The sequence below is a fragment of the Corynebacterium sp. KPL2861 genome (assembly GCF_040225475.1).
Taxonomy (GTDB): Bacteria; Actinomycetota; Actinomycetes; order Mycobacteriales; family Mycobacteriaceae; genus Corynebacterium.
In genome coordinates, this window is record NZ_JBEHFW010000001.1 from 173,014 (window position 1) to 230,684 (window position 57,671).

The 57,671-nt window shown below is 60.5% G+C and carries 55 protein-coding genes (2 of these 55 only partly in view); 27 read left to right on the top strand and 28 right to left on the bottom strand.

Translation table 11 applies throughout. From position 1 onward, the window contains the following. Positions 1-360, bottom strand: the 5' portion of a protein-coding gene (locus ABRP84_RS00795) for a hypothetical protein (RefSeq protein WP_349852106.1). The gene continues 213 nt to the left of window position 1, outside the view; 360 of the gene's 573 nt are visible here — the first part of the coding sequence; the start codon lies at positions 358-360; its stop codon lies off the left edge, out of view. A gap of 22 nt (positions 361-382) precedes the next feature. After that, positions 383-1,651: a hypothetical protein gene (locus tag ABRP84_RS00800; RefSeq protein WP_349852108.1), complete on the bottom strand. Its 1,269-nt coding sequence runs from the start codon at positions 1,649-1,651 to the stop codon at positions 383-385. A 338-nt stretch (positions 1,652-1,989) separates the two neighbouring features. Between ABRP84_RS00800 and ABRP84_RS00805 the strand changes: the two genes are divergently transcribed. Genes ABRP84_RS00805 through ABRP84_RS00825 form a run of 5 tightly spaced genes read left to right on the top strand, consistent with a single transcriptional unit; the run spans position 1,990 to position 5,431 of the window. Next, positions 1,990-3,450, top strand: coding sequence for an acyl-CoA carboxylase subunit beta (locus ABRP84_RS00805; RefSeq protein ID WP_349852110.1), 1,461 nt, complete (start codon positions 1,990-1,992; stop codon positions 3,448-3,450). Between the two features lie 6 nt (positions 3,451-3,456). Next, entirely contained in the window at positions 3,457-3,666 is a 210-nt protein-coding gene (locus tag ABRP84_RS00810) for an acyl-CoA carboxylase subunit epsilon (RefSeq protein WP_349852112.1), read from the top strand. Further along, complete coding sequence (locus ABRP84_RS00815; RefSeq protein WP_349852114.1) at positions 3,666-4,253, top strand: Maf family protein; 588 nt, start codon at positions 3,666-3,668, stop codon at positions 4,251-4,253. The genes ABRP84_RS00810 and ABRP84_RS00815 overlap by 1 nt, the downstream gene beginning before the upstream one ends. 30 nt (positions 4,254-4,283) lie before the next feature. Then, complete coding sequence (locus ABRP84_RS00820) at positions 4,284-4,700, top strand: DUF3151 domain-containing protein (RefSeq protein WP_349852116.1); 417 nt, start codon at positions 4,284-4,286, stop codon at positions 4,698-4,700. A gap of 2 nt (positions 4,701-4,702) precedes the next feature. Further along, the gene (locus tag ABRP84_RS00825) at positions 4,703-5,431 is read left to right on the top strand and encodes an LppP/LprE family lipoprotein (RefSeq protein WP_349852118.1); all 729 of its coding nucleotides are present in this window, start codon (positions 4,703-4,705) and stop codon (positions 5,429-5,431) included. Positions 5,432-5,552: 121 nt separating this feature from the next. On the opposite strand, the gene ABRP84_RS00830 is transcribed toward ABRP84_RS00825, so the two are convergent. Continuing rightward, positions 5,553-6,464, bottom strand: a complete 912-nt coding sequence (locus ABRP84_RS00830) for a DUF4282 domain-containing protein (protein ID WP_349852120.1) — start codon at positions 6,462-6,464, stop codon at positions 5,553-5,555. A gap of 275 nt (positions 6,465-6,739) precedes the next feature. Here ABRP84_RS00830 and ABRP84_RS00835 point away from each other — a divergent pair, with 275 nt between their 5' ends. From ABRP84_RS00835 to ABRP84_RS00865, 7 genes are all read left to right on the top strand, one after another. Beyond that, complete coding sequence (locus ABRP84_RS00835; protein WP_349852122.1) at positions 6,740-7,603, top strand: sulfurtransferase; 864 nt, start codon at positions 6,740-6,742, stop codon at positions 7,601-7,603. 150 nt (positions 7,604-7,753) lie between these two features. Then, positions 7,754-9,514, top strand: a complete 1,761-nt coding sequence (locus ABRP84_RS00840; protein WP_349852124.1) for an ATP-binding protein — start codon at positions 7,754-7,756, stop codon at positions 9,512-9,514. A 22-nt stretch (positions 9,515-9,536) separates the two neighbouring features. Next, entirely contained in the window at positions 9,537-10,004 is a 468-nt protein-coding gene (locus tag ABRP84_RS00845; protein ID WP_023025418.1) for a hypothetical protein, read from the top strand. A 252-nt stretch (positions 10,005-10,256) separates the two neighbouring features. Beyond that, complete coding sequence (locus ABRP84_RS00850; RefSeq protein WP_349852127.1) at positions 10,257-10,742, top strand: ATP-binding cassette domain-containing protein; 486 nt, start codon at positions 10,257-10,259, stop codon at positions 10,740-10,742. A gap of 649 nt (positions 10,743-11,391) precedes the next feature. Further along, positions 11,392-11,664, top strand: coding sequence for an ATP-binding cassette domain-containing protein (locus ABRP84_RS00855; protein WP_349852129.1), 273 nt, complete (start codon positions 11,392-11,394; stop codon positions 11,662-11,664). A gap of 85 nt (positions 11,665-11,749) precedes the next feature. Then, on the top strand, positions 11,750-12,118 hold the full coding sequence (locus tag ABRP84_RS00860) for a GntR family transcriptional regulator (RefSeq protein WP_349852131.1): 369 nt from the start codon (positions 11,750-11,752) through the stop codon (positions 12,116-12,118). Next, positions 12,115-13,239 (top strand): DUF1648 domain-containing protein, encoded by a 1,125-nt coding sequence (locus ABRP84_RS00865; RefSeq protein WP_349852133.1) that lies wholly within the window; start codon positions 12,115-12,117, stop codon positions 13,237-13,239. The genes ABRP84_RS00860 and ABRP84_RS00865 overlap by 4 nt, the downstream gene beginning before the upstream one ends. On the opposite strand, the gene ABRP84_RS00870 is transcribed toward ABRP84_RS00865, so the two are convergent. Further along, positions 13,236-14,522: a thymidine phosphorylase gene (locus ABRP84_RS00870; protein WP_349852135.1), complete on the bottom strand. Its 1,287-nt coding sequence runs from the start codon at positions 14,520-14,522 to the stop codon at positions 13,236-13,238. The two genes, ABRP84_RS00865 and ABRP84_RS00870, sit on opposite strands and share 4 nt — an antisense overlap. A 202-nt stretch (positions 14,523-14,724) precedes the next feature. Between ABRP84_RS00870 and ABRP84_RS00875 the strand changes: the two genes are divergently transcribed. Next, positions 14,725-15,165 (top strand): cytidine deaminase, encoded by a 441-nt coding sequence (locus tag ABRP84_RS00875; protein ID WP_411702948.1) that lies wholly within the window; start codon positions 14,725-14,727, stop codon positions 15,163-15,165. 33 nt (positions 15,166-15,198) lie between these two features. Continuing rightward, positions 15,199-16,419, top strand: coding sequence for a NupC/NupG family nucleoside CNT transporter (locus ABRP84_RS00880; RefSeq protein ID WP_349852139.1), 1,221 nt, complete (start codon positions 15,199-15,201; stop codon positions 16,417-16,419). 94 nt (positions 16,420-16,513) lie between these two features. Here ABRP84_RS00880 and ABRP84_RS00885 read toward each other — a convergent pair whose 3' ends face one another. From ABRP84_RS00885 to prpD, 4 genes are all read right to left on the bottom strand, one after another. Further along, entirely contained in the window at positions 16,514-19,945 is a 3,432-nt protein-coding gene (locus tag ABRP84_RS00885) for a pyruvate carboxylase (protein ID WP_349852141.1), read from the bottom strand. A 483-nt stretch (positions 19,946-20,428) separates the two neighbouring features. Continuing rightward, positions 20,429-21,589 (bottom strand): bifunctional 2-methylcitrate synthase/citrate synthase, encoded by a 1,161-nt coding sequence (locus ABRP84_RS00890; RefSeq protein ID WP_349852143.1) that lies wholly within the window; start codon positions 21,587-21,589, stop codon positions 20,429-20,431. Positions 21,590-21,602: 13 nt separating this feature from the next. Further along, positions 21,603-22,535 carry a methylisocitrate lyase gene (gene prpB, locus ABRP84_RS00895; protein ID WP_349852144.1) on the bottom strand — a complete coding sequence of 311 codons (933 nt, stop codon included), beginning with the start codon at positions 22,533-22,535 and terminating at the stop codon, positions 21,603-21,605. Next, positions 22,535-24,046 carry a 2-methylcitrate dehydratase PrpD gene (gene prpD / locus ABRP84_RS00900; RefSeq protein WP_349852146.1) on the bottom strand — a complete coding sequence of 504 codons (1,512 nt, stop codon included), beginning with the start codon at positions 24,044-24,046 and terminating at the stop codon, positions 22,535-22,537. Before prpD ends, prpB begins: the two co-directional genes overlap by 1 nt. Positions 24,047-24,211: 165 nt before the next feature. Between prpD and ABRP84_RS00905 the strand changes: the two genes are divergently transcribed. Next, complete coding sequence (locus ABRP84_RS00905) at positions 24,212-25,525, top strand: short-chain fatty acyl-CoA regulator family protein (RefSeq protein ID WP_023025387.1); 1,314 nt, start codon at positions 24,212-24,214, stop codon at positions 25,523-25,525. A gap of 9 nt (positions 25,526-25,534) precedes the next feature. On the opposite strand, the gene ABRP84_RS00910 is transcribed toward ABRP84_RS00905, so the two are convergent. The 4 genes from ABRP84_RS00910 to upp form a co-directional block, all read right to left on the bottom strand. After that, on the bottom strand, positions 25,535-26,962 hold the full coding sequence (locus ABRP84_RS00910; RefSeq protein ID WP_349852148.1) for an NAD(P)H-quinone dehydrogenase: 1,428 nt from the start codon (positions 26,960-26,962) through the stop codon (positions 25,535-25,537). 70 nt (positions 26,963-27,032) lie between these two features. Beyond that, the gene (locus tag ABRP84_RS00915) at positions 27,033-28,223 is read right to left on the bottom strand and encodes a M20 family metallopeptidase (RefSeq protein ID WP_349852338.1); all 1,191 of its coding nucleotides are present in this window, start codon (positions 28,221-28,223) and stop codon (positions 27,033-27,035) included. Between the two features lie 78 nt (positions 28,224-28,301). Further along, entirely contained in the window at positions 28,302-28,664 is a 363-nt protein-coding gene (locus tag ABRP84_RS00920) for a helix-turn-helix domain-containing protein (protein WP_005281543.1), read from the bottom strand. Positions 28,665-28,718: 54 nt separating this feature from the next. Further along, positions 28,719-29,354: a uracil phosphoribosyltransferase gene (gene upp / locus ABRP84_RS00925; protein WP_349852150.1), complete on the bottom strand. Its 636-nt coding sequence runs from the start codon at positions 29,352-29,354 to the stop codon at positions 28,719-28,721. 57 nt (positions 29,355-29,411) lie between these two features. Here upp and ABRP84_RS00930 point away from each other — a divergent pair, with 57 nt between their 5' ends. The 3 genes from ABRP84_RS00930 to ABRP84_RS00940 are packed head-to-tail and all read left to right on the top strand — an operon-like array spanning position 29,412 to position 31,892. Next, positions 29,412-29,690, top strand: coding sequence for a chemotaxis protein (locus ABRP84_RS00930; protein WP_349852152.1), 279 nt, complete (start codon positions 29,412-29,414; stop codon positions 29,688-29,690). Next, positions 29,691-30,599 carry a C40 family peptidase gene (locus ABRP84_RS00935; protein WP_349852154.1) on the top strand — a complete coding sequence of 303 codons (909 nt, stop codon included), beginning with the start codon at positions 29,691-29,693 and terminating at the stop codon, positions 30,597-30,599. Between the two features lie 54 nt (positions 30,600-30,653). Next, positions 30,654-31,892, top strand: a complete 1,239-nt coding sequence (locus tag ABRP84_RS00940; protein ID WP_349852156.1) for a SatS C-terminal domain-containing protein — start codon at positions 30,654-30,656, stop codon at positions 31,890-31,892. 157 nt (positions 31,893-32,049) lie between these two features. On the opposite strand, the gene ABRP84_RS00945 is transcribed toward ABRP84_RS00940, so the two are convergent. The 11 genes from ABRP84_RS00945 to ABRP84_RS00995 all read right to left on the bottom strand — a co-directional run bounded on the left by ABRP84_RS00945 (position 32,050) and on the right by ABRP84_RS00995 (position 41,755). Beyond that, the gene (locus ABRP84_RS00945; protein WP_349852158.1) at positions 32,050-32,874 is read right to left on the bottom strand and encodes an alpha/beta hydrolase fold domain-containing protein; all 825 of its coding nucleotides are present in this window, start codon (positions 32,872-32,874) and stop codon (positions 32,050-32,052) included. Between the two features lie 179 nt (positions 32,875-33,053). Next, positions 33,054-33,731 carry a type 1 glutamine amidotransferase domain-containing protein gene (locus ABRP84_RS00950; RefSeq protein ID WP_023025374.1) on the bottom strand — a complete coding sequence of 226 codons (678 nt, stop codon included), beginning with the start codon at positions 33,729-33,731 and terminating at the stop codon, positions 33,054-33,056. Positions 33,732-33,762: 31 nt separating this feature from the next. Beyond that, complete coding sequence (locus tag ABRP84_RS00955) at positions 33,763-34,674, bottom strand: amidohydrolase family protein (RefSeq protein WP_502879760.1); 912 nt, start codon at positions 34,672-34,674, stop codon at positions 33,763-33,765. 45 nt (positions 34,675-34,719) lie between these two features. Beyond that, positions 34,720-35,616, bottom strand: a complete 897-nt coding sequence (locus ABRP84_RS00960) for an RDD family protein (RefSeq protein ID WP_349852162.1) — start codon at positions 35,614-35,616, stop codon at positions 34,720-34,722. Positions 35,617-35,671: 55 nt separating this feature from the next. Beyond that, a complete protein-coding gene (locus ABRP84_RS00965) occupies positions 35,672-36,751 on the bottom strand; it encodes a YhjD/YihY/BrkB family envelope integrity protein (protein WP_298692636.1) in 1,080 nt (359 codons plus the stop codon). A 94-nt stretch (positions 36,752-36,845) separates the two neighbouring features. After that, entirely contained in the window at positions 36,846-37,877 is a 1,032-nt protein-coding gene (gene trpS, locus ABRP84_RS00970) for a tryptophan--tRNA ligase (RefSeq protein WP_349852164.1), read from the bottom strand. Positions 37,878-37,888: 11 nt separating this feature from the next. Continuing rightward, positions 37,889-38,368, bottom strand: a complete 480-nt coding sequence (locus tag ABRP84_RS00975; RefSeq protein WP_284771953.1) for a DinB family protein — start codon at positions 38,366-38,368, stop codon at positions 37,889-37,891. A 15-nt stretch (positions 38,369-38,383) separates the two neighbouring features. Continuing rightward, entirely contained in the window at positions 38,384-38,575 is a 192-nt protein-coding gene (locus ABRP84_RS00980; RefSeq protein ID WP_023030177.1) for a hypothetical protein, read from the bottom strand. A gap of 50 nt (positions 38,576-38,625) precedes the next feature. Next, entirely contained in the window at positions 38,626-39,573 is a 948-nt protein-coding gene (locus tag ABRP84_RS00985) for a trimeric intracellular cation channel family protein (protein WP_005277314.1), read from the bottom strand. Then, entirely contained in the window at positions 39,573-40,466 is an 894-nt protein-coding gene (locus ABRP84_RS00990; protein WP_349852167.1) for an exodeoxyribonuclease III, read from the bottom strand. Before ABRP84_RS00990 ends, ABRP84_RS00985 begins: the two co-directional genes overlap by 1 nt. A gap of 35 nt (positions 40,467-40,501) precedes the next feature. Then, positions 40,502-41,755 carry an MFS transporter gene (locus ABRP84_RS00995; protein ID WP_349852169.1) on the bottom strand — a complete coding sequence of 418 codons (1,254 nt, stop codon included), beginning with the start codon at positions 41,753-41,755 and terminating at the stop codon, positions 40,502-40,504. 191 nt (positions 41,756-41,946) lie between these two features. Here ABRP84_RS00995 and ABRP84_RS01000 point away from each other — a divergent pair, with 191 nt between their 5' ends. The 3 genes from ABRP84_RS01000 (at position 41,947) to ABRP84_RS01010 (ending at position 47,898) form a co-directional block, all read left to right on the top strand. Next, positions 41,947-44,160, top strand: coding sequence for an NADP-dependent isocitrate dehydrogenase (locus ABRP84_RS01000; RefSeq protein ID WP_349852171.1), 2,214 nt, complete (start codon positions 41,947-41,949; stop codon positions 44,158-44,160). A gap of 200 nt (positions 44,161-44,360) precedes the next feature. After that, entirely contained in the window at positions 44,361-45,791 is a 1,431-nt protein-coding gene (locus tag ABRP84_RS01005; RefSeq protein WP_349852173.1) for a PepSY-associated TM helix domain-containing protein, read from the top strand. 55 nt (positions 45,792-45,846) lie between these two features. Then, complete coding sequence (locus ABRP84_RS01010) at positions 45,847-47,898, top strand: M3 family metallopeptidase (RefSeq protein WP_349852175.1); 2,052 nt, start codon at positions 45,847-45,849, stop codon at positions 47,896-47,898. Here the strand turns inward: ABRP84_RS01010 and pdxT are convergent. Next, complete coding sequence (pdxT, locus tag ABRP84_RS01015) at positions 47,895-48,503, bottom strand: pyridoxal 5'-phosphate synthase glutaminase subunit PdxT (protein WP_349852177.1); 609 nt, start codon at positions 48,501-48,503, stop codon at positions 47,895-47,897. The two genes, ABRP84_RS01010 and pdxT, sit on opposite strands and share 4 nt — an antisense overlap. A 10-nt stretch (positions 48,504-48,513) precedes the next feature. After that, positions 48,514-49,401 carry a pyridoxal 5'-phosphate synthase lyase subunit PdxS gene (pdxS, locus tag ABRP84_RS01020; RefSeq protein ID WP_349852179.1) on the bottom strand — a complete coding sequence of 296 codons (888 nt, stop codon included), beginning with the start codon at positions 49,399-49,401 and terminating at the stop codon, positions 48,514-48,516. 81 nt (positions 49,402-49,482) lie between these two features. Here pdxS and pdxR point away from each other — a divergent pair, with 81 nt between their 5' ends. Together pdxR and ABRP84_RS01030 are read left to right on the top strand one after the other, a co-directional pair. After that, a complete protein-coding gene (gene pdxR, locus ABRP84_RS01025) occupies positions 49,483-50,799 on the top strand; it encodes a MocR-like pyridoxine biosynthesis transcription factor PdxR (protein ID WP_349852181.1) in 1,317 nt (438 codons plus the stop codon). A gap of 36 nt (positions 50,800-50,835) precedes the next feature. Next, complete coding sequence (locus ABRP84_RS01030; protein WP_349852183.1) at positions 50,836-51,033, top strand: hypothetical protein; 198 nt, start codon at positions 50,836-50,838, stop codon at positions 51,031-51,033. A gap of 4 nt (positions 51,034-51,037) precedes the next feature. Here ABRP84_RS01030 and ABRP84_RS01035 read toward each other — a convergent pair whose 3' ends face one another. The 3 genes from ABRP84_RS01035 to ABRP84_RS01045 are packed head-to-tail and all read right to left on the bottom strand — an operon-like array spanning position 51,038 to position 55,083. Beyond that, positions 51,038-51,874: an SPFH domain-containing protein gene (locus ABRP84_RS01035; RefSeq protein WP_349852185.1), complete on the bottom strand. Its 837-nt coding sequence runs from the start codon at positions 51,872-51,874 to the stop codon at positions 51,038-51,040. Next, positions 51,875-52,519: a hypothetical protein gene (locus ABRP84_RS01040; protein ID WP_349852187.1), complete on the bottom strand. Its 645-nt coding sequence runs from the start codon at positions 52,517-52,519 to the stop codon at positions 51,875-51,877. It abuts the gene before it with no gap. Continuing rightward, positions 52,519-55,083, bottom strand: coding sequence for a nitric-oxide reductase large subunit (locus ABRP84_RS01045; RefSeq protein ID WP_349852189.1), 2,565 nt, complete (start codon positions 55,081-55,083; stop codon positions 52,519-52,521). The genes ABRP84_RS01040 and ABRP84_RS01045 overlap by 1 nt, the downstream gene beginning before the upstream one ends. Positions 55,084-55,304: 221 nt before the next feature. Between ABRP84_RS01045 and ABRP84_RS01050 the strand changes: the two genes are divergently transcribed. The 4 genes from ABRP84_RS01050 to metX all read left to right on the top strand — a co-directional run. Further along, positions 55,305-55,517 carry a hypothetical protein gene (locus ABRP84_RS01050; protein WP_349852191.1) on the top strand — a complete coding sequence of 71 codons (213 nt, stop codon included), beginning with the start codon at positions 55,305-55,307 and terminating at the stop codon, positions 55,515-55,517. Positions 55,518-55,531: 14 nt separating this feature from the next. Then, the gene (locus ABRP84_RS01055; protein WP_349852193.1) at positions 55,532-56,113 is read left to right on the top strand and encodes an MBL fold metallo-hydrolase; all 582 of its coding nucleotides are present in this window, start codon (positions 55,532-55,534) and stop codon (positions 56,111-56,113) included. Positions 56,114-56,195: 82 nt separating this feature from the next. Beyond that, positions 56,196-57,512 carry an O-acetylhomoserine/O-acetylserine sulfhydrylase gene (locus tag ABRP84_RS01060; RefSeq protein ID WP_023025327.1) on the top strand — a complete coding sequence of 439 codons (1,317 nt, stop codon included), beginning with the start codon at positions 56,196-56,198 and terminating at the stop codon, positions 57,510-57,512. Then, a protein-coding gene (metX, locus tag ABRP84_RS01065) for a homoserine O-acetyltransferase MetX (protein WP_284631310.1) crosses the window boundary here: on the top strand, positions 57,509-57,671 show its 5' portion. 944 nt of this gene lie beyond the right edge of the window; 163 of the gene's 1,107 nt are visible here — the first part of the coding sequence; the start codon lies at positions 57,509-57,511; its stop codon lies off the right edge, out of view. Before ABRP84_RS01060 ends, metX begins: the two co-directional genes overlap by 4 nt.

Genomic DNA, 57,671 nt, shown 5'->3' on the forward strand with positions numbered 1-57,671 from the left:
GGTCTGGCTGGAGGTGTAGCTGGAGGAGAAGGTGAAGTGAATCAGATCCAACAGCTTGAAGTCCACACCAGCAGAAACGTCCCAAGACTTGGTCTTGGTTTCCTTGATGGAACGGGTCACTGGAAGCGGCTCATCGTTGTAGTTGGAAACGGTCCAGGTGCCGGCGGAACCGTCGAAATAGGTGCGCTTAATATCAACGGTCTGGCCGGTATCGCCAGGATTGGCGCAGCGCTCACCAATCGTGGTGGGGTTTGCAGGACCCAGGTCGCGCTGCGGCAATGCGTTGGCGGCTGGGGCAGCGAATACGCCGGTGGCAACGGCCAAAGCCGCGGTGGTGGACGCAATCTTGGAAATGCGCATGAGATGTACTCCTAGCAGGTAGTTAGTAGATGGTTTGGGTGGGTACGGGCAGATCGCGGTATTCGTCAGGGGTGACGTCTACGGTGCGGGTACTGCCGTCTTTGGAAGTGATTTTGGCTTCGGCCCAGAAACCGCTCGGGGCGGTGGTCTGTTTATAGTCCGAGGTGAGGTCGTACTTGCCGGATTTTCCGCAGTGCACCTCGCGATAGTTGATACGGGTCATGGTGGTGCCGTACTCCACGCGAACGCGCTCTCCGGGTGCAAGGTTGACGTGTTTGAGTTCAGTACCGACCGGCATGTAGGCACGTTTGATGGCGCCGACGGACTCGAGCCAGCCCTGCGGGATATCGCCCCTATTGCCTCGCCAATTGGTATAGGGATCGTGCTGGGCACCGACTACGAAGTCCGTTACCGGTGCGAATTCATAGTCACCCTGAGACCAGTTGAGGAAGTCGGTAGAATAACCGGGCTTGCGGAAGGTTGGTTTTACCGCCGTGATATCCAGCGGGTACCAGGAGTTATCGTTGGCCTCGCACTTTTCGTCTTCCTTGGGCCACGCAGGGTCGCGTTGGGGTTCGGCGGCTGGTTGCATGATCTCGTCTTTGTCAGGATCAGCAATCTTTTCCAAGCTGGGGCCGGAAACCGCGGTGTAGTTACCTTCGATGGGCTTAGAGTTAGTGCTGCCGGAACGAGACGGAATTTCCATTGCCAAGTCCGATACGGATCCATCGGCCTTGATGATGTAGGCAAAAGCATAGCGCTCTGCTGGGGCTTTACCGCGGATGACGTTGGCGCCGGGAATGTTTTCGAGGCGGTCATCATTGCAGCCGACGAACATGGAAATAAAGTCCTTTTCCACCACGCCGTATTCCACGCGGAAGGATTCACCCGGCTTCAGTTTAACGGGCCCGAAGGTTTCTTTGTCTCGCCAGCCATTGGCCATTTTTAGGCCAATATCGGATTTGGCGGTGGTGTCCCAACCAGAGGGCAATTTGGCCTTGGAGTTGGCATCAATTTCGTGGTTGGTGCCGGTTTCTACCTCGGCGGTGTACGGCACTTCTTGGTCGGTGGTGTTTTTGAATTGCAAGGTTCCGTCGCTCATGTAGCGACGGCCTGTTTCAGCAAACCGCCATTCGCGTTCGGTGTTATCTCCGGCGGCGCTGCAGCTTTTATAGAGGTTGGTAATGGGATATGCCTGTGGCATCGGGGGAATATCGCGCGCATGTGCCGCGGGCGCGAGAAGTGTCGCGATGGCAAGCGGCGCGACAAGTCGCAGTCCCTTTGAAATCACCAGAAGACCGTCCTTGTGGTTGTTTAAGGATACGAGAAAAAATTCATGAAGACACAGCTGATATTAAGTTCTTCGTTATAGCTCCTCAACAGTTACGGCTATCTTTCCTTTTGACATTTATCGTCGATACGGTGGGAAAACGTCCCTTACCGGTAAAGAAAGCCGCACATCACATTTCATCCTCACCCCTATAAAGGGGAGCTAATATTTCCTAATACCTGGCAGATACTCCGGTTGCGCTAATGCCTCACCGATAGCGCGCCGCCACCGACTCTGTGACGATGCCCAAAGTGAGCAATTTCCGCATCTTTGGCCTTCCACTAGTAAACTCAGCGCCTATGACTGACCTGAAGACCACCGCTGGCAAGATTGAGGACCTGGACAACAAGCTCGCCGAGTCCCGCGTGCCGTTGGGGGAAGGCGAGCCAGCCGCCCGCACTCGCGTGAATCAGCTGCTCGATGAGGGTTCCTTTGTAGAAACCGATGCACTGGCCCGCCACCGCTCCACCGACTTTGGCCGCGAGCACGATCGCCCGTACACCGATGGCATCGTCACCGGTTACGGCACCATCGACGGGCGCCGCGTGTGCATTTTCAGCCAGGATGCCACCGTCTTTGACGGCACGATGGGTGAGGTTTATGCGGAAAAGCTCACCAAGGTCTATGACCTTGCGCTGAAAACCGGCGTGCCCATCGTCGGCATCTATGATTCCACCGGCCCGCGCGCGCAAGAGGGCGTCGTCACGCTTGCTGGCTACGCCCGCATCCTCGCCCGCGCGACGGAGGCCTCCGGTCTTATCCCGCAGATCTCCGTGGTGGCCGGGGATACCAGCGGCATTGCGGCATTTGCGCCCACGCTTGCCGATGTCCTCATTGTCACCCACGGCACCAGCCTGCACCAAGCAGGCAGCGATGTCGCCGAAGCGGAACCGGAAACCTTTGGTGGTGCCGCAGTCCACGCGAAGTCGGGCACCGCGCAGCTCAGCGCCCCGAGCGAGCAAGCAGCCCTCGACTTGGTCCGCGACGTACTGGCTTACCTGCCGGCCAATAACCGCGCCGAGGCAACGCGCATCGATACGCGCGAGGTCGCCGAGTTTGATCTGGATTCCGTCATCCCGGATTCGGCAGCGGATGCCTATGACATGCGTGAGGTGGTCAACGCGGTCGTCGATAAGGGCTCCTTCTTTGAGCTTTCGGCCGAGGCCGCGCCCAATATCATCACGGGCTTTGCCTTCGTAGATGGCCGCGCCGTGGGTATCGTCGCCAACCAGCCGCTAGCGCTGGACGGCGCGCTGGATTCGGCCGCGGCGGAAAAGGCGGCACGCTTTGTGCGTCTGTGCGATGCCTTTAATACCCCAATCATTGAGTTCGTGGACTCGCCTGGTTTCGTTGCCACCCCGGCGGAAGAAAAGGCCGGTCTCCTGCGCCGGGCGGCGGGGTTTGCGTATGCGCAGGCGGAGGCGAGCGTCGGCAAGCTTACGGTGGTCACCCGCAAGGCCATTGGCCCGGCCTACGCGTTTATGGGGTCCAAGGACCTGGGCGCGGATTTGGTCTATGCCTGGCCGACCGCGGAAATCGCCGTCGCCGAAGCGGCCCAGACCGCGCTGGCCATCTACGGCGATGAGGATAAGCAGGAAGAAATGGACGAGCTTTTCTTGCACCCCTACGCCGCCGCTGAGCGCGGCCTGGCCGATAATGTCATCGAGCCTTCCGCTACCCGCCACTACCTGGTTGAAGGCCTGCGCCTGCTAGAGCGCAAGGTTGTGGCCCAGGTACCCAAGAAGCACGGAACTGTTTAGGAAAAGATGTCTGAACCCGAAATCAAAATCCTGAAGGGAAACCCCACCGAAGAAGAGCGCGCCGCGCTCTCGACGGTGCTCAAGCAGATGCAAAAGGACCACTCCGGTGCCTTTGGGGATCGCAACCACTGGGGCAGGCCCGGCGAGCGCTTCGACCACTACGGCGCGCAGCGCGTCTTTAATCCCTCTGCCTTCCACACCGTGCGGTATTACTAATGCGCCTCATTTTGGCCTCGCAGTCCCCCTCGCGCGCCGCCATCCTGCGCGCGGCCGGGGTGGAACCGGTGCTCGAGCCCGCCGATATTGACGAGCGCTCCCTAGAAGCCCAGTTGGCAGGGCACTCGCCTGCCGATACCGTGGCAAAGCTTGCCACCGCCAAGGCCGAAAAGGTCGCCTCCCAGTACCCCGACGAGCCGGTTATTGGCGGCGATTCCATGCTGCTATTGGATGGCCAACTGCAGGGCAAGCCGCACACTGTCGAAGCCACCATCGGGCGTTGGCACCAACAGGCTGGGCGCACCGCGCAGCTGCTTACCGGCCATTGCCTGATTTTTGGCACGCAACGCCACGTGGAAACCTCTACCACGACCATCCGGTTCGCAGAGGCTTCTGCCACCGATATCGAGGCCTACGCTCGCAGCGGCGAGCCCTTGGAGTGCGCGGGCGCGTTTACCTTGGAGGCCATGGGCGGCTGGTTTATCGATAGCATCGACGGCGATCCCTCTTCTGTTATCGGGCTGTCCCTGCCGGTGGTGCGCCGCGCGCTTTACTCTTTTGGGCTTAACGTTTCTGATTTCTGGTAGGCCCGCACGAGCATCGCTAGAGTGTGTCTTATGGAAATGAAAGACATGCTTGCTCCAGAACCTATTAAGTTACCCGCCGATCCCGGCACCAAGGACGCGGCCGCACCTGCGGCCGGCATCGTAGACCACCCGGATTCCCCGTTGCTGTGGGCCATGCTCGCGGAGCAGGAGCTCGACAAGCTAGAGGGCGCGGATCCCAACGAATACATCACCGCTTATGCCTACGCCCGCACCGGCTACCACCGCAGCTTAGACCGCCTGCGCGGCAATGGCTGGAAGGGATGGGGCCCGGTCCCCTTCTCCCACGAGCCCAACCAGGGTGTCCTGCGCGCCATTGCAGCCCTTGGACGTGCCGCCAAGGCCATCGGCGAGGACGATGAATACGACCGCATTCGCCAGATGCTTTCCGATGCCGACCCCGATAGCGTCTCTCAGCTGCTCGATTAAGTATGTTTGCTAGAAATATATCCCGCTGCTTAAGTTCCAAGGCCGCAATAACGCTCCTCGCTGCGGCGCTGCCGCTTAGCTTGGCGGCGTGCGGCTCGGATGACCAGGAATCTAATTCAGCTTCGTCCCAATCCGAATTTTCTACCCACAGCCCAGAAGCCTCGGGGCAGACCCACACGGTAACCGAAACGCCCACTAAAGAAGCCCCGGAACAACCCAACGATAATAAGGGCAAGGATTCTTCCACCGATTCCGAATGCGCGGATCTACCAAACGATCCACGCGACGCTTATGCATCTGGCACCGCGCCCGGGCGCATGCCCTCTGATAGAGGTGATGACTTCAACTTTTGGATCGCGGATATCGACAACTCCTACGATCCCTGTGCGCCCATCAGTTGGATTACTTTCAACGGTGAGGTGGGGGACAAAAATGGCCCCAACAATAACGCAGCATCGGTCGGCCATGCACTGGCCCTATACGTCCATGGAGAGCCCGTGAATGAAGTCACCATGTTTGACTCGGTTGATAAGGTCAGCCGCGTCTCAGACGATGCAGTCGACTTCACGTGGGGAGAGCGCTCAATTACTACGTCCGCGGGGATCACCGCGCATCACACAGTGCGCCTCCAGGTTGATGGTGACTCGGTGGAACCAGTCTCTGGCGATATTGACCTTTTCAATAAGGCTTTGAATGAGCACATGACGTTCATGCTCGGTTCTTATGGCTAGGCCATAGGAGTTGCCGTCTTCCATTCGTCTTCGCACACCACATAAAAATGACCCCGCGGATTGCCGCGGGGTCATTATCTATAGGAGTTTCAGGCACAATTCATAGTGCCCAGTCTTTATCCTAAGACTCCTTGTCCAATAGGTCTCCGGTGTTTTGCGCTGTGCGCACGTTTGCCACTAACGCTTCCAAGGCGAGCCTTGTGATCACCATCCCAGCATAAAAAACCACAGTAGCTAGCAGGACGAGGACGATGAATCCGATAAAGCTGAGGAGAACGTATCCAAACTCGCCCTCCGAAATTCCATCTATACCGACGATGGTCCCTAGAATAAATGCCACTAGAACGTGGAGAGCCCACCAAACTCCGCCCAGCACCATAGCGTCGACATAGATCGCCTTCACATGGGTCAGAGTCATGAAATCTTTAAATTCAAATTCCCAAAGCCCACCTAAGAGGCCTTTTTTATTCCCCAGGCCCTTCATAGCTGCACCGAATCCACGCTTGTTCTGTCCAGCTGCTCGCCCATAGCTTTGAGGGGCCTCAGTGCCCTGAGGGGGTTGACCAAAATTTGGGTGAGAACCTGCCTCCGGGTTGTACCCGCCTGCAGCCGATGCCTCCTGTGATTGTTGTCCCGTGCCCCACCCGGCGTCTGGCCCAGCATCATTAGCAGGCCGGCGGTTGTTTTCTGCCGAGTTTGCGGACGAGGGCTCCGAATCAGTAGCAGATTTATGGTCCTGCGATGCGGATTCTGCATCTGCTGCGGACGATTGGGAAGCCTGGGGGCTGGACTTATCCGAACCAGCATCTACAGGCTGATCGCCGCCTGGAGTTGAAGCTGCATTCTCAGCAGACGTACTAGGTTCTTTGGCCTCCTGCGCACGAGGCTCCTGTCCACCATTTTTCTGCGCCTGATCGTTCTGTGGTTTAGGAACGGCGGACTCAGGAGTTTCAGTGTTCTGACGGGGTTGTTCCGAAAAATCACGGGGTGTAAAGCTTTGAGGGGCGTCAGAGTTGCGGTCGTTTTCAGCCATTATCTGGTCCTTTTAGTTGTAGTCAGGGTAGGTAGGAAAGTGTCCCACGACACTAATTCGCGGGGCCACTAAGCAGGTTACAGCGTCAACCCAAAATTTATCCATCTCTGACGCGGCTCACCCCTTCGCAACGTCGCGGCCCCTACCGAGTCAATTCATTCCACGCACGTTATGTATGGAAAACCACTTTCACTATTCCAATGTGATAAATCGAGAAAATTCGAGTTAAAGTAGTGGGAGCGAAAAAATAGGTTTATTAGAAAGGTAGGCGGGCAGTGGCAGACGTAGACCCCTATCCCCCATTCCAGCAATATGCGCACCCAGAGCGGCTTGTTTCCGCTCCGTGGCTGTCCGCGCGCCTAGGCATTAAAGGGTTACGCGTTATCGAGGTCGATGAAGACTCTCTTTTGTACGATATCGGGCACATTCCCACGGCGACGCGGATCAATTTCCGCACCGAGCTAATAAGCTCGCTCACGCGCGACTTTATCAACGGTGAGGAATTTACCCGCTTGATGCGGGAAAAGGGCATCCACGAAGACGATACCGTTGTCCTGTACGGCGATAAGTCCAATTGGTGGGCGGCCTACGCACTATGGGTATTTACCCTCTTTGGCCACAAAGACGTCCGCCTCCTCGATGGCGGACGCGATGCGTGGATGTCAGAAGAGCGCGATACCTCCTTCATGGTCCCAGAATTCCTCGAATCCAACTATCCAGAGGTAACCCGGGACGACTCCCTCCTGCGTGCCTTTGTCGCAGACGTACGCGAGGCAACCGGTTCCCTAGTTGATACCCGCCCGCCGGAAGAATTCGCAGGTGAAGCGACGGAGTTCGACCCGAATGGAAACTCGCCTTATGGCACCACCATGTGCCACGGGCACATTCCGGGTGCGATCAACTTGGAATGGGATCGCGCAACCTACCCCAACTCCTGTTTCCGCAACGTTGATGACCTGAAGGTCAACTACGGCATGCTGGAGCCTGATACCCACACCATTTTGTATTCCCACCTAGGAGCGCAGGCCGCGTTCACTTGGTTCGTGCTCACTTACCTTTTGGGCTTTAAAAAGGCACAGGTCTACGATGGGTCATGGTCTGAGTGGGGCAACATGGTCAATATGCCGATTGAAAAGTAGATTTTCGTTCGGCCAATAATTACCCACATCGCAGCGATGTGGGTTTATTTTTGTTTAAACGTAACAATCATTGCCAAACGGACGACTTTATACTTTGGTGTGCAACAATAGATCCCGTAGTAAACGAAGTGTATTCAGGAGGTTACTGCCGTGGCAGTAGAAACCAAGAAGATCTCCAAGGTTCTCGTAGCGAACCGAGGTGAGATCGCCGTACGCGTTATTCGTGCTGCTCGCGATGCCGGGATCTCCTCCGTCGCCGTTTATGCCGAGCCGGACGCGCAGGCACCCTTCGTCACGCTGGCCGATGAAGCTTTTGCCCTTGGTGGTTCTACCTCTGCTGATTCTTATCTTGTCTTTGACAAGATTCTGGACGCTGCCGCAAAGTCCGGCGCGGATGCCATCCACCCCGGCTACGGTTTCTTGTCCGAAAATGCAGATTTTGCTCAGGCCGTTATCGATGCCGGCCTGACCTGGATTGGCCCGCCTCCCCAATCCATCCGCGCTTTGGGCGATAAGGTCACCGCCCGCCACATCGCCGAGCGTGCCGAAGCCCCCATGGCCCCTGGTACCAAGGATCCGGTGGCCAACGCGGATGAGGTCAAGGCCTTCGCGGATGAGCACGGCTTGCCTGTGGCCATCAAGGCGGCGTTTGGTGGCGGCGGCCGCGGCATGAAGGTGGCGCACACCGCCGAAGAGATTCCGGAGCTTTTTGAATCCGCGACCCGCGAGGCCACCACCGCCTTTGGCCGCGGCGAATGCTTTGTCGAGCGCTACCTCGATAAGGCCCGCCACGTTGAGGCCCAGGTCTTGGCGGATAAGCACGGCAATGTGGTGGTCGTCGGCACGCGCGATTGCTCCCTGCAGCGCCGCTTCCAAAAGCTCGTAGAGGAAGCTCCGGCGCCTTTCCTGAGCGACGAACAGCGCACCTCCATCCACGAGTCCGCCAAACGCATTTGCCGCGAAGCTGACTACTGCGGTGCCGGCACCGTCGAGTATTTGGTCGGCGCCGATGGCCTGATTTCCTTCCTCGAGGTCAATACCCGCCTGCAGGTGGAGCACCCCGTTTCGGAGGAAACCACCGGGCTGGACCTCGTGCGCGAGCAGTTCCGGATTGCCCAGGGCGAAAAGCTTTCGCTCGGCGAGGACCCGGCACCGCGCGGGCATGCCTTTGAGTTCCGCATCAACGGCGAAGATGCTGCGGCCGGCTTCATGCCCGCCCCGGGGACCATCGTCAAGTACTCCGAGCCCGCTGGGCCGGGCGTGCGCGTGGACTCGGGCGTCGTCGAGGGCTCCGTCATCGGCGGGCAATTCGACTCCATGCTGGCCAAGCTCATTGTCTGGGGCCCGGACCGCGAAACCGCCCTGCGTCGCTCCGCCCGAGCCCTGGCTGAATACCAGGTCGAAGGCCTGCCCACCGTGCTGCCCTTTGACAGGGCCATCGTTGCCGATCCCGCCTTTACCGCGGAAAACGGTTCCTTCGATGTCTACACCAAGTGGATCGAGGAGGCCTGGGATAACCAGCTGCCGCCGCATGAAGATTCCACCGATGCGGAAGCCGGCTCGCCGGAGGCCTCCCAGGTCCACACCGTGGAAATCGACGGCCGCCGCATCGAGGTGGCATTGCCCGCCACCTTTGGCATTACCGGCGCGCGCAAGCGGAAAAAGCGCAAGGGTGCAGGCTCCAAGGCCGCGGTGTCCGGCGATGCCGTCACCGCACCGATGCAGGGCACGGTCATCAAGGTCAATGTGGAAGAGGGCCAAGAGGTAGAAGAAGGCGATATCGTCATGGTCCTTGAGGCCATGAAGATGGAAAATCCGGTCAAGGCCCACAAATCCGGCACCGTGACCGGCCTGGCGGTCGAGGCTGGCACGTCCACCACCAAGGGCGCGCAGCTGCTGGAAATTAAGTAACCGTGCCAGCTAACCTGGAAGAATGACTGATTCTTCTCTTGGTGTTCGCTTGGCCAAGGAAGAGGACCGCGACTACCTTGCGGGCCTCTTCCCCTCCCATATCGCGGACTGGTCCCCCATCGTCGATGGCGGCGTCATCGCCTTGCCCCTTGCCGCCAACGAGAACCCAACCATAGAGCCCGTGGGGGCCGCGCTCCTGCGCTACTACCCCGCCGCCACCAAGGGCCCAGCCTTCCTTGGGGATCCAGGCGCTGACCCGCTTGACGATGCCACCTGGCTCACCCCCTTCGATCCCGAGGACATCCCAGAACTCATCGTCGCCACGAACGGCACCGACGCCACCAGCGACGAGGCTTCCCGCGCCCACGACCTGCTGGTTGCCAACGCTACAGACCTTGCGGCCGAGCAAACCGCCCCCGGCATCGCGTCCGCCACGCCACTACCGGGCTTCGAGGAGCTCACCCAGGGTAAATTCTTCCGCCGCTTCTAATCTGGCACCTATCTCCTGCAGGCGTCCAAAACCTGCAGGAGATAGATTTCGACGAAGGTCTTGTGTTCTGCACCACAGTTGCTACTGTTGAGGGCTATGAAGATTTCCGCCTAGTACGACGTCCCTTGCACACTCGTTCTTTAAAGGTGGACTCTTCATGCCGATTTCTTTTCCCAACTCAGCCTGTCGTGGCCAGACGGCACACCCTGCTTTTCCCAGCTTTCCGGAACGATCCCTGACTCGGCTACTGGGATGATCGGCGATAATGGCTCCGGAAAATCGACCCTTGCTAAGGTCCTTTCCCACCAAATCGCACCGTCCTCGGGCACATTCACGGCGCCAGAGGTCACCTACGTGGACCAAGATCTTGGCTTGCGTGATTCCTTAACCATCGCCGAAGTATTCGGCGCGGCGGAAAAGATTGCCGCGCTCCACGCACTAGAAGCGGGAAATTACTCCGAGGAACTGCTGAAAACCATTGGCAACGACTGGGATATCGAAGACAGGATTCACGCCTGCCTTCATAACGCAGGCGTTCCCTACCCGCTAGATCGCACCATCGGTACGCTGTCTGGAGGCGAAGCGGTCACCATCGCATTAAACGCCGCGTTTTTGATCACCCAGACTTTGTCATCCTCGATGAGCCGACCAATAACCTGGACGCAGCAGGAAAATCCAAGGTCACCGAGCTTATTTCCAGCTCTTCTACGCCCATTCTTGTCATCTCCCATGACCTAGACCTGTTCTCCCATGTCGAGCACATCGCAGAACTCTACGCGGGAAGTTTGCGGTTATTTTCCGGAAATTATCACGCCTACCGGGAGTCCATAGAAACCGAACAGCGCGCTGCCGAAGCAGAAACGCGCGAGGCTAAGGCCGAACACCGCAAGCAAGTGCGCGAGCGCGAGGCGATGCAGATGCGCATATCCAGGGACAATCGCCGCGCCAAATCCTTCTCGCACAACCACCGAAAGCCTGGAATGGCGATGGGAAATGACAAGAACCGCGCCCAAAATACCGCAGCTAAGCGGTCGGCTCAGGCATCGGGTTCGGTGAGGGAAGCATTTGCTGCCTATCAAGCTGCGCAAAACAAGATCCGCCCGGACGAACACGTCCACCCCGACCTTCCAGAAACGCAGCTACCCAATGGCACCCGGGTGCTCACCAGCAGCATCGTGGATATAACCGGCCCTGAGCATGTACGCCTTACGGGACCTAATGGCAGCGGGAAAACCACGTTCCTTAATGACGTTGCGCGGGGCGCCGTTGAGTACAGCGTGGAGTGCGGATATTTGCGGCAGAAAATCACCTTATCGGAAGATCGCACAATCTTAGAGATGGTCACAGAGGCCAACCCCACTGCTCCCCACAACTCATCCGCGACCAATTGGCGCAGCTGTTATTTCGCGATGACCAGGTGCACCGCCGCACCGGCCAGCTATCCGGCGGCGAACGCTTCCGCGCGGAATTTGCCCGAGTGCTTTTGGCCGAGCCCAGCCCTCAATTCCTCTTGCTTGATGAGCCCACCAATAATTTGGACATCACCACCATAAAGTGGCTCGTGCAGATCCTCGAGTCCTACGAGGGGGCATACTTGCTGGTCAGCCACGATGACGGTTTCTGCAAAGAGCTCAGCCTCACTTCGCAGGTGCATATCTAGGCCCCAGTCTCCGCTTTGTATTACCTCTACTAATACAGACTGTGCTACTATTAGTTACACAAAACTTATTGGAAGGAGGTAGCTCATGCTCATCACGCTCAACCCTGACGCGGATGCGCCGGTCTTCCAGCAGATTCACGATGAAATCGTGCTGGCCATCGCCCGCGGGCAGCTTTTCGACGGCGACAAGCTCGATCCCGTGCGCCAGGTCGCCGCGGATATTGGCATCAACCCGGCCACCGTAAAGCACGCCTATGACTTGCTCGTTGCTGATGGCCTCGTCGAAACCGCGGGTCGCTCCGGATCGATCGTCCGGCCCGGCGCGCACACCGCGGCGCAAGAACAGCAGGTTCGGCAACACCTGCGCCGCGTGGCAACCCTCGCCCGCGCCCAGGGGTTTTCCCCCGAGGAGCTCCACAGCTATCTCGATTCCACGCTGAAGGAGCTCGCATGATTCTTACCGTCCTGATGGCCGCGACCACACTGGTCATAACGTGGATAATGACCACAATCCCGGCGCTTGCGGCGCCAGGCGCCCCGCTCGGCGTTCGCGTTCCCCAAAGCCACCTTTCTGATCCCGTTGTGGTCGGTGCTATTTCTGGATTTAAGACTCGGACGTGGTTTGTGGGCATCGCAGCGACGGTTATATCACTGTTCTACGTCAACCACTCGTGGGTGGCGGCCCTGTCTTCCCTGCTGGTCATTATCGGCAGTACGTGGGCTTACCTCTCCCAGCGCCGCTATATCATCGCGGCCAAGAAGGACGGCGGCTGGTTCGACGGGGTAGAAACCGCGGTCAGCGCCCAGGTAGCGAGGCGAGAAGCCGACGCCATACAGGATATTGATGTGCCGGCGCCGTCTTTCCCCTGGCTGACCATGTTGGGTTCCTTGCTGGTCATCATCGCCGGTGCACTCATCGTCGCCGCCCATTGGTCCGATATCCCCGATCCCGTGCCAGTGCACTGGGATGGATCTTTGGAGCCGGATAGCTGGAGCGACAAGTCCATCGGCAGCGTCTTTTTCGTCACGTTTATCGCGCTGGGAATGTGGTTGCTTTTCGCCGGCATCTGCTGGCTTATCCAACGCACCGCGGTTCGTCCACGCTCGGAGCGCTCCATCAAGGCGCGGCTCCGGAACCAAGCAAACCTTGCAGCCTCCAACGAAGCGATGGGCATCCTGCTGCTTCTCATGCCCCTCGGGCTATCGTTTATACAGGTCACCGGCCCGGTACCGAGCTATCAGGACCTGGCTGGCTTTTCCTTTATCACCATGGTGGTGATGACCATTAGCGGCACCATAGCCATCGTGGCAATGATACTGCGCGCCCAATCGCAGCTCGAGGATCAGCTGCGCGGGGTGAAACTTCCGAATGGAGACAAAGAATCCCCCAATAATGATGAGCATTATAAGTGGGGGATCCTGTATTACAACCCCGATGACCCAGCGGTCCTGGTGGACAAGCGCCTAGGCGTCGGAGTGTCCTTCAACTACGCCACGTGGCAGGCGAAGGTCTTCCTCGCCGTCATGGCGCTCATCATCATCGGGTCGATTGCGCTTCCCTTCATCCTGATTTAGCTAATGCGGTCCAGGATGATCTGGCGCTCCTTATCCAGCGGGGCATCCGTAATCTTAAAGCCCTGCTGCAAAGTCTCGAGGGAGCGCTCGAAGCGCTCTGGGGTCTCCGTGTGCAGGGTGAAAAGCTTCTGCCCCTTGGTTACCTTCTCACCCTTGACCGCGTGCAATTCGATGCCCGCGGTCGCCTGTACCGGGTCTTCCTTCCGCGCGCGGCCCGCGCCTAGGCGCCAGGAGCTCACGCCGACGGACAGGGCATCAAGCTCGGTGAGGTAGCCATCGGATTCAGCGATGACATCGTGGGTATGCGTAGCCACGGGAAGCTTGGCGTCTGGGTCCCCTCCCTGCGCCTTAATCATTTGCTTCCACTTATCCATGGCGCGGCCATCCTTGAGCGCCTTTTCCACGTCGGCATTGTGCACGCCGGCCGCTTCCAGCATCTCGCGCGCAAGGGCTAGGGTCAGCTCGACGACATCGCTTGGCCCGCCGCCGGCCAGAACCTCGACGGATTCCTCAACCTCGAGCGCATTGCCCACCTTTCGGCCCAATGGGGTGGACATATCCGTGAGCAGTGCAGTGGTGTCCGTGCCGGCGTCATTGCCCAAGTCCACCATGGTCTGCGCCAGCTCGCGGGCCAAGGTCTCGTCCTTCATAAAGGCGCCAGAGCCCACCTTGACGTCGAGGACCAACGACGAGGTACCTTCAGCAATCTTCTTCGACATGATGGACGAAGCGATAAGCGGAATAGCCTCAACGGTGGAGGTGATATCGCGCAGGGCATAGATCTTCTTATCCGCGGGCGCGAGGCCAGAGCCTGCCGCGCAGATTATGCAACCGGGATCCTCCAGGATTTCCATCAATCGTTCATTGGAAATATCCGCCTGCCAGCCCGGGATGGCTTCCAGCTTGTCCAGGGTGCCACCTGTGTGGCCCAAACCGCGACCAGAAAGCTGCGGGACCGCGACGCCAAAGGCGGCAACGAGGGGCGCGAGCGGCAGCGTAATCTTATCGCCAACGCCACCGGTGGAGTGCTTGTCCGCAGTCTTCTTGGACAGGGAATCAAAGCTCATCGTCTCACCGGAGGCAATCATCGCCTTGGTCCACTGCGAGATTTCCTCGCGGTTCATGCCGTTGAGGAAGATCGCCATGTTGAGTGCGGCCATCTGCTCATCGCCCACGACCCCACGCGTATAGGCATCGATAACCCAGTCGATTTCCTCCGGGCTAAACACCCCCTTGTCGCGCTTGGTACGAATAACATCTACCGCATCGAATTTCTCTGCCATGACGACTCCTCCTGTAATGATTTGAAGACCGAAACATACAAGCACATAATGTGATTCACCACACTATATTTAGTGGTTGTACACTCCACCACGCCCAATTATTATTCCCTATAGAACAGATGTCAATAAGTATTTTTCTTTTTGTTCTAATAGAGAATTAACGCAATCTCTCTTCACCCGTAGAAAGAAAGTCCATACCGCAATGAACGCCACCCCGGATTCGCCTCCCACCGATGCCGAATTGCTCAGCCTCGCAGAAGAAGCAGCCCACCACGCCTGGGCGCCTTATTCCTCTTTCCCAGTCGGTGCGGCTTTGCTGCTTGCCGATGGCCGCATTGTCACCGGCTCCAATGTCGAAAACGCCTCCACCCCACTAGGCATTTGCGCCGAGCGCAATGCCGCCGCCCACATGGTCACCACCGCCGACGTGACGGCTACCGATGGCCACTTGCCCAGCATTCCGCAGATTAAAGCGGTCGCTATTATCGGCTTAAAGTCTGCACCTTGCTACCCTTGCGGTGCCTGCCGCCAGGTCTTGCGGGAGTTTAACTGCGAGCGCGTCATCGTTTCCGTCGATGGAAAGCCCCGTAGCCATGACTTTGCCGAGATCCTCCCCCATTCCTTTGGCCCAGAGTCACTCTAATTAAAAAGCCCCTTTAAAGAACGGTCAGAAAATATGGAACGCTTACAAGGATTGCTCGGCATCATTGCCATTCTTGCAGTGATCTACGTCCTGTCGAGCTCGCGTAAAAATATCAAGTGGCGCACCATTGGTGTGGGCCTTGTCCTACAGGTGGTCTTCTGTTTCTTGGTCCTCGCGTGGGATCCTGGATTCAAAGCCCTCAAGGGCGTCGCCAATGGGCTGACTAAGCTCACGGAATTTACCAACGAGGGCACCCAATTCGTCTTCGGTGGCCTCTTCGGTGATGACTTCGTCTTCGCCCTCAACGTGCTGCCCGTCATCATCTTCTTGGGCGCCATCATCGCTGCCCTGTACTACCTCCGGGTTATCCAGTACTTCGTAGAATACGTCGGATCCGCCATCAAGTGGCTCATGGGTACCTCCAAAGTGGAATCGGTCTGGGCCACCACCGTGATCTTCCTCGGGCAATCCGAGGCACCGCTGGTCATTAAGCCCTACCTGCCCAAGCTCACCCGATCCGAGCTTTATACCTGCATGGTCGGCGGCTTTGCCTCCGTGGCCGGATCCACGTTGATCGGCTATTCGCTCTTGGGTGCACCCCTGGAGTACTTGCTCGCCGCATCGCTCATGAATGCGCCGGGTTCCCTGCTCGTCGCCAAGGGCCTCATGCCAGAGACCGAAGAGACGAATCTCGACGCCACCGTTAAAGACGTCCGCGATACCGAATCGAAAAACATCATCGATGCCATCAGTAGCGGCGCCATGGCCGGCGGTAAGATCGCCATCTCGGTTGCCTGCCTGCTCATCGCCTTCATCGCCTCGATCGTGATGCTCTCTTCCATCCTCGGCGGCATCGGCTCCCTCTTCGGCCAGGATAACTGGTCGCTCGAAGGCCTCTTCGGCATCATTTTCACCCCCGTGGCCTGGCTTATCGGTACGCCGTGGAACGAGGCCCTCGAGGTGGGTAACTTCATCGGCCAAAAGACCATCCTCAACGAGTTCGTTGGCTACACCGCTTTTGGTGAAAGCGTCGATGAGCTCAGCGATAAGGCCATCTTGATCTCTTCCTTCGCCCTCGCCGGTTTTGCCAACCTGTCCTCCATCGGTATTCAGATTGGTTCCATCGGCGGCCTCGTCCCTGAGCGCCGCGGTGAGGTGGCCAAGCTTGGCCCGCGCGCACTCTTCGGTGGCTTCCTGACCAATATGCTCAATGCCGCCATCGTCGGCGTCATCGTTGCACCCATGGTTCTCTAACCAGCGCGCCGTACTTAAAGCATAGAAATCCCCTCCCAGCTGGATATTCATCCAAGCCGGGAGGGGATTTACGCGTCCGCGCTAGATGGCGCCGCTATTTGATCACAGCGATGAGATCCCCACCTTCTACCTTGGTGGCCTGGCCAATGGCCACGCGGTCCACCACGCCATCCTTGGTGGCGGAAATGGAGGCTTCCATCTTCATGGCCTCGATGACCGCAACTTGGTCGCCGGCCTTGACCTCGTCGCCTGGCTCTGCCGTGGGGTTGACCACACCGGCGAACGGGGCCGCCACGTGACCGTCGTTGGACGGATCCGCCTTCTCCACCGTGGCCACGGTGGACTCGGCGTTTTCATCGCGCACCTTCATCGGACGGATTTGGCCGTTGACGTTGAGCACGACATTGCGCATGCCCTTCTCATCCGGCTCGCCCACGGCGTCGAGGCGCACCACGATCTGCTTAAGGTTGGAGCGATCGGTGGAATCTTCTGGGAAGAAGTGCACCACCTTCTCTTCACCTTCGGTCAGGCCGTAGAAGAAGGTCGTATCCGTCAGCGCCTCGGTATTGCCATACTTGCGGCGGAACTCGTTGAATTCCTCGAACTGCTTGGGGAAAAGCAGGCGGTTCAGGCTGGCGCGGCGCTCATCCGAGTTATCCGATTCCAGGTGCGGCTGCTCCTCTGCCGGGACATCGTTAATCTGCGCACCGGTTTCGGCGCGACCATCGAGGACCTTATCGCGCAGCTCCGGCCAGCCACCCGGAGGGGTGCCCAGCTGACCGCGCAGGAATTGCTCCACGGAATCCGGGATATCGTACTTCGTCGGGTTGGCCGCGAAGTCTTCCGGAGCAACGCCGGTGCCCACGAGGTGGAGCGCCAAGTCACCCACCACCTTGGAGGACGGGGTGACCTTTGTGGGGCGACCCAGCATCTCGTTGACGGCAGCGTAGTTATCCTCGATGACCTCGAAGCGATCCGCCAAGCCCAATGCGACGGCCTGCGCGCGCAGGTTCGACAGCTGACCACCCGGAATCTCGTGCTTGTACACGCGGCCGGTCGGGCCAGGGATGCCGTTTTCAAACGGAGCGTATAGCTGGCGCACGGCCTCCCAGTACGGCTCCAAGTCCGAGACTGCTTGCAGGTCAATTCCGGTATCGCGCTTGGAGTTGGAGAATGCAGCGATGAGCGCGGAAAGCGAAGGCTGCGACGTGGTGCCGGCCAGCGGCGCCGAGGCGCCATCGACGATATCGGCGCCGGCGCGCGCCGCCGCGAAGTAGGTAGCGATCTGGCCACCGGCGGTATCGTGCGTGTGGACGTGGACCGGCAGGTCGAATTCCTTGCGCAGCGCGGTCACCAGGGTGTGCGCGGCCTCTGGACGCAATAGGCCCGCCATGTCCTTAACGGCCAAGATGTGCGCGCCGGATTCTACGATCTGCTCGGCGAGCTTCAAGTAGTAATCCAAGGTGTAGAGGTCTTCCTTCGGCGAAGAAAGGTCACCGGAATACGCCATGGCCACCTCGGCCACGGTGGTATTCGTCTCGAGCACGGCATCGATGGCCGGGCGCATCTGGGAGACATCGTTAAGCGCATCGAAAATGCGGAAGACATCCACACCGGACTTGGCCGCTTCCTGCACGAAGGCGCGGCAGACCGAATCCGGGTACGGGGTATAACCCACGGTATTGCGCCCGCGCAGGAGCATCTGGATGTTCTGATTCGGCATGGCCTCGCGCAGCAGATCCAGGCGCACCCAAGGATCCTCGTGGAGGAAGCGCATGGCCACGTCATAGGTAGCACCGCCCCACGCCTCCACGGAGAAGAGGTCTGGGGTCAGGCGCGCCACGGCCTCCGCCGCGGACACCAAGGCGGTGCTGCGCACGCGGGTGGCAAGCAGGGACTGGTGGGCATCGCGGAACGTCGTATCCGTGACCATCAAAGGCTCTTGAGCGCGAATCTTTTCCGCGTACTTCTGTGGCCCCAGCTCCAAGAGGTCATCGCGGGAACCGCGCGGGAGCGGTTCTTCCGCATTAAACTTCGGCAGCTTATCAAAGGGGCGCAGCGCGGTCGGCCTATCGCCATTGGGCTTATTCACAGTGACATCCGCGATGTACTCCAAGATACGGCCGGACTCATCTATAGCTGGTGGGGCCTTGAGCAGATCTGGGTGCTCGGTAATGAATCCGGTATCGACGCGGGTATTGACGAAGTCGGACTCATTGAGCAACGCGCGCAGGAAGCCGATATTGGTCGCCACTCCGGACACATGGAACTCATTCAGCGCGCGGCGGGCACGGTGGACGGCCTGCTCGAAAGTGGTGCCGCGGCAGGTCATCTTCACCAACAGGGAGTCGAAGTTGGGCGATACTTCAGCACCCACGGAGGTCGCACCGTCCAGGCGCACACCAGCGCCGCCCGGCGAGCGGTACGCGGTCAACGTACCCGTATCCGGGCGGAAGCCGTTATTTGGGTCTTCGGTAGTAATGCGGCACTGCAGGGCGGAGCCGGTAATGGTGATATTTTCCTGCGACAGGTTGATGTCTTCCAAGGACGCACCTGCGGCGATATTCATCTGCGCCTTGACGATGTCCACACCGGTAACCTCCTCGGTCACGGTGTGCTCCACCTGCACGCGTGGGTTCATCTCAATAAAGACGTGGTTGCCGCGCTCGTCCACGAGGAATTCCACCGTGCCGGCGCCCTCATAGTTAATGTGCTCGCAGAAGTTCACGGCATCCTGGCAGATGCGATCGCGCAGCTCCGGATCCAGCGACGGCGCGGGAGCGATCTCTACGACCTTCTGGTGGCGGCGCTGCACGGAGCAATCGCGTTCAAAGAGGTGAATGACATTGCCCTGGGCATCCGCGAGCACCTGCACCTCAATGTGTTGCGGATTAATCACCGCGGTCTCGAGGTACACACTGCCATCACCAAAGGCCGCCTCGGCCTCGCGCGAGGCTTCTGCCGCCCGTTCGCGCAGCTCAGATTCTGATTCCACGTAGCGCATACCGCGCCCGCCACCACCGGAAACGGCCTTGACAAAGACCGGGAAGCTGAAGTCACCGGCGTCTGCTACCAGCTTATCGATGTCCGTAGTCGGCTTCGAGTCCTGCAGCGTCGGCAACCCCGCTTCCTTCGCGGCATTGACGGCTGCGGATTTATCACCGGTGAGATCTAGCGTGCTCGGGGTGGGGCCAATGAACTTAATGCCATTGTCCTCGCAAGCACGGGCCAAATCGGCGCGCTCGGACAAGAAGCCGTAGCCCGGATAGATCGCATCCGCTTCAGACTTCTTGGCAGCGCGGATGATTTCCTCGATATCGAGGTACGCCTTGACGGGCTGTCCCTCGTCACCAATGCGCACTGCTTCATCCGCAAAGGCGCGGTGGAAAGAGTTGCGATCTTCACGAGGATAGACGGCGACGGTCTTCGCCCCCGTTTCAAAGGCAGCGCGGAAGGCACGCACGGCGATTTCACCGCGGTTGGCTACCAAAATCTTGTCGAACGATGGAAGGGCGGAATTGGCCACTTGGGTGTTCCTTTCAACTTGGAAGACACTGCGTTGCAATGTCCCCACTGGGGTGATCCGTCTCTCAGTTTAGAGATAAAAATAGTTTTTATCATCCCTTTTTTGAACGGAATTTTCTACACTCACCTGCAACTTAAACCCCGCGAAAGCAATTTCTGCCAGTCAACCAGTAATAACAGGCCTAACAATTTTGCAAAGTCTGCAAATTTCATCTGGCAAATTTTTCGCAGCCGGTACCGCAGCCGCAGCTGGATCCGCAGCCGCAGTCGGGGCCGGAGCTGCAGCCGCTACATGCGCATCCTCCTATGCAATACCTGAGGCGAAAATGCAACATCTGAGGGCGCGGGTCGCTCAGTTATACCGTAGAAGGATGCACATATAGCGTAGGAGGATGCGCAAATGCTCCCCACGCAGGCATGGGGAGCATGGACGGCTCACTACCCGGTTACACGGACCGCCCGAACCGCGCGGGAAGCCGAGTGTTTAGAAGGACTTCGGTGGAACGGAGCGCTGGTCTTCGCCGACGTAGGCGGACAGCGGGCGAATCAGCGAGTTGTTTTCGTTTTGTTCCACGATGTGCGCGGTCCAGCCGGTGATGCGGGCCATGACGAAGATCGGGGTGAAGAACTGAATATCGAACCCGAGGATGTGGTAGGCAGGGCCGGCCGGGAAGTCTAGGTTCGGCTTGATCTTGATCGAGGTGTTTTCCTCCATGGTCTTGGCCATGATGTCGTACATCTCGATCCACTTGGTCTGGTCGTGCTGCTCGGCCAGCTCCTTGAAGGCGGCCTCCATAGTGGGAACGCGGGAGTCACCGTTCTTGTACACGCGGTGACCAAAGCCCATGACCAGGTCCTTATTGGCCAGCTTGTTCTTGGTCCACTCCTCTGCCTTGGCAGGATCGTCTACCTCGAGGAAGTTCTTCATGACTGCTTCGTTAGCACCACCGTGCAGTGGTCCCTTGAGCGCACCAATGGCGGCGACGATGGCGGAGTAGGTATCAGACATCGTAGAGGTAACCACGCGTGCCGAGAAGGTGGAGGCATTGAAGGAGTGCTCGGCGTAAAGGATGAGGGACTTATCAAAGGCCTCGATATCGGCGCGGTTTAGCGCAGGGGAGCCTTCTTCGTCGCCGAAGACCATCCACAGGAAGTTTTCAGCAAAGCCCTTCTTGCGGGAAGGCTCAATGTAGCCTTCACCGCGGCGGCGACGGATGTCGAGCGCGATGATGGTGGGGATCTTCGCCATGAGTTCGAGCGCGGTACGGCGGACGTGCTCGGAGTCCCTGGTGTATTCCTCCGCATCCTGAGCGCCAATGAAGGAAATCGCCGTGCGCAGCACGTCCATGGGGTGGCAGCTTTGCGGCATGGACATGATGAGGTCAATGAGATGGCGGTCCAGGTGACGCAATGCCTTTTCACGCGCGGAGAAACGGATGAGGGATTCTTGGCCCGGCAGCTTGCCATTCCACAAGAGGTACGCAACCTCTTCGAAGGAACAGTAGCGGGCGAGTTCTTGCACCGGGTAGCCGCGGTAGGTCAAGGAGTTGGTCTCAGGAACAACCTTGGAAACGGCAGTTTCATCAACGACGACGCCGTAAAGGCCCTTGCGGATTTCTGGGGTTTCGTTTTTCTTATCGGACATGGTCACTGGCTCCTTAGCTTTCAAAAGTGGGTTGATAATTGTCTTTGGAATAGGTGAATACGGACTGGTCGAACTCGTTGTATTCTTGGTAGCGGACCAGCTCGTACAGGCGGGAGCGGTGCTGCATGCGCTCTAACCATTCGGTCTGGATACCGGTTTCCTGCAAGTCGCGCAGGAATTCTTCGGTAGCTCCCATGGCCACGCGGAAGCTGGAGACCGGCCAGATCACAGCGTTGTATCCCAACCCGTCGAGGGTCTTTGCTGATTGCAGCTCGGTTTTGCCAAACTCCGTCATATTCGCCAACAGCGGCGTATCCACGGCGGCGCGGAACTTTTCAAAGTCCGCAGGGGAATACAGCGCCTCGGTGAAAATCAGATCCGCACCGGCTTCGGCATAGGCCTTAGCGCGGTCGATGGCGTCATCGATGCCATTGACACCGGCGGCATCGGTACGCGCGCAGATGATGAAATTAGGATCGCGGCGCTCGTTGACGGCCGCGCTGATGCGGCGGACCATGACCTCCTTGTCCACCACCTCCTTGCCGTCGAGGTGCCCGCAGCGCTTCGGGTTGACCTGGTCTTCCAGGTGGCAGCCGGCCAGCCCGGCATCCTCGAGGGCGGCGACGGTGCGGGCGGCGGACATGGGTTCGCCGAAGCCGGTATCGGCATCGACAAGCACGGGCAAGTCCGTAGCGCGCGCAATCTGCCCGGCGCGCTGGGCCACCTCCGTCAAGGTGGTAAGTCCAATATCGGGTAGGCCCAAATCGTTAGCCAGCACCGCGCCGGATACGTAGACGCCATCGAAGCCGCCGATGTCCTGGATAAGGCGGGCGGTAAGCGGATTAAACGCGCCCGGCAGGGTAGTAATCGATCCGGATTCGATGGATTTGCGGAAATTCGCGCGCTTTTCTGCGTTGGTGATTGTAGAACCAAATAGTCCAGCCATTAGAAGATTCCCTCCGGTTTCTCGGGCGCGGTGGCGAGGTGCTCATCGCTGACCCGCACGTTGAGTTCGGTTAAATCGGTGAGGTTTTCTAGGTCTTGCACGGCGGTGAGGAAGCGCTCTTGCTCGGCCTCGTCGACGACGCCATCGGCAAGCTTTTTGAACTTGGCAATGTACTGCTCGCGGGCGAAGGGGCGGGCGCCCAGCGGGTGGGCGTCAGCTACGGCGCGCTCATCCTCGATGACGGTGCCGTCCTTGAAGGTGATGACGGCCTTGCCGCCGAAGGCTTTTTCCTCAAGGTCGTTGGAGTGATAGCGGCGCGTCCACTCGGGATCCTCGACGGTGGAGATCTTCTGCCAGAGCTCGATGGTCTCCGGGCGGTTGGAGCGCTCAGGGGAATAGGAGGTTTCGTGGTCCCAAACGCCATCCTCTAGCGCGACCGCGAAGATGTACATCACAGAGTGGTCCAGCGTTTCGCGGGAGGCGGATGGATCCATCTTTTGCGGATCGTTCGCTCCGGTACCGATGACGTAGTGGGTGTGGTGGGAGGTGTGCAGCACGATGGACTCGATATCCGCCGTCTTCAGGCCCTTGTCCTCCAGCGTCTTTTTCAGCGCAAAGGCCATATCGATGGGAGCCTGCGCCTGGTATTCCGCGGAGTGTTCCTTGGTGTAGGTATCCAGGATGGCGGTCTTGGCCTCACCGTTTTCTGGCAGGGGCACGGTGTAGGTGCGCTCTGGTGAATGCAGCATCCAGGCGATGAACCCGTCCTCACCCTCCCAGATCGGCGCCGGGGCGCCCTCGCCGCGCATGGTGCGGTCGACGGCCTCGATGGCCATCTTGCCGGCGAAGGCTGGCGCGTAGGCCTTCCACGAAGAAATCAGGCCCTTGCGGGACTGGCGGGTTGCCGTGGTGGTGTGCAGCGCCTGGCCGACGGCCTGGTAAATCGTGTCCCTATCCAGGCCCAACATGGTGCCAAGCCCTGCGGCTACCGATGGCCCCAAGTGCGCCACGTGGTCGATCTTGTGCTCGTGTAGGCACATGCCTTTGACCAGGTTAACCTGGATTTCATAGCCGGTCGCGATGCCGCGGATAAGGTCGCGGCCGCTCAGGCCCTTGTGCTGTGCAGCGGCAAGAAGCGGTGGAATATTGTCGCCGGGGTGGGAATACTCGGCGGCGAGGAAGGTGTCGTGGTAGTCCAACTCGCGGACCGCAGTGCCATTGGCCAGTGCTGCCCACTCCGCGGAATACGTGCCATCGATGCCGAAGATGGTGGATCCGCCCTTGTCCACGGGGTGGGCTTCTGCCATCACCCGCGCGGATGTGACGGGGCCACGGGCAACGGAGGCCATAGCTACGGCGGCGTTGTCGATGATGCGGTTGATGATCATCTCGGTGGTTTCTTCCGGAACCTCTATGGGGTCCGCGGCCACCTCGGCCACCTTGTACGCCAAGTGCTCCTCGTAGGGGAAGTCCTCGGCGGATTTATGAGTGCGTACCTCATGGTTTTTCACTGGTTGCGTCCTCCTTTATCAAGAATGCGTTGCACATCACAGTAAATGCTTGCATGTGGTGCACGCTATAGGTAATGTTTGTGGAAATTAGCGGACTTCTTTTGTGAAATCTGCAAAACTTGTGATTTTCACAGCGCATGGGCCTTAAAGAAAGGACGGGGACGCATGACCAAGCACTACGCGGGGGCACGGATTCACGCTTTGCGCAAGCAGCGCGGACTCACTCAGGTGGCGATGGCTAAGAAACTCGGGTTATCCACGAGCTACCTCAACCAGTTGGAAAACGACCAGCGCCCGCTTACCGTGACCGTGTTAATGCAGCTAGCCCAGCGCTTTACCGTGGATCCCAGCTACTTCGCCGAAGACCGCGATATCCATACGATTACCGAGCTCCGCCATATCTTCCCTGATGCCTCTGAAGAAACGCTTTCGGATCTCGCCTCCCGCTTTCCCGAGTTGATGCCGCGGTTTGTTGATGTTGCTTCCCGCGCGCCCGCTGCGGACCCCTCCCCCTTTGAAGTGGTGCGGGACTTCTTTTATGACGCGCATAACTACATCCACGAGCTCGATGTGCTCGCAGAAGAACTCGCCGGCCAGTTGGGCGATCGCGTCCTGCGCCGGGGCCGGCTCGCCTCCCGCATGCATGAGGATCTGGGGGTTACGGTGCGCTTTTCCCGCCCCGGCCCTCGGCGCAGCTTCGATCCAGACACGCGCGAGCTTTCGCTGCGCGATGGATTATCTGAGGCACAATTGGTCTTTGAAATGGCCCTGCAATACTGCCTGCTGGCCTACGGCGATATCTGTGACAACCTCGTGTCTGAACTGCCCGAAGGCGAATCCCAGGATCTGGCTACCTTGGGCCTTGCGCAGTATTTCGCGGCGGCTGTGACCATGCCCTACCAGCGCTTTCTCACCATGGCAGAGGATACCCGGTACGATATCGACCTGCTGTGTAACTACTTTGGAACCGGGTTTGAAACAACGGCGCAGCGCCTCGCCACGCTCCAGCGCCCAGGGCTTAAGGGCGTGCCGTTTTCCTTCATCCGCACCGACCGTGCGGGCAATATTTCTAAGCGGCAGTCCTCTACCGCCTTTCACTTCGCGCGCTCTGGTGGTTCCTGCCCCCTGTGGGTGGTCCACCGCGCCTTTGAAACCCCGAACCGCATTACCCGCCAGGTAGCCGCCATGCCAGACGGCCATGCTTACCTGTGGATCGGGCGTTTCGTGCAGGGAACGGCCAAGTCGTGGGGTACCCCGCGCAAGGAATTCGCGGTAGGCCTAGGCTGCGATATCGCCCAGGCGGATCGCATCGTCTATGCCGATGCCCTGAACCTGGACATTTCCGCCGCCACCCCGATTGGCCCAGGCTGTACCGCCTGCCCCCGCGAATTCTGTCCACAGCGCGCCCTGCCGGAGGCAGATAGGCCGATCAAAATCGAGCTCAACCGCACTGCAGAGCAGGCCTACTCCACGTTCTAGGAACGAGGTTTACTCCAGGTCATCGTGGGCCACCAAGCGGCGGGCGGCCTCGGTAATGGTGCCGGAAAGCGATGGGTAGACCGCGAAAGAATCGGCCAGCTGGTTCACCGTGAGCTGGTTGGTCACCGCCATCGCAATCGGCAGGATGAGCTCGGAGGCAGTCGGTGCGACGATGACGCCACCAATCACGCGGCCAGAGGTAGCACGGCAGAATAGCTTGACAAAACCGTGCTGCAGCGAGCGCATCTTTGCACGCGGGTTGGTATTCAGCGGCATGGTAATGGCGCGGGCGGCGACCTCACCGGCCTCGATCTCGGCCTGGGTAAAGCCGACCGCGGCGATCTCCGGGCGGGTAAAGACCGCGTTAGCCACGGTCTTCAGGCGCAGCGGCGAGACGCCTTCACCAAGCGCGTGGTACATCGCCACGCGGCCCTGCATTGCGGCCACGGAGGCAAGCGGGAAGAGATCGGAGCAGTCACCGGCGGCGTAGATGCCGGCGATATTCGTGCGCGAGACGCGATCCACCTGGATGTGCCCAGACTTCGCGGTTTCCACGCCCACGTTTTCCAGCTTCAGATCCTTGGTATTCGGGACGGAACCAATGGACATGATGACGTGCGAACCGTGAATCTCGCGCCCGTCCTGCGTGGTCACCACCACGTTGCCGTCCTCGGTGCGGTTAACGGTTTCCACGCGGCAGTTCTTTTCCAGCTCCACGCCGCGCTCGCTCAGCACGGTTTCGAGGACGTCGGCGGCATCGGCATCATCATGCGGCAAGATGCGATCGCGCGAAGCCACCATCGTGACCTTGACGCCCAGCTCGGCAAAGGCGGATACAAACTCGGCACCGGTGACACCGGAGCCAACCACAATGAGGTGCTCCGGCAGCTCGGTGAGGTTATATACCTGCTGCCAGGTCAGGATGCGCTCGCCATCCGGCTGGGCGCCGGGCAAAATGCGTGGGGTGGCACCGGTAGCCACCAAGACGAGGTCCGCATCCAGCGTCTCCTCGTGGCCATCCTCGTTGAAGACCGCGGTGACCTTGTGCCCACCAAACGCATCGGCCTGCTGATCCTCCGGGAAGTGCGCACGGCCATCGATAACGCGGGCACCCAAGGAATCCATGGTATTGCGGATATCACCGGATTGCTTAGCCGCCAAGTCCTGCACGCGCTGGTTCAGCGCGCTGATGGAAAGCTGCGCCTTGCCGATGCCCTCGTTCAGCTCCATGTCATCCGCGCGGCGCAAGTCCGTTTTAATATTGGCGCCGGCGATGAAGGACTTGGAGGGAACACAGTCCAGGACCACGCTATTGCCGCCCATGCCTTGGTCTTCGATGATGGTGATTTCCGCGCCGTACTTGGCGCCAGCCAGCGCTGCCTCGTAGCCCGCCGGGCCACCGCCGATGATGACAATTCGCTTGGTCTGGTTCAACACGCAATTGCTCCTTTATAGGCTCCACTTTTAAAGTCGCCTACGAGTCTAACCCGTAGGTAACCCCAGCGCGTTAGTCCGCCTGCGCATTCTCCCCCATAAATTGCTCGACAACGGCACCGAAAAGCTTAATGCCCACACCAATTGCCCGCTCATCCACGATGAGGTCGCCCATGTGCAGATCGTGCTGTTCCCCCTCCCCGGACCAGCAACCAAGGCGCGCCATGGAACCGGGCACCTTTTCCAAATACCAGGAAAAGTCCTCGCCGCCGGAAGACTGCGGGGCCTGGACCACGGCTTGCGGGTCGATGGACTGTGCGGCAGAAGCGAGCATGGCGGTTGCGACGTCATCGTTAAGCACCGGCGGCACGCCGCGGTTATAGGACAATTCGTACTCTACCCCCACCGGCGCAAGGATCTGATCCACTAACTCCGCGAAGAGTTCCTGCATCTGGCGCCAGATGGTGATATCCGCGGTGCGCATCGTGCCGGTCAGCATGCCGGTTTCCGGGATTGCGTTAGGGGCGTAGCCGGAATTGACCTGGCCAAAGACCAAAACCGTGCCGGTGCGCGGGTCGACGCGGCGCGACAGCAGCGCCGGCAGCTCAGTAATAACCTTGCCCAGCGCATAGACCACGTCCGCGGATAGGTGTGGGCGCGAAGTATGCCCGCCCGGCCCCTTAATCTTGAGTTCCACTACGTCGGTTGCCGAGGTAATGGCCCCAGCGCGGATTCCGATGCGCCCCACGCGCAACTTCGGCTCGGCGTGGATGGCGAAGATGGAATGCACGCCTTCTAACGCGCCCCAAGAAATAACGTCGGTGGCTCCGCCGACCCATACTTCCTCCGCCGGCTGGAAGATGACGCGAATACCCAGCTGCAGCTGATTAACCCGCTGAAAATCCGCCAGCGCGCACGCCAAGCCGAGCGCCACGGTGGTGTGCACGTCGTGGCCGCACGCGTGCATGGTACCGGGCTTCTCGGAGGTAAACTCCAGCCCTGTTACCTCCGTGATGGGCAGCGCATCGATATCGGCGCGGAAGGCCAAGCGGCCAAGCTCCGTGTTTGGGCCGATGTCCACCATCAGGCCGGTGTGCGGGAAGCGCTGCGGCTCAAGCCCGTAATCCGCAAGGATATTCGCGATGTAATTGGTGGTTTCCACCTCTTGGTTCGCCGTTTCCGGATTGCGGTGGATATGGCGCCGCCACGCGATGACCTCCGCACGGTGAGCATCGAACCACTCGCTAATAAACTCCGAGATCACGCGCACGCCTCCCTGTTGCTGGACTATCTCTTGGAAGCAGTCTACAACTAGACCATGCGGTTCAGTAAGTCAGGGTGGTTAGCCCCGCGCATTACTAAAGCGCCGCTGGTTGATGTAGTCCTGCGGAAAGGGCGCCACATCTTCTACCCCGAGCACGGCGGAATCCGCCAAGTGGCCCTCCACCACGTCCCCACCGGCCGGCAAGAGGACCGCCGGCGGGATCTCTAAAGCCAGCGCCAGCTTGTACACCGTGGACAATTGCGGGTCCGCCATGGTATGTAGGCCATTTTCGTTGCGTTCCAGATTGGAAATCTGGCTGCGCGATACCCCCGAAATATCCGCAAGCACTTGCTGGGATACCCCGCGCCGCTCGCGCACGCGGCGCAGTTGTTGCGAAAATCCGTAGCCGTAGCTCGACCACATTAGTTGAATAAAACTCACGATCTTTTCCCCCTTTTGAAAGCCACCTTCGGGCTTTCAGGGAGAAATACTAGCTTAAAGATCGATATTGCGCGGGCCGTAGAGGCGATCGCCGGCATCGCCAAGCCCCGGCACGATATAAGCATCCGCATTGAGCTTAGGGTCGATGGCAGCTGTTACGAGGCGCACAGGAAGGCCCGATTCTTCCAGCGCATCCACACCATTTTGGGCCGAGACCATGCAGATGGCGGTGATATCGGTAGCGCCGCGAGCAGCCAACAGGCGCAAGGCGTGCAGCAAGGAGCCGCCGGTGGCCAGCATAGGGTCAACGACAAAGACGGTGCGCCCCGTCAGGTCTTGCGGCAGCGCCTCCAAGTACGGCACGGGTTCGTGGGTTTCTTCATCGCGCGCCATGCCAATGAAACCTACCTGGGCATCAGGGATCATCGACAGGGCGGGATCCACCATGCCGAGCCCGGCGCGGATAATGGGCACGATGATGGGCGGATCCTGCAGGCGAGTGCCCTGCGCGGTGGCAACCGGCGTTTCGCAATCGAAGTTTTCTACCGCCAAATCGCGGGAAGCTTCATACACGAGCATGGTTCCCAAGTCCTTGAGCGCGGCGCGAAAAGCGGAGTTATCGCTGCGCGCATCGCGCATCAAGGTCAGGCGGGAAGCGGCAAGCGGGTGGTCTACGACGTGGATATCCATGCCCACTACTTTAAACTTTTTGGGAACCACTTGGGCTATTGGCCAGTCCAATAGCCCATGAGACCATTTCAAATTGATACCGCCCACGCCCGCCATTTAGCCCGTGACCTGCATTCAAACGCGCAAGGAGAAAATCCGCCCCACCCGGAATTGCCCGAGGCTCCGGCCTTTACCGCGTTCAATGAGGCCGTCCATGCCGCCTTAGACAATATTGGGGCGCGGATGACCATGCTGCGCCGCGATATGGGCCACATCGCGCAGTCTTCCTTTCAGATGTCGCGCGAGGCTGAAGACTCCGATGCGGCGTTGCGCGACTTACTCGGGGCGGCGATGTAAGTGCTTGCTACCGCCATTAAAAATATTGCCGCGCTGCAGCCCTCGCCGCTTCCCGATGTCCAGCTTCCCCGCGTCCCAGATATCTCCGCCGCGCAGCCACTGGCGGATATCGCGCACGGTGACACCTCCCAACTTATCGCCGCCGCGGATCTCCTCACCGGTGATAACGAGACCGTCTCCGCCGTACTTGGCCAAGCGCGCAGCCTTATCGCGGTGGCCGCCGGCGATATCTTCGGCATCGGCACGCGGCTTATCCGCGCCGCGGCACCAATCGCGATGGGATTAATCTCCCTCGACCCCGCCTCTCGCGCCGCAGCACTTGCCTCACTTCGCGCCGTGATAGATGAGCATATTGGCTTGGCGATGGCCCGGGTTAAACGTCTGAAAGACGAACTCACTAACGCCGCTGCGGCCCTGTTGCCTATCTCCCAGCGCCCGGTGGAATCCGCCGTGGGCCAGCCCCAGCAGCTAACGGCTGCCGCGGCGACGCACACGGCCGTGGCCCCTCCACCAGAACTGGGCCCTGCTCCCACACCGAACCCGCCGGCGAGTACCGAAGCCGGATCGGGCGCAGGCCGGGCGGCCGTTGCCGCGGCCAAGAGCCAATTGGGCCAACCTTATACCTGGGGCGGAACCGGAAATGGCGGCTTTGACTGCTCGGGGCTTACCCAATGGGCCTATTCCCAGGCGGGGGTGGATATTCCGCGCACGGCGGACCAGCAGGCCATCGGCAAGCAGGTCAGCGCCGATCAGCTCCAGCCCGGCGATCTGGTGGTTTGGGATGGCCATGTGGCGATGTATTCCGGCAATGGTGAGATTGTGGAGGCCGGCGACCCCGTGCAGACCAACCCGCTGCGAACGAATAATATGGGCATGCAATTTAAGGGCTTTTGGCGGCCGACTGCATGACAAGCGCCCGGCAATTCCGCGCGGCAGCTGGGGCGTTGGGTAGACTAAAAGGCCATGAGTAACCGTGCGATTGTGCCTATTAAGCTCTCCCTGACTGAGGGCGATTTTTATACCCTCTGGGCGCCCAAGTGGCGCGAAAGCGGCTCCGAATGGCAAGCCTTTTTGGGCGACGATGACTCCGTCTTGGTCTTCGACTCCCCCGCTGAGATGCTGTGCTACCTGGAGTCCGATGCCAAGCATGACCTGCTAGATCACCCGCAGTGGGAGCAATTTTCCGCCCGCCCGGCGCACCGCGTCACCCCAGCCAAGCGCGATGAATACGATCTCATCGGCATGCCGGAAGCCCTCGCCGGCCGCCCCAGCCACGCCAATGTCTCCACCGTGGCGCGCGACCTCGAGGTGGCATCCGCGCTTGCCGATGTCGCCGCTGCCGAACAGACCACCATCTTCTTCGCCACTCACTCCATCCTGCGCAACGTCTCCCGCGGCGCCGATCACTACTCCGGCGAGCAGGGTATGAACGAGTGGACCGGCGTCGGGCGGGTCATCTTGACCAACTGGAAGAAGGTCATCGCGGATCTGGATAAGCACGTCCACGTGGTTCCGAGCGATGAATTCGACGCCGCCGCTATCTCCGATGCCGAAACCCGCATCTCCGAGGCAGCGAGTGCCGCCGACGCTGCCGCCAAGGAAGCCGAAGAAAAGCGCAAGGCTGCAGCAGATGCCGCCGACCCCTATGACGAGTCCCCCTGGGCCGCCGCCGGAATCGACCCGATTAAAATCACCGCGCAGTCCAAGTCCGTCTACACGCTGCGCACCTACTTGGACGGCAATCCCATCTTCTTAGGCAAGTGGGGCGAAATCTTTACCTTCGATTCCTCCAAGACGCTGGTGCGGTGGCTCATCGATAATGATGACCACGACTTGGCGCGCGTCTCTACCTGGCAGGACGTCGTCACCGCCGCCAATGCCGGTGAGCTAGAGGTCCAGGTCCACCCGGATAACCAATATTCCTTTAATGGCATCGTGCGCGATATTGAAAAGGGACCGGAAGCGGTCGACTCCGACCAGCTAGCCCGCTGCTACGAGGTCTGCGCCGATGCCGCGGACTGGGCCGGGGATGATTCCATTAATTCCTATATGCTGGCCAATCCGCGTTTGCAGGACTACCTCGGCTACATGCTCGGTTCCACCGAACACGCCGGTTACGTCCCGTCCAAGCCGTATAACGAGCATGCCGAGTCTTGGAAGGGCCTCGAGAGCATGCTAATTAAGCGTTTTTCCCGCTTTTAGTTTTCCTCTGCTCTGCGGACTACCGGCCCTAGCGACCTCAGCTGCCGGTAGCCGCTGCTAACCGAAAACCGCCCCAGCCCAACCACTCCTCAAACTGGAGCGTGGGCTGGGGCGATTGCTGTATTTTTACCTACACCTCAATCCGCAAATCGTGCGGCTAGAGGTGAGAGCCGAGGTGCTCGATAAGATCTGCCAGCATTCTGCGCGACTGGGGCGCACGCGGGCGTACCTGATCGAAGCCGTGATAGGCGCCTGCATACACATCAAGTGTGGTCTCGACTCCGGCGTTCTGCAGTGCGGTAGCAAAGGCTACGGATTCATCATGAAAAAGGTCGATGTCTCCCACGCCGATCCACGTGGGCGGCATCCCCGAGTGATCCGAACGCGTCGCCGGCGATGCATACCGTGGCAGCGGGGTTCCTAAATGGTCCTTGCCTAAGTACATATCCCAAGCGCCGCGATTTAAATTCGGAGGACAAATAAACTGCCCCACCGCACCCTCTTTAACAATGGTGCGGTGATCAAGCATTGGATAGACCAATCCAAGCGCTCGAATGGAATGACCTTCATCCACCGTGCGCTGGGCAAGGCCTGCGGCCAAGCCACCGCCGGCGCTATCGCCAGCGACCGCAATACGCGAAGTATCCGCGCCTAAAAGCTCGCCATTTTCCTGCATCCAGCGCAAAGCGGCATAACACTCTTCCAGATCCGCAGGAAAAGGTTCCTGCGTGGATTTGTGATAGCGCGGCGCGATGACAATGGCCCCCAGCTCCGATGCGATGAGCGAAGTTTGGGGATCATGCATCGCGGGACCACCGAGCAGGTGACCTCCGCCGTGAATCCACATCACCACGGGACGTGGCTCGGCTGGCGCTCCATCTCCGCGTGGAGTAATAACGCGGGCACGGAATGGTTGGTCTTCAAAAGAACAAGATAGCTCTTCGATGTCCACCGGACGCCACTTCGGACGTGCCACGTCCATATTGGCAAATAGCCTGCTCGTTCGAGCGAATCGATCACCCGAAAGCAAGTGCAGCGGCAGGTACAGTAATGGGCTGCGAAGCTCAGGAGCAACGCTGCGTAGATAAGGACGGCGGCTCTTTATATATGCCGCCGCCCCTACTACCGCGCTACCTGCAGCGAGAGCTTTCAGCGCCCGCATTAAAAGTCGCGCAGGATGCGCTGTGCCAAAGGCTCAGAGGATGCTGGGTTCTGGCCCGTGTAGAGGTTGCGGTCAACCTCGACATAAGGCTGCATCGGATCGGTCTGCTTGAAATCAGCGCCGAGCTCGCGCAGGCGGGTCTCAACAACCCACTTGGCAGCGGCGATGGTCTCCTCGCCCTCTTCGGCGTTGGTAAAGCCGGTCATGGTGTAGCCCTTGAGTGGCCAGTTGTCATTGTCCAGCGCGAGCAATGCAGCCGGTGCGTGGCATACCAGGGACAGTGCGCGACCGGACTCGATGCGCTCCTGCAGCAGCTTGGCGGAGTCCTGGTCATAAGCCAAGTCCTCCATGGGGCCGTGGCCGCCGGGGTAAAAGACGAGGTCGTAGTCGGCTTCCTTAACATCGGCCAAGTTCAGTGGGTCTTCCAGGTCTGGACCGATTTCTGCGAGGTAGTTCTCCTGCTCTGCGCGGTCGCCCTCAGACAATACCTCGAGGCTGTACTCGTCTACCACTGGAGCCTTCGCGTTCGGCGTAGCAAAGTCGATATCCCAACCAGCGTTTTTAAAAACGCGGTGCGGAGCAATGAGCTCCTCGGCCCAGTAACCGGTAGGGCGGGCGCTGCCATCAGCAAGCGTCCACTTATCAGCGGCGGTAACAACGAATAGTGCGGAAGGCATGTCTTCCTCCTTTTTGTAGATTAACTCTCTATTACTCTTCGGAAGCGTTGTCATTCAGGTTCACTGAGAACCCGGAATCTTGGAGCGACTCCTCAGTATCGGGGCCGGCAAGTTCCGGATCGGAGAGGTCCTCGTAGGCCGGAAGGACAACGGCCTCAAGGATACGCTGCCTTGTTTCTTCGGTGTCGAAAATATTCTCAATCGCTTTCACGGTAAGATCGAAAAACTCCTCTAGTCCGTACCCAAAGGTCTCGCTCAAGGCGAGAAACTGCCTGCTCAGCGTGGAATCGCCGGAGGAGACCGAGCAGGTAAAACCGAGCTGCTGTAACAGCGGCAGCGGATGATCCGTCAGTTCCTCAACGTCATCCAAGGGCGAAAATACCAACGGGATGTGTCGGTCGCGGATCCATCCGGAGGCCTTGCCTGGGCGGATTCCATCGACATCGGCGGTGAAATCATCAATCATATTCACCGGTCGCAGCAAGCGGTTCACGCCGGCCTGCGCCGCGCTTTCGGTGGCTGCGAAATCCTCACCCACCGCGATTTGGGTAGGCAGGTACTTCGTACGGAACTCCGCCGCTGCGGCAGCATTCCCCTCCAGCAGGGTGTAGCCAGCAATGCCCGCGGCGTCCTCAGCATTAGCCGCCGGCTCTGCCGCCTCGAGGACAAACCGTACCTCGAGTTCTCCGAAGCGTTCCGCGGCCACCTCGCGCACGACTGCGGACGTATCGAAAGAGTAAGCCGCGGGGTTGAGCTGCAGCTCGGCGTAGACCACGTGGTCATCGGCAAGCTGGGCACACTGCTCGCGAATATCCGCGTTCAATTCCTCCGCGGTGCTGGCCTGCGAGCGAACCGGTTCCCACAGGGATACCTTTGGAAGTTGTTCCACCACGCTCTCGGCGGAATCCTTATTTTCGGGGCTAATTAATGGTGCATCATGCATGCGCACCATCGTAGGTATCTGCCCGAAGTTGCGCCATGCAGCGTCCTACTTGTGCGGCTTCCTCTTGACCACTTCTGCGTTGGCGAGCTCGTCATGGGAACCGCGCCGGTTGTTTTCCTCATTAATGGTGGTTGTGTGCACCACCGCGCCCACCAGTCCCGCCAATTGCCCAATTCCCGGGACCACGTTGATAAGGCGCCACCATTGGCGCTTTGCGGACTGGCTGAGGCTGAGCTTTTTCTTCGTATCCACGTCCCGCACGGTGTACCCGGCAAGAATTTTTGCTGGGCTGGCACCCATCCACACCTCGCTGCCCACAACGTAGACCACCATCACGATGCAGGCGACGACGTAGTACAAAGTGTCCGCATCCACGAGCTCGTCTACGCCCGCAGCAAACGCACTGCTGATACCACCGGCCAAGAAGAAATCCACAATGCCCATGCCAATGCGCGTACTTTGCGATGGCCGTTCCTGTGCCTGGTGCTGGAACGGCGCCGGCGCGGCAGCGAACGACGGCGACATTTGCTGCTGCGATGATGCGTGCTGACCGAATGGGTTGTGCGTGTACGGGGAGCTATACGGGCTGGGTTCGGCAAAATCCGGCGCCTGCTCCGGACCACCCTGCGGTTGATTGTGGAAGCTCGGCTGCGGGCGCGGCGCCGGAGACCACTGCCCCACCGAACTCAGCGTGCCGAGCTCGCCCCACGTCGGGCGAAGGCCTGTGCGCAATGCTTCATCATATTCGGCCCTCTTCTTCGCCGAACCCAAAATGCTGGATGCTATGCGCAGCTGGACACGTCGCGGCTCATCGGGGTTATACCCTTGTTGCCCGAGCTTGATATCTTTTGCTTCCAATAAAACGAAAAGCTCATCCTCGCCACCACTGCGGTCGAGGTCCCACTTTTCGTAGAGATCTGGGGCAATATCATCGGCGTTCATAGTGTCCTATCTTAAAGGTAAAGAGCGCGGCGGCCCTCACCCGTAGGGAGGATTTTTATTTCCGGCGGAAAAGCTTCGTCGCGCCCACAGCCGCAGCGCCCAGAGCGGCGCCCACACCGAAGACCGCACCTGCTGGTGCACCCTCGCGCACCTCGTTGCGCACGCGAATAACGGCAGGTTCTGGAACCGGCGGGTGCGCGTACTTCAGGGATTCTGCGGTCGTCGCGGTCCATGCGGAAATATACAGCACCACGCGCCACACCAAGTACATGACAATCATCAGGACGATGACCGGGCCAAAGACCGCACCGGCCGGGCTGCCGGTGGCAGAGGCCATGATCACCGTGGACAGCTGTTTAATGGCCTCGAACGCTACCGCACCGATGGCGGCACCGATAAAGCCGGACTTCTTAGGCACCTTCGTGCGCGGCAGGATCATAATCAGCCACCACATGACGATGAAGTTGGCGATAAGTCCCAGCAACAAGCCGCTGAAGAAGAAGACATAACCCATGCCGGGGAAAGAATCGATACCTAAGAGGTCAAATATCTTCTGCGTAAGGCCGGAGGAACCCGCCGCGGTCACGCCGAAGGCGACGACAAAGGCAATGATCAGGCCGATAAGCCCCAGAAGGTCAGAGAACTTCTTTTTCAGGAAGGAGCCGCCATCATTGGCATCGATGCCCCACATGGCGGAAATGCCGATGCGCAGGTGGTTCATCCACCCCAGTCCGGACCACAGAGTAGTCAAACCACCAATACCGAACATGGCGCCGCGCTGGTCGATGGCCGTATCCAAGATCTCATTGACCGACTCGCTGAGGTTCCCGTCAATGGAGTCGGTGATATAGGACTGGAGATCATTGAGTAGGTCCTCACGGTTAGCAAGGACAGCGGCGATGGTGGCCACCAGCAGCATCGCCAACGGGAAGATGGACAGGACCGAGTAATAGGTAATGCCAGCAGAAAACTGGTTGCCGCCCTCTGCGGCATAGCGCTCCTGCATGCGCATGAGGTGGTCAACAAAGGGCGATTTACGCCGTACCTTATCTATCGCTCCCGGATCATCGGCGTTCGCACGCTCGATGCCGTAGTGGTCTGTCTTCTTAGATGAGGATTGCGTGGTGGTGGACACGTGCTTCCCTTCTTGTTCGCACAGCGCTTATCCCGTATAGCGTAGCTGGCAAACACCCACTTGTCCCTCGGTGGGGTGGGTTAAGGGGTACCTACTACCTGCGCGGGCGAGGAAGGAAGCCGACTTTTTCATAGACGGCATCGACAAGCGGCTGCGCTATTTCCTGTGCGGTCTGGGCACCGCGCTCCAAGATGCGCTCCAGCTCGCCACGATCCGCCATGAGCTCGTCATAGCGCTGCTTGAGCGGCGTGGTGAAGGCCTCGAGCGCCTCCGCGGTATCCACCTTCAGGTGCCCGTAGCCCTTGCCGGCGTACTTTTCCACCAAGGAGTCGATGGACTCGCCGGTCAGCGCAGACTGGATGACCAGCAGGTTCGATACGCCCGGCTGGTTTTCCCGGTCGAAGGCGACCGAGCCCAGGTCATCGGTCACGGCGGACTTAATGCGCTTGGCAGAGGTCTTCGGGGCATCGAGCAGGTTGACCAGGCCCTTCGGATTCGGGCCGGACTTGGACATCTTGGACGTCGGGTCCTGCAGGTCATAGATCTTCGCCGCGCCCTCTGGAATGAACGGCTCTGGCACGTGGAAGGTCTCGCCGTATTTATTGTTGAAGCGCTCGGCCAGATTGCGGGTGAGCTCCAGGTGCTGGCGCTGGTCCTCGCCCACTGGCACGTAATCCGGCGAGTACAGCAGGATATCGGCCGCCATCAGGATGGGGTAGGTAAAAAGACCCACCGAGGTGCGATCGGCGCCGCGCTTGGCGGATTTATCCTTGAATTGCGTCATGCGGGAGGCCTCACCGAAGCCGGTCAGGCACTGGAATACCCAGGTCAGCTCCGCATGGGCGGGCACGTGGGACTGGACAAAGAGGGTGGATTTCTCCGGGTCGATGCCCAGCGCGATGAGCTGCGCCGCACCGGCCATGGTGCGGTTGCGCAGCTCCTCCGGATTCTGCTCTACGGTAATCGCGTGCAGATCCGGGATGAAGTAAAAGGCATCGTAGCCTTCCTGCAGATCGATCCACTGCTTGAGCGCTCCCAAGTAATTTCCCAAGTGATAGGAATCAGCGGTGGGCTGAATGCCGGAAAGTACGCGGGATGCAGAATTAGATGCAGTGGAATCAGTCATGTCAGGTAATGTTACTCCGTCATTTTTGCTTGTTGATTGGCCGCCCCAAGATGCTGCGCGGCATCATCAAAAATCGAGACCAGCCGGACACCGCGGGTAACGTGCGGCGTCCACGAGGTGTCGATCACGTCATCGAGGTTGTCATCCTCCAGCGAGGTCACATACGCCTTGACCTGCTCCAATGCTTCCTGAGTATAGCTGCGGAGCTTGCCGATGTCCTGCGTGGTCACGGCACGCGCTTCCTCCGCCGATTGGCCATAGCCCATGGCGTCCGGCAGGTCGAGGTCGTAGCGCTGCCACAGCTCTTCTTCCCCGGTCAGTTGCGCAAGCTGCAGGTCTGCCATGCGGCCGGTGTGCCATAGCAGCCACGTGATCGAGTTCGGGTGATCACCAAAGTGCGCATTGGCGGTCTCGTTGCTCAGCTCCGGCAATGCGGAGAGCGCATCGAGCGGGCGCTGCGCCATGTCCGTGAGCAGATCGATAGCTTTCATCTCAGACCTTTCCCCTTAGACCTTGCGGGAGGTGGGGCTGACGATGTCCATGAAGACGGCGAAACCGGACACCATGAAGGCACCGCCGACGCCCATGAGGACGATGGGGCCAAGGAAGGCGAAGGACGGTCCGACAGCGGTCCACCACCAGATGCTCAGGGCGAGGATTACGGCGCCAAGGACAAAAGGAATAATTGCGCGAGCCATGAACTTTCTCCGTTGCAGATTTCGAAATTTTTAACGTGTTTATACTAGCACTACTGCTTGTGCTTGGGGGTCCTTTGCCTGCCCACATCCTCCTTGTTGAAGGTCCATTGCTGCTGCACATCCACTCCCCTCGCCCCAGGCGAGTGCTTCCCACTGGGGCGGGTAATCGATGCGTGAGCGGTCGGCCGCGCGATCCGGTTGCTATTTAGCTCCTCGAGGCTGAGCGGGGAGGAAAAATCGCTTGCGGTGCGCTTGTTACGAATCAGCGGCCGGGTAATCGGGCTGGCGTAGCGGGTGGCCGCGCCCGCCTTCCGCTTGGCCCGGCGGGCACCATCGCGCACGATGCGCGCCGATAGCCGCAGGCGCGGATCCATCTGTTGCTCGCCGTCGCGGTACTCGAAGACGGGCAGGCCCTTCTTAAAGTAGATAGCCGCAAGGCGCGCGCTAAAGCAGACTAGGGCGGTGATGATCGCTGTGGGTTCCTCCGATAGCCCGGCGCGCAAGAGGATCATGTACAGCCCGGCCGCGAGGATCGAGATGGCCGCATAAAACTCGCCGGAAAATACCAGCGGAATGCGGTCTGAGAGCAGATCGCGCAGCACGCCGCCGAAAACGCCGGAGATAACCGCGGATACCGAGGCGATGATGAAGCCGTAGCCCAAGTGGGCGGCAATCTGGGTGCCCAGCACGGAAAAGACCGCCAGCCCCAAGGCATCGAGGATGAGGAAGAGGTGGCGGAAATAGTGCATGAGGAAGGACATGCCCACCGTGACGATGGCAGCGGCGATGACGATGACCAGATAGATGGGGTGTTCCACCCAGGTCAGCGGTGGATCCGCAAGCACGATATCGCGGACGGTGCCGCCGCCTAGTGCCGTGATGGAGGCGATCATCGTCACACCGAACAGGTCGAGTTTTTGCCGGCCGGCCGATAGCGCAGCGGTCATGGACTCGGCGGTAATGCCGATGACGTACAGGACGCTAAAAAGCGGCGACATCAGGCGTATTCCACCAGCAGCGGCGAGTGATCGGACCAACGCTGCTCCACGGTCGGGGCCTTATCCACCCAGGTGCGCTGCGCGCGATCGAGCAACGGCTGGGTAGCGGCCTGGTAGTCAATGCGCCAGCCCGCATCGTTATTGAAGGCCTGGCCGCGGTAGGTCCACCAGGTATAGGGACCGTCGGCCTCTGGGTGGAGGCGGCGCGCCACGTCGAACCACTGCGGCGCGGTGGCCGGCTCCCACGGCGTGGTGCCCGCGTAGTCTACGACGCCGAGCCACTCGCCCAGGTTCTTTTTCTCCTGCGGCGCCTCATCCGGGAAGCTGCCAAAGACATGGTCCATAAAGGCGCGCTCTTCCGGCAGGTGGCCGGCCTTCTTCTCGTTGGCCTTATTATTCTTCAAATCCTGGGCGCGGTGGCAGATATTCCAGTCGCCGCCGATGACCATGTCCTTATCGGCGTTTTCTGCCAGCACGGCATCGAATTCATCCAGGAAGCGGTACTTTTCATCCAGCTTCGGCGAATCGGTATCGCCGGAAGGCAGGTACAGCGAGGCCACGCGGATATCGCGGGTGGTCGCGGCAATCCAGCGGCCGGCATCGGTGAAGGAGCCGAAACCGATTTCGACATCGGCAAGCGGCGTGCGCGAGAGGATGCCGACTCCGGCGCGGCCCTTGGCGGCGGCATCGGCAAGCTCCAAGTGCCAGCCGGCCTCCAGGGCAGGTGCCAGGGCCTTTCTGGCTTGGTCCGGGGTGGCGCGGACCTCTTGCATCAGCACGATATCGGCCGGAGTCTGTTCCAGCCAAGCGTTCATGCCGGGGTTGTTTTCGTTGCGCTGCTTGCACGCGGCGCGGATTCCATTGACGTTGACGCTAGCGATGGTAAGGCTCATGGTGCTCCAGAATATAGGCGTGTGCGGTGGTACTTCTAGCTGCGGCCTGCAAGGCGTTTTTTATCCCACATTGTTATCGCCCACACAACGCAACCCGCGGCCGCCAAGCCGGCGCCCGCCAGCGCCGGGGCGGAATAGCCTAGGCCCGCACCGACGACGATGCCGCCGATGGTCGCACCGGCCGCGTTCGCGATATTGAGCGCGGATTGGTTGAGCGCTGCGGATAAGGTCTGAGCATCGCCCGCCACGTGGACCAAGCGCAACTGCAGCGACGGCACCAACGTGGAACCCATAAATGCCACCATGCCAAAGCAAATGGTGGCGGCGATGGCGTGGCTGGAGAGAAAATAGAAGGCCGTAAGAATGATGATCAGGCTGGCTAAGGCGAAAATGATGCCAAATTCGAGGTTGCGGTCTGCCAACCAGCCACCAAAGGCATTGCCAATCGTCATGCCAATGCCGTAGGCCATGAGCACGACCCAAATCAGGCTATCGCTCAGGCCAGCGACCTCGGTCATGGTCCAGGAAATATACGTGTAGACGGAGAACATACCGCCGAAACCCACCACGCCCATGATGACGGTGAGCCACACCTGGCTGTTTTTAAAGGCGCCGAACTCGGTGCGGATATCGGTCTGTTTCATCTCCGTCATGTGCGGCATGAGGAAGAACAGGGCCACGGCGGTAATAAGGCCAATGACCACGACCACCAGGTAGGCCGCGTGCCAGCCCAGCGCGGAGCCTAAGGCCTGTGCCGCGGGCACACCGATGACCGTGGCGATGGCAAGGCCCATGCCCACAAACGCCATGGCCTTGCCCCGCCCGCCGGGAGGGGCCATCGATGCCGCGGACAGGTTAGCCACGGAGAAATACGCGCCGTGGGGCATGCCGGCAATGAAGCGGGCCACCATGAGCACCCAGTAATTCGGTGCGAGGACCGAGAGCAGGTTGCCCACCACCAAAAAGCCGATGAGCAAGAGGATGAGGCGGCGGCGCGGGAGCTTGCCGGTAAACGCCGCAATCAGCGGCGCGCCGACCACCACGCCGAGTGCGTAGGTAGTAATCAGCGTGGAGGCGGTATCTTCAGACACCCCGAAGTCCTCCGCGATCAGCGGCAGCAGGCCCATCGAGACGAACTCGGTGGTACCGATAGCAAACGCGCCAAGGGCCATCGCCACCATGACGATGGTGCGGCGCGCGGTAGAAATCTCCGTCTGGCGGGGCAAAGGCCGACGGTGAATGCGATGTTCATGGGCGCTGCGCGGGCTCAACTGATCGATAATTTTCACGAGGGGCGACGATACACCCCACCTGGGCATAAAGCATGTTCAGGGCGTGGACAGGTGAAGAGGTTTACCCAGCGCATGGCCCCGTGACCGATGCCACCCAGCCCCAGAATGTACCGAGCGCTCCACATGGAGCGGACAAAATCGGTAATCTGGTCATCTGAAGAAATTTTCCCACATTTAATAGGAGAATCATGGCTAAGATTACATGGACCCGTACCGATGAGGCGCCGCTTCTGGCGACCTATTCCCTCAAGCCCATCGTGGAGGCCTTCGCTTCCACCGCGGGCATTGACGTAGAAACCCGCGATATTTCCCTGGCTGCCCGCATCGCCGCGCAGTTCCCGGAGCGCCTCACCGAAGACCAGAAGGTGGAAGACGCCCTGGCTGAGCTGGGCAAGATGGCCAAGACCCCAGAGGCTAATATCATCAAGCTGCCGAATATCTCGGCTTCCCTGGTGCAGCTGAAGAAGGCCATCGCCGAGCTGCAGGCCGCCGGCTACGACCTGCCTGATTACCCGGATAATCCCTCCACCGACGAGGAAAAGGACATCGCGGCCCGCTACGATTCCGTCAAGGGCTCCGCCGTTAACCCCGTCCTGCGTGAGGGCAACTCCGACCGCCGCGCGCCGGAGGCCGTAAAGAACTTTGTTAAGAAGCACCCGCACCGCATGGGTGAATGGTCCAAGGATTCCAAGACCAACGTTGCCACCATGGACGATAACGACTTCCGCCACAACGAGAAGTCCGTCATCATCCCTGAGGAAGATACCCTGTCCATCGTGCTGAAGACCGCCGACGGCGAGCAGACCCTGCTGCCGGAGCTGCCGGTACTTAAGGACGAGGTCATCGACGGCACCTTCATGTCCGCCAAGGCCCTCGATGAGTTCCTGCTCCAGCAGGTCAAGCGCGCCAAGGAAGAGGGCGTGCTCTTTTCCACTCACCTGAAGGCCACCATGATGAAGGTCTCTGACCCCATCCTCTTCGGCCACGTCGTGCGCACCTACTTCGCCGATGTCTTTGATAAGTACGGCGACGAGCTCATCTCCGCCGGCCTGAACGGCGAGAACGGCTTGGGCTCCATCCTGGAGGGCTTGGACAAGCTCGACAATGGCGAGGAGATCAAGGCTGCCTTCGAATCCGCGCTTGCCGATGGCCCCGATCTCGCCATGGTCAACTCCCACAAGGGCATCACTAACCTGCACGTGCCTTCCGATGTCATCATTGACGCCTCCATGCCGGCAATGATCCGCACCTCCGGCCACATGTGGAATAAGAACGACGAGGAGCAGGACACCCTCGCCGTCATCCCGGACTCCTCCTACGCCGGCGTGTACCAGGCCGTCATCGAGGACTGCAAGGAAAACGGCGCCTTTGATCCCACCACCATGGGTACCGTGCCGAACGTCGGCCTGATGGCCAAGAAGGCCGAGGAGTACGGCTCCCACAACAAGACCTTCAAGGTACCGGCAGCCGGCACCGTTGAGGTCCGCAACTCCAAGGGCGAGGTGCTCATCGAGCACGACGTCGAGGCCGGCGATATCTGGCGCGCCTGCCAGACCAAGGACGAGCCGATCCAGGACTGGGTCAAGCTCGCCGTCAACCGCGCCCGCCTGTCCGGCATGAAGACCATCTTCTGGCTCGACCCAGAGCGCGGCCACGACCGCAATATCCAGTCCCTGGTGGAAAAGTACCTGAAGGACCACGACACCGAGGGCTTGGACATTGAGATCCAGGATCCGGTCACCGCTACCAAGACCTCCATCGAGCGCATCCGCCGCGGCGAGGACACCATCTCCGTGACCGGTAACGTGCTGCGTGACTACAACACGGACCTCTTCCCCATCCTCGAGCTGGGCACCTCCGCAAAGATGCTGTCCGTGGTTCCGCTGATGGCAGGCGGCGGCCTCTTCGAGACCGGTGCCGGCGGCTCCGCCCCGAAGCACGTCCAGCAGGTGCAGGAAGAAAACCACCTGCGCTGGGACTCCCTCGGTGAGTTCCTGGCGCTGGCCGAGTCCTTCCGCCACGAGAACCAGACCAACGGCAACGAGAAGGCCGGCGTGCTGGCCACCACCCTGGACAAGGCCACCGAGCGCTTGCTCAATGAGGGCAAGTCCCCATCCCGCAAGGTGGGCGAGAACGACAACCGCGGTTCCCACTTCTTCCTGGCCACCTTCTGGGCCGAGGAGCTGGCTAACCAGACCGAGGATGCCGATCTCGCGGCCTCCTTCAAGGACGTCGCCTCCGAGCTTTCCGGCAAGGCCGATGAGATCTCCCAGGCTCTTATCGATGCCCAGGGTGAGCCCGCCGACCTCGGCGGCTACTACTGGCCCAACGACGAGAAGACCTCCGCTGTCATGCGCCCCGTCGCACAGTTCAACGAGATCATCGATGGCCTGAAGAAGTAAGAGCTTTCTTCACCAGCTAGATTTCACCGCGCGTTCCCTTTGCAGGGCGCGCGGTGTCGTCGTTTTCGCCCCCCTCGTTTTCACACAACTGAAAAAATTTTTCACCTTCCGGGAACCAGGGTTGCCTAAGTTCCGACTATTAGTGCAGTTGATATCAGCACCCATGCAACTGACCACTAAGCACGAAAGAGAACTATTTTATGAGTCGGACGACTCTGCGTTCCTTCATCCAACGCATACACTTTTACGGCGGCATGTTCGTCGGCCCCTTCATCCTGATCGCGGCATTGACCGGCTGCCTCTATGCACTGGCGCCCACCCTGGAAAAGTTTGCTTACCACGACGTCATGACCGTCGAGGAAGTAAATAACCCGGTAAGCCTGGAGGACCAAATCAGCGCTGCCCAGAAGGAGCACCCGGATATGCCGGTCTCCCAGGTGTGGCCGGCAGAATCGGCGACGGACTCCACGCGCGTGCTGGTGGCGGATCCGGGCATCGACGAGAGCCTGCAGCGCACCGTCTTTATAAACCCGGCCGATGGCGAGGTCATCGGTGACTACCCCACTTATTCCGGCCTGGGCGAAATGCCGCTGCGCCGCTGGATCTCCTCGCTGCATGAAAGCTTCCACCTAGGCCAGCCGGGCGAGCTCTATTCCGAGCTAGCCGCCTCCTGGCTGTGGGTCTTAGCCTGCGGCGGCCTTTACATGTGGTGGATTCGCCGCCGGCCCAAGAAGGCTGCCGCACCGCTAAAGAAGCAGCCACAGCGCTCCAAGCGCTGGAAGGCCACCCGCCTGCACTCCACGATGGGCGCTTGGATTTTCATCGGGCTCATTGGCCTGTCCGCCACCGGCATTACTTGGTCCCAGCTGGCCGGCGAGAACGTCAATTCCGTGGTGGAAAAGATGAACTGGAAGGCCACGCCGGTTGAAACCGCGCTCGCCACCGATTCCTCCGCCGATGGCGGACACGATACCCACGCCGGGCACGAAGGCCACGGTGCTCACGGCGCCCACGGCGCTCACGGCGGGGATGCGGAAGCTGCGGGCGAAGCGCCGGAGCCGGAGGTCATCGCCGAGCAGGCCGAGCGCGTCTATGCCGCCGGCCGCGCGGAAGGCCTGACGGGCCCGCTGCGCCTGTACGCGCCGGAAGACACCGACTCGGGGTGGAAGGTCAGCGAGCGCTGGGTCGAGTGGCGCTATACCTCCGATGAAGTCTCTGTCAACGGTTCCACCGGCGAGGTCATCGACCGCCTTCCATTCTCTGAGCTGCCACTGTTTAGCAAGCTCAGCAGCTGGGGCATCTACCTGCACATGGGCATCATGTTTGGCCTGCCGCTGCAGATTGCCCTGTTCGCGCTCGGCCTCGCCATCGCCGCCATGGTGGTACTGGGCTACTACATGTGGTGGAAGCGCCGGCCGCAATTCGCCCCTGGCTCCAAGCGGCACTTCTCCTGGGCTACCACCGTCCTAGGCGCTCTCTTTACCGCCACCGTCGGTGTATTTATGCCGCTTTTGGGTATTACCCTTGCCGCATTCCTCGTACTAGACATCATCTTGATGAACGCCGGAAAGTGCAAGGTCACCGCGCCAAAGAAAAAGGATGAAGACGCGGAGCTCGTTCCCGTGGGCTAGCAATCTTAGTGAATACCATCACACAGGGTGGAGTTAATGGGTACATTGGTCGCTTATGACTAACCCATTACTCCACCCTTCATCGTTGCCCTACCAACTCCCGCCGTTTGCGGAGATTAAGGTCGAGCACTACCGCCCTGCTTTCGACGAAGCGCTCGCACGCCACGACGCCGAGCTCGCCACTATTACCGAAAACACCGCCGCCCCCACGTGGGAAAACACCGTGGAAGCCCTCGAGCGATCCGGCCAGGACCTCGACCGCGTGATGTCGGTCTTTGGCAACCTGTCTGGCACGGACGTCACCGATGAGATGGAAGAGATCGCCGCCGATATCTATCCGCGCCTGTCCGCCCACTACGACGCGATGTACCAGGACGAAAAGCTCTACCAGCGCATCAAGGACGCCACCCCACCCGCCGGCGATGAGGAGGGTACTCGCCTGCACGAACACCTGCTGCGCACGTTCGCACGCCAAGGAGCGGATCTCGATGCCGCCGGCAAGGCCCGCCTATCCGATATCAACCAGCGCCTCTCCGCCCTATCGGAGGAATTCGGCCGCAATCTCATGGCCTCCACGCGCGAGCGCGCCGTCGAGTTCACGGAAGAAGAGCTCGAAGGCCTGCCGCCAGAGCGCATCGCCTCGGCCAAGGCGGATGCCAAGGCCCTAGGCCGCGAAGGCTACGTCATCCCGCTCGAGCTGCCCACCGTGCAATCGGAGCAGTCCCGCTTGGCTCAGGAGGGGGCGCGGAAGAAGCTCTATGCGGCATCGGCAAGCAGAGGCTCCGAAAACAACATTCCAGGGCTTATCGAGGCCGTCCAGCTGCGCGCCGAACGCGCCGAGCTGCTGGGCTATGCCTCCCACGCCGATTACGTCATCGCGGAAGAAACCGCTGGCAGCGCCGATGCCGCGCGCGACATGCTCGCAGACCTCGCCCCCGCCACCGCGGCCAATGCCGCCGGCGAACACAAGCTGCTAGCCGAGGAAGCCACGCTCAACGAGCAAGACTTCCACGCCGCCGACTGGCCTTACTGGGAATCCAAGGTCCGCGCCCGCGACTTCTCGCTCGACGAGGAGGAGTTGCGCCAGTACTTCCCCCTAGACAAGGTCCTCACCCAGGGCGTATTCGCCGCCGCCGAGCGCCTGTACGGCATTACCGTTATCCCGCGCGAGGACCTGGAGGGCTATGCCGAGGGCGTGCGCGTGTGGGAGGTGTTCGACAAGGATGTCGAACACGAAGAACAGGGCGAACACGGAGATAAGGGAATCGGCCTGCTGCTCACGGATTACTTCGCCCGCCCCACCAAGCGCGGTGGCGCGTGGATGAGCCAGTTCGTGGGCCAATCGGGCCTGCTGGAACGCAAGCCGGTCATCGTCAACGTGCTGGGCATTACCAAGCCCGCCGATGGTTCCCAGCCCCTGCTGAGTCTGGACGAGGTGCACACCCTCTTCCACGAATTCGGCCATGCCTTGCATGGGCTGCTTTCCGATGTCCACTACCCCACCTTCGCCGGCACCAACGTCCCGCGCGACTGGGTGGAGTTCCCCTCGCAGATCAATGAGAACTGGGCGCTGGATAAGACTCTGGTCAAGCAGTATGCGCGCCACGTCGATACCGGCGAGCCGATCCCCGATGAGCTGCTCGATGCCGTGACCGCCGCTTCCGAATTTGGCCAGGGCTTTGCCACCTCGGAGTACTTGGCGGCCTCCATTATCGATTTGGCGTGGCATTCGCTCAGCGCCAAGGACGCCGCAGCGCTGGAGGCCACCCCGGAGGCCGTGGACGCATTCGAGGAGGAGGCCCTGCGCGCGGTGGGCCTGGATAACCCGCACATCGCTCCGCGGTACCGCTCGACGTACTTCAACCACATCTTCGCCGGCGGCTACTCCGCGGGCTACTACTCCTACCTGTGGGCGGAGGCGCTCGATGCCGATGGTTTTGAGTGGTTCAAGGAGCAAAGCGATCTGCGCGCCGCCGGGCAGAAGTTCCGGGACCTCATCCTCTCCCGCGGCGCCTCCCGCGATTTCGGTGCGGCCTACCGCGACTTCCGCGGGCGCGATAAGGACGTCGCGCCGCTGCTCAAGCGCCGCGGCCTATCCGGCGCCTAGCGGATACTGTCCAGCCAGGCGGCGTGCACGCGCGCCTCATCATTTTCTTCCGGGTGAAAGCTCAAAGCGGTGACGCCGCCGTGGCGCACGCCCACGACCGCTTCCTCCGCGCCGTCGCGCGGCACGGTCGCGATGGCCTCCACGCCCTCGCCCACACGGGTGACCAGCGGGGCGCGGATAAAGCTGGCCTCGATGGGCAGCGTTTCTTCCCCGACCACAACCGGCACGGTGCGCTCGGCGGAAAAGCGCTGGTTGCCAAAGGCATTGCGCCGCACGGTGATATCGAGCAGCCCCAGGGTCTGCTGGCCCGGCGAGGGGTTATCCAGCTCGCGGGCGCAATAAATCAGCCCGGCGCAGGTGGCGAGCACGGGAAGGCCGTGGTCCACGGCCGCGCGCAGCGGACCTGCCACGCCGAAGGTGCGGGCGAGCTTGTCGATGACACTCGACTCCCCGCCCGGGATCACCAGCCCATCCAGCCCCTCAAGGTCGCGCGGCACGCGCACCCGGCGCGTGTCCGCCCCTAGGCCTTCGAGGATGCGCAAGTGCTCTTCCACGCCGCCTTGCAATGCGAGCACCCCGATCGTGGCGCTAGCTTCTTGTGGCATCACCACGCGATTACCAGCCGCGCTCGGCTAGGCGGTGCGGTGCCGGCACATCGCCGACATTGATGCCGACCATGGCCTCGCCCAGGCCGCGGGAGAGCTTGGCGAGCTCGGCGGGGTCATCGTAAAGCGTGGCGGCCTTCACGATGGCCTCCGCGCGCGCCGATGGGTTACCGGATTTGAAGATGCCGGAGCCCACGAAGACGCCTTCGGCGCCCATCTGGCGGACGAGGGCGGCATCGGCAGGCGTGGCCACGCCGCCGGCCACGAAGAGGACGACCGGCAGCTTGCCGGTCTCCGCCACCTCCGCGACCAGGTCGTACGGTTCCTGGATTTCCTTAGCGGCGACGTACAGCTCGTCGCGATCGAGGTGCTGCAGGCGGGCGATTTCCGCGCGAATGGTGCGCAGGTGCTTGACGGCCTCGGAGACATCGCCGGTGCCGGCCTCGCCCTTGGATCGAATCATGGCCGCGCCCTCGGTAATACGGCGCAGGGCCTCGCCCAGGTTGGTGGCGCCGCACACGAATGGCACATCGAAGTCCCACTTATTGATGTGGTTGACGTAATCGGCGGGGCTGAGCACCTCGGACTCATCGATGAAGTCCACGCCGAGCTCGCCCAGAATCTGCGCCTCGACGAAGTGACCAATGCGCGCCTTCGCCATCACGGGGATGGATACGGCGTCGACGATGCCCTCGATAAGCTCCGGATCGGACATGCGGGCCACGCCGCCCTGGGCGCGGATGTCGGCAGGCACGCGCTCAAGTGCCATGACGGCGCTCGCGCCCGCATCCTCGGCGATGCGCGCCTGTTCCGGGGTCACGACGTCCATGATGACGCCGCCCTTGAGCATGTCAGCTAGTCCACGTTTCACGCGCGTGGTCGCAATGTTTTCGGTCATGCGCTCTATACTGCCCTGCTCAAGTGGTACAAGTAAAGAACCATTTCCCGCGTGTTGGGTTGTACCACTTATACTGTGTTTATGCCCCTGCGCCTCGACCCCGCCGATTCGCGCGCCCTGCCGGTGCAAATCGCCGCCGCCGTGCGCGCCGATGTCACCTCCGGCGCCCTGCTGCCCGGCGAGCCCGTCCCCTCCACCCGCGCGCTGGCCACCCAGCTCGGCGTCTCCCGCGGCAGCGTCGTTACTGCGTATGAGCAGCTCACCGCCGAGGGCTATCTCAGCGCTAAGGTTGGTTCCGGCACCGTCATCAATCCCCGCCTGCCCCACAGTCCGCCGCCGCGCCCCGAGCCCGCGCCGCAGCCCGCTCCCGCGCCCGACCTTTTGGAATTGACCCCCGGCCTGCCCGATACTGCCGGCATCATCACCCCCGAATGGCGCGCCGCCTGGCGCGATGCCGCTGCCCAGCCGCTTTCCGATGCCCCTCCACTCCCCCACCACATAGCCAACCACCTGCGCCACATGCGCGGGCTCCGGGTGGATCCGCGCCGCATCGTCGTTACCGCCGGTGCCCGCGATGGCCTCGCTTTAGTGCTGCGCACGCTCGGTACGGCGCTGCGCGTCGGCGTCGAATCGCCCGGTTACCCCAGCCTGCGTCGCATCCCGCAGGCACTCGGTCATGAGTTGGTGAACGTGCCCACCGATGCCGATGGCGTTACCGTGCCGGATACCGACCTCGACGCGCTGATCGTCACCCCAAGCCACCAGTATCCGTATGGCGCATCGCTGCCGGCCGAACGCCGCGCCGAACTCGTGGCCTGGGCCCGCCAGCACGGCGCTTTGCTGATCGAGGATGATTTCGATTCCGAGCTACGCTACGTGGGTCAGCCGCTGCCAGCACTCGCCGCGCTCGCCCCAGAGCGCACCGTATTGCTCGGAACCTTTTCCACCGTGATTTCGCCGTCCATCGCCTGCGGCTATGTGGTGGTCCCGGATGGGCTGCGCGGGGGCATCGACAAGCAGCGCGACATCTTTGGCCAGCCGGTTGGCACCATCCCACAGGCCGCGCTCGCCCACTACCTGGCCAGCGGGGCGCTACGGCGTCACACCGGCCGCATGCGCCGGACCTATAAGCGCCGCCGCGACCTCGTGGCCGACGCCCTGGGCACTCTCCCCGGCGCGCGCCTGCTGCCCATCAACGGCGGCCTGCACGCGGTTTTGCTCTGCGATCCGGCCATCGTCCCGCGCGCCGCCGCCCGCGGCATCAAGCTGACCCCGCTGCGCGAATACTGGGGCGGCGTGGACGCCGAAGACGGCGTCGTTTTAGGCTTTGGCCACTTAAGCGATGACGACCTGCGCCGCAGCCTGAGCGCAGTCGCCGCAGCTCTGCGCGAGTGTTAGCCAGAAATTAAAATCCCTGCATAGAAAGGCGTAGGAATGACGCTTGGCCCGTTCGAGCTTCTGCTGATACTCATCCCGCTGGCTATCTTCATCGGACTTATAGCCGGTGTCATTTATTTAGTCGTGCAGGTCGCGCGCAATTCCAACGATATAAAGCAAAATTCGCAGGACATCGCGCAGCTTCGAGAGGCACAGAAAAGCGGCCCCTCCGCTGGGCAGGGGCCGCATTCTTAAGAGCCTAGTCCGCAGGCTTTTCCGCATTCACCGCCTGCGAGAAGTTTTCGCTGAATTCCTTAAAGCCCTTATTAAAGGTGCCCAGGTTTTCCATGAACCCGCCCATGATGTCTATGGGCAGCGGGAAGACGATGGTGGAGTTTTGGTCCGCGCCAAGCTCCAGCACCGTTTGTAGGTAGCGCAGCTGCAGCGCCGCCGGAGCCTTGCCCAGCTCCTCTGCGGCCTCGCGCAGCTCGCGGGAGGACTGCAGCTCACCGTGGGCCGAAATAACCTTGGCGCGGCGCTCGCGCTCCGCCTCCGCCTCGCGCGCCAGGGCGCGCTGCATCATCTCTGGGATCTCAACGTCCTTAATCTCTACGATGCGGGTCAGCACGCCCCACCGTTCGGTTTGGCCGTTGATGATCGCCGCCAAGTCCTCGTTGAGCTCCTCGCGGTGGGCCAACAGGTCATCCAGGCTCGCCCGCCCCAGGAGCGAACGCAGGGTGGTCTGGGCAATCTGCGAGGTGGCCACGGCGTAGTTTTCGACCTCGAGGACCGCCTTGCTCGAATCGGTAACCTCGAACATGACCACCGCATTCACGCGCACGGACACGTTATCCTTGGTGATGATTTCCTGCGGCGGAATCGTCAGCGTCACCACGCGCAAATCCACGCGCTCCAGCTTATCGATGCCCGGTAGCAAGAAATGCAGCCCCGGCTCCAACATCGGCCGCAAGTGACCAAAACGGAAAGTCACGCCCCGCTCATACTGCTTAATCACCTTCAGCGAGTAGGACAAAAACACCCCGATGAGAGCGAGGATGATGCCGATGACGATCGGCCAGAATACGGGAGCGGACATTTAGTTTTCCCCTTCCAGTTCTTGACGCACCGAGCGATAGCGCGTGGATTTTCCGTACTTCGAACCATAGCGGTCAACCTGCGCCGCCAACTCTGCCTCCCGGTTATCCATCTCCGGCACCACCAGCTGCGGCGCGTTCGAGGGCGTATTCCACAGGTGGCGGGCCAGCGGATACACACCGAATCCGGTGATGATGAGCACCGTGGCGAGCGTCAACGCCACCTCCGAAGGCGAATGATGGCTAATCAGCGAGGCCAAAGGCAGCAGGTAGCCCATTGCCGCTACCGCCAGCGCGATGCCGCGGTGAAAGCGCCCCGAGTCCGAGTGCGGCCACGGGTCCAATTGGCGCGTGACCTCTCGGCCGTGGTGCGAGACCGTGCACTGTTGCTTGACCGGGCAGGTATTGCACACGGTCGGGGTCGCGCGGTAGCGCATGACGCGGTTTTCGGGGTCGAAGCTGGAGGGCCAGAGCCAGTGATCTTCGGGGCATCGCCAAGCATCGTGGTCTTCCAAGTACCGGAAGGTGCCGGCCTGGTTGGCCATGGTGCGGTTGGCGGTTTGCTGCGCCAGCAGGTCGAATACCCACGCCACTGCAAGCAGGAATAGCCCATAGCAGGCGGACAGCACGGTAAATGAACCCGGCATTAGTCGTCCTTCTTATCCGAACGGTACGTCCCGCCCCACTTGGTGCGCGATTCAAATTCCTGGCGCGGCGCGGTGGCGGAATCGCCGCGCTCGGCATCGGGATCTTCCTCCTCAACGAAGGCACCGCGCTCATCAACGTACCCGTAGCGCCGGCCCGTGGAGCTGCGCTTGTCGACTCGCCCCTTGCCTCCAGAAACCAGTCCCACCGAGGATCCCACGGGAACCTCGCCCGCGTGGTCGTCCTCGTCTGGGGTGATAATGCTAAAGAGCGGGTTAGTCGGGTGCTCGTCCACCGTGGGGATGTCCTTGTTGTAGAGCACGCCGCGCAGCGCCATCCAGAGGAAGGGCAGGATGCCGATGAGGAACATGACATCGCCAGGCAGGCGCAGCCACTCCATAACGAAGTTTCCAGGTTGGGTGATATAGCCCAACGAACGCGCCTCCACGTACCCGGAGCCGACGGACTCGTAAAGCTGCATGATGCCCAGTGGCAGCAGCGAAATTACCACCATCCACAACAGGCCAATGTTTTGTAGCCAGAAAGCCCAGCCCATGGCCTTATCGGACCATTTGTCCTTGGGGATGAGATAGCGCAGCGCAAAGACCGACAGGCCTACAGCCAGGAAGCCATACACACCCATCATCGCGCCGTGGGCGTGGTTTGCGGTAAGCGCCGTACCGATTTCGTAGTAAGAAACGATAGGCAGGTTGACGAGGAAGCCGAAGATGCCCGCGCCCAAGAAGTTCCAGAAACCGACGGAGACCAGGAACATCACTGCCCAGCGATGCGGGAAGGGGCGCTCGCCCGAGGCGCGCTGGCGGGAGCCCAGCTGCATGAAGGTCCATGCCTCAACGGTCAACAGGGTCAGCGGCACGACCTCGGCGGCCGAGAAGAATGCGCCCAGGGCCATGTGCTCGACCGGGGTGCCCGAGAAGTACAGGTGGTGCATCGTGCCCAGCACGCCACCGGTGGAATAGAGGATGACGTCCAAGAAGATGATGCCCAGGGCGATCTTTTCGCGGACCACGCCGAGCAGGACGAAGACGTAGGCGACCATGACGGTGGTAAATAGCTCGAGGAAGTCCTCGACCCACAGGTGGACCACCCAGAAGCGCCAGAACTCTGCGACGGAGATGTGGGTTTCCGATCCCGCCAGGTTGCCCACCGCGTAGAACGCTGGGATGGCCAGGCCGGCGAAGAAGAAGAGCCACGGCATATTGGACTTGTGCTCGTTTTTCAGGCGGCCGCGCAGCTGGCGGTAGATAATACCAATCCACACGAACATACCGATGGTCAGCAGCACCTGGAAGAAGCGCGGTAGGTCCAGGTATTCCCATTGCTGGGAAAATAGCGTGCCCTCTTCGATGTAGCCCATGGTGGAAAGCCATTCAAAGGCCATGGAACCAAAGACCACGACCGCGATGGCGCCGAGCAGGAACCATACGAGCCAATCCTGCTTTTTCGGTTCCTTCTTGCCCACGAACGAGGCCAAGAAAATACCGGCCGCTAGGAGCCCGCCGGCGGTCCACAGGAGGGAGAGCTGCACGTGCCAGGTGCGCGAGACGTTATAGGGCAGGATTTCTTGCAGCGGGATGCCAAAGAAGCCGGTTAGTTCCGTGCGATAGTGCTGGCTCGCCGCACCCAGCAGCGCCTGGATCAAGAACAGCAACGCAATGACCAGGACGAACCAGGCCACCACCTTCTGCGATTTGGTCAGCCCGACCTCACCCGGCTGCTTAAAGTCCAGGTTCGGCGCCTCTTCTGAGTGCCAACCGATGGACTTAGACCACCGGCCGTAAATCGCAAAGATCAGGCCGGTACCGCCGATGAGCGCGATGAGCGAGAGCACCGACCACACCACGAGATCCGCGGTCGGACCGTTGTCCACGCGCGATTCCGCTGGCCAGTTATTGGTATAGGAATAGTCGTGGCCCGGACGCTCTGCCGCCGAAGCCCACGCGGTCCAGCCGAAGAAACCGACGAGGTTATTGATGTCTTGCTCATCGGTAATAAAGTCCGACGGCAAGCCACTGTTGTGGGAATCCGGGCCAAAGTACTGCGCGTAGTAGTCCTTATTGGCCTCGAATGCCGAAATCTGGTTATCGGTCCACTCCAGCACGCCCGTTTCTTCGTCATAGCGGTTGGTGCGGAATTCTTCTACCACGGCCTCTTCGGGAGTGGCGGAGGAATCAATGAAATCGGGGATACCGTTCGCGTCGTTTTCCTCGCGGGCATGGTCGAGGGCGCGGCGCAGGTACTCCGCCGTATAGTCAGGGCCCAGGTAGGCACCGTGCCCCAGCACGGAACCGTATTGCTGCAGGCCGCGGGCTTGGTACAGCGCCTGGCCGTTAGTGATTTCGTCCTTGGTGAGGACCGTTTCGCCCGTGGATTCGGAGACAATCTTTTCCGGCAACGGCATGGATGCGTCATAGGTGCGGTACGCCAAAAATCCCATGACCAAAAAGCCAAAGATCATGACGAGGGCGATGCCCTGCACCCACACGTTGCTCACCTTGAGGACCGGTTTCTTCCGGTCTTCAACCCCAGTCGTGGTGGTGGCCATAAAGTGTCCTTTTCACAGTTGTAGAGAGTTCGACATACATCATTATGAACGGATAAAGCGGTGTTAAATAGTCGAACGGAAGACCCCTACCCCCATTCACCCTCATTAGACGGCCCGCACGCGGTCACTATTGGAAAAATCGGTGCACCATATAGCCGGGTTCCGCCCCCAGAATGCCCACCCAGCTTGTTTACCCCCGGTTTTTCCGTAACAATTAATGCATGACATTCGCAGAGCACACCAAGCGCAATTGGCTCATCACGTTATTCGCCGCGATCTTCCTCGCCGCCATCGTTTGCATGATTTTCTTAAACGATCCGCACCGCACGATGGTGGTCGCCATGGTCTTTATCGCCTCGGCAATCCTGCTCTTCGGCGCGATCCTCGGGCTCTGGTACCTATTTCGCCGCAAGGACGAGAAAGACCCGCAGTAGATAGGCTGGGGCGCATGGAATTTAGCTTGCTTGGCCACGCCTGCGTCGCCGTTGCGGCGCCGGGCGGGCGTATCCTCATCGATCCCGGCACTATGACGCCCACCATCCCCGACGCCGATGCGGTGCTCATTACCCATGCGCATGCAGATCACCTAGACCCGGACCGGCTTCCCGATGCCCCACTCTGGGCGCCCGCCGAAGCCTGCGAACAGCTGGGGCGCGGTACCGCGGTCTCACCGGGCGAGACCATCACCGTCGCCGGCCTCGACATCGAGGTACTCGGCGGCCAACACGCACCGATCCACCCGAATATTCCGCGCCCGGCCAACGTGGGCTACTACTTGGGCGGCCTGCTCCACCCAGGCGATCAGTACATCGATCACCCCGCAAACGTGCTGCTCCTGCCCATCGCTGGGCCGTGGGTAAAGGCCGCGGAAGCCGCCGATTATGCCCAGCGTGTCGGCGCCGCGGTCACGATCCCCATCCATGACGCCGTGCTTTCCGATGTCGGCCGCACCGCCTTCGACACCATGCTCACCAAAGCCGGAGTACAGGGCTATAGGCGGCTAAACCCGGGCGAGAAATTTACCGCTTAGTCTATTTTTATTCTCTGACTACCCTGCGGTTTCGCGGCGGGGTGCTGTACGTTACATACCGCTTAGTCTAGTCTTGCGTGGCATGACGACGAAATACGATAACTCCAACGCAAACTGGTCCTTCGCAACCCGCTCCGTCCATGCAGGCCAAAACCTCGACGGCGCGCACAACTCCCGCAACGTGCCGATTTACCAAACCACCTCGTACGTCTTTGATGACGCCGAGCACGCGGCCAACCGCTTTAACCTCTCCGATGCAGGCCCCATCTACACCCGCCTGACCAACCCAACGCAGGATGCGCTGGAAGAGCGCCTCGCCTCCCTTGAAGGCGGCGTGGCCGCCGTGGCCTTTGCCTCCGGCCAGGCCGCAGAGACCGCGGCCATTTTCAACCTCGCCTCGGCAGGCGATCACATCGTTACCTCCCCGCGCCTCTACGGCGGCACCTCCACGCTTTTTACCGTCACACTCAAGCGGCTTGGCATCGACGTCACCCTCGTGGAAAACCCGGATGATCCCCAATCCTGGCAGGACGCCGTGCAGCCCAATACCAAGGCCTTTTACGGCGAGACCTTTGGCAACCCAGTAGCCGATGTCCTCGATATCCCAGCCATCGCCGAGGTCGCGCACACTAACCAGGTCCCACTCATCGTGGATAACACCATCGCCACCGCGGCGCTGGCCCGCCCGCTCGACTTGGGCGCGGACATCGTCGTGGTTTCGACCACGAAGTTCTACACCGGCAACGGTTCTGCCGTGGGCGGCGCGATTATCGACGGCGGCTCCTTCGACTGGACCGTCGAGCGCGACGGCAAGCCAGTATTCCCCTACTTCGTCACCCCGGACGAGGCCTACCACGGCCTAAAATACGCCGACCTCGGCGCCCCCGCCTTCGCGCTCAAGGCCCGCGCCGGCCTGCTGCGCGATACCGGCGCCGCCATTTCCCCGTTCAATGCATGGCTGACGCTTAATGGCATTGAGACGGTAGGGCTGCGCATCGACAAGCACAATGCCAACGCCCAGGCCGTGGCCGAGTACCTGGAAGGCCACGCCAAGGTAACAAAGGTCAACTACGCCGGCCTGGATTCCTCGCCGTATAAGAAGGTCAAGGAGAAGCTGGGTTACTCCTATACCGGCTCCGTACTGTCCTTCGATATTGACGGCGGGCGCGAGGAAGCCTGGGCGTTTATTGATGCCCTGAAGCTCCACTCCAACCTCGCCAATATCGGCGATACCCGCTCGCTGGCGGTTCACCCGGCGACCACCACGCACTCGCAGTCCGACGATGCCGCCCTGGCCGCGGCGGGCATTGCACAGTCCACCATCCGTTTGTCCGTGGGCATTGAAGATATCAACGACATCATTGCTGACCTCGAACTGGGATTTAACGCGCTGGCATGAGCTGTATAAGTATCGGCGATTTTCGCACCGAAGCAGGCGCCACGCTTTCCGATGCCCACATCGCCTACCACCGCTTCGGCCATTTCCTCGGCGATCCGCACGGCGGAAATAACGTCATCCTGGTGGAACACGCGCTGACCGGCAATGCCGATGTGGCCG

Coding starts and splice junctions, on each gene's coding strand:
- ABRP84_RS00805 (WP_349852110.1), top strand. CDS start 1,990: ATGACTGACCTGAAGACCACCGCTGGCAAGATTGAGGACCTGGACAAC.
- ABRP84_RS00810 (WP_349852112.1), top strand. CDS start 3,457: ATGTCTGAACCCGAAATCAAAATCCTGAAGGGAAACCCCACCGAAGAA.
- ABRP84_RS00815 (WP_349852114.1), top strand. CDS start 3,666: ATGCGCCTCATTTTGGCCTCGCAGTCCCCCTCGCGCGCCGCCATCCTG.
- ABRP84_RS00820 (WP_349852116.1), top strand. CDS start 4,284: ATGGAAATGAAAGACATGCTTGCTCCAGAACCTATTAAGTTACCCGCC.
- ABRP84_RS00825 (WP_349852118.1), top strand. CDS start 4,703: ATGTTTGCTAGAAATATATCCCGCTGCTTAAGTTCCAAGGCCGCAATA.
- ABRP84_RS00830 (WP_349852120.1), bottom strand. CDS start 6,464: ATGGCTGAAAACGACCGCAACTCTGACGCCCCTCAAAGCTTTACACCC.
- ABRP84_RS00845 (WP_023025418.1), top strand. CDS start 9,537: ATGACTGATTCTTCTCTTGGTGTTCGCTTGGCCAAGGAAGAGGACCGC.
- ABRP84_RS00850 (WP_349852127.1), top strand. CDS start 10,257: ATGATCGGCGATAATGGCTCCGGAAAATCGACCCTTGCTAAGGTCCTT.
- ABRP84_RS00860 (WP_349852131.1), top strand. CDS start 11,750: ATGCTCATCACGCTCAACCCTGACGCGGATGCGCCGGTCTTCCAGCAG.
- ABRP84_RS00865 (WP_349852133.1), top strand. CDS start 12,115: ATGATTCTTACCGTCCTGATGGCCGCGACCACACTGGTCATAACGTGG.
- ABRP84_RS00870 (WP_349852135.1), bottom strand. CDS start 14,522: ATGGCAGAGAAATTCGATGCGGTAGATGTTATTCGTACCAAGCGCGAC.
- ABRP84_RS00875 (WP_411702948.1), top strand. CDS start 14,725: ATGAACGCCACCCCGGATTCGCCTCCCACCGATGCCGAATTGCTCAGC.
- ABRP84_RS00880 (WP_349852139.1), top strand. CDS start 15,199: ATGGAACGCTTACAAGGATTGCTCGGCATCATTGCCATTCTTGCAGTG.
- ABRP84_RS00890 (WP_349852143.1), bottom strand. CDS start 21,589: ATGTCCGATAAGAAAAACGAAACCCCAGAAATCCGCAAGGGCCTTTAC.
- prpB (WP_349852144.1), bottom strand. CDS start 22,535: ATGGCTGGACTATTTGGTTCTACAATCACCAACGCAGAAAAGCGCGCG.
- ABRP84_RS00905 (WP_023025387.1), top strand. CDS start 24,212: ATGACCAAGCACTACGCGGGGGCACGGATTCACGCTTTGCGCAAGCAG.
- upp (WP_349852150.1), bottom strand. CDS start 29,354: ATGGATATCCACGTCGTAGACCACCCGCTTGCCGCTTCCCGCCTGACC.
- ABRP84_RS00930 (WP_349852152.1), top strand. CDS start 29,412: ATGAGACCATTTCAAATTGATACCGCCCACGCCCGCCATTTAGCCCGT.
- ABRP84_RS00940 (WP_349852156.1), top strand. CDS start 30,654: ATGAGTAACCGTGCGATTGTGCCTATTAAGCTCTCCCTGACTGAGGGC.
- ABRP84_RS00945 (WP_349852158.1), bottom strand. CDS start 32,874: ATGGACGTGGCACGTCCGAAGTGGCGTCCGGTGGACATCGAAGAGCTA.
- ABRP84_RS00950 (WP_023025374.1), bottom strand. CDS start 33,731: ATGCCTTCCGCACTATTCGTTGTTACCGCCGCTGATAAGTGGACGCTT.
- ABRP84_RS00955 (WP_502879760.1), bottom strand. CDS start 34,674: ATGCATGATGCACCATTAATTAGCCCCGAAAATAAGGATTCCGCCGAG.
- ABRP84_RS00960 (WP_349852162.1), bottom strand. CDS start 35,616: ATGAACGCCGATGATATTGCCCCAGATCTCTACGAAAAGTGGGACCTC.
- trpS (WP_349852164.1), bottom strand. CDS start 37,877: ATGACTGATTCCACTGCATCTAATTCTGCATCCCGCGTACTTTCCGGC.
- ABRP84_RS00975 (WP_284771953.1), bottom strand. CDS start 38,368: ATGAAAGCTATCGATCTGCTCACGGACATGGCGCAGCGCCCGCTCGAT.
- ABRP84_RS00980 (WP_023030177.1), bottom strand. CDS start 38,575: ATGGCTCGCGCAATTATTCCTTTTGTCCTTGGCGCCGTAATCCTCGCC.
- ABRP84_RS00985 (WP_005277314.1), bottom strand. CDS start 39,573: ATGTCGCCGCTTTTTAGCGTCCTGTACGTCATCGGCATTACCGCCGAG.
- ABRP84_RS00990 (WP_349852167.1), bottom strand. CDS start 40,466: ATGAGCCTTACCATCGCTAGCGTCAACGTCAATGGAATCCGCGCCGCG.
- ABRP84_RS01000 (WP_349852171.1), top strand. CDS start 41,947: ATGGCTAAGATTACATGGACCCGTACCGATGAGGCGCCGCTTCTGGCG.
- ABRP84_RS01005 (WP_349852173.1), top strand. CDS start 44,361: ATGAGTCGGACGACTCTGCGTTCCTTCATCCAACGCATACACTTTTAC.
- ABRP84_RS01010 (WP_349852175.1), top strand. CDS start 45,847: ATGACTAACCCATTACTCCACCCTTCATCGTTGCCCTACCAACTCCCG.
- pdxT (WP_349852177.1), bottom strand. CDS start 48,503: ATGCCACAAGAAGCTAGCGCCACGATCGGGGTGCTCGCATTGCAAGGC.
- pdxS (WP_349852179.1), bottom strand. CDS start 49,401: ATGACCGAAAACATTGCGACCACGCGCGTGAAACGTGGACTAGCTGAC.
- pdxR (WP_349852181.1), top strand. CDS start 49,483: ATGCCCCTGCGCCTCGACCCCGCCGATTCGCGCGCCCTGCCGGTGCAA.
- ABRP84_RS01030 (WP_349852183.1), top strand. CDS start 50,836: ATGACGCTTGGCCCGTTCGAGCTTCTGCTGATACTCATCCCGCTGGCT.
- ABRP84_RS01035 (WP_349852185.1), bottom strand. CDS start 51,874: ATGTCCGCTCCCGTATTCTGGCCGATCGTCATCGGCATCATCCTCGCT.
- ABRP84_RS01040 (WP_349852187.1), bottom strand. CDS start 52,519: ATGCCGGGTTCATTTACCGTGCTGTCCGCCTGCTATGGGCTATTCCTG.
- ABRP84_RS01045 (WP_349852189.1), bottom strand. CDS start 55,083: ATGGCCACCACCACGACTGGGGTTGAAGACCGGAAGAAACCGGTCCTC.
- ABRP84_RS01050 (WP_349852191.1), top strand. CDS start 55,305: ATGACATTCGCAGAGCACACCAAGCGCAATTGGCTCATCACGTTATTC.
- ABRP84_RS01055 (WP_349852193.1), top strand. CDS start 55,532: ATGGAATTTAGCTTGCTTGGCCACGCCTGCGTCGCCGTTGCGGCGCCG.
- ABRP84_RS01060 (WP_023025327.1), top strand. CDS start 56,196: ATGACGACGAAATACGATAACTCCAACGCAAACTGGTCCTTCGCAACC.